The following is a 53,937-nucleotide window of genomic DNA, read 5'->3' as shown; positions in this document are numbered from 1 at the left end:
GGTAAAACTTCAGACGTTAAAATCGTATCAATGTTGGCGTTCTATGTGGCTGGTGCTCAACCCAAGTACTTACGCTTAAATGACCTTTGCCCAATCTTCAATATCCAAAAATCTGAAATCTACGATCCTACTTTAAAAATTGAAGACTTCATTCATGAGATTGAGGAAAAACATACGCTACTGACAGACAACAATTCATCTGCCAATGTCACGGCGCTTGGTGATTTTGAGATCTGCAGAAAGCTCAATAACACCTTGTACGAAAACAACAACACGGTAAAAGACTTTACTCAAGATTTTGTACATCAGATTCTTGAAGCAAGACGTCTTGAATCCATCACACCTGAAGGGATGGCACCTGGACAAAGAACAGTAATGTCTTCGTCCACGGCGAAAGGTGAAATCTCCAAAGAACAAAAACACCGTGAAAGTATTGTTTCAGCACAAAAAGAAGCAAACATTAAAGACCAGATTATTGAGAAGCGAAAACAGTTCCAGTACTTCGGTAAAGATTCTGACATTTCACCTCAAGTACAAGCTGGTGCTTACAACAATGCGGATCTTGATGCTGAATTTAATATCTATGGTGAACGTATAAGCGAACCTGAACAGGCTCAACAGGAAAGTGATGTTGAAACTGTGACTCGCGCCGTTATCACACCAATGAACCTAGACAGCTACTATGATGAATTGAAAGAGATCCTAACAGGATATGACTTAACCGTTGCGCCAATTACTGAATATCAGCTTGTTCAGATGCCACGCCATGTAAAACCTGAAGATCAGACACAATACATTGCGGAAAACAAAGCCAGTCTTGATCAAGCCATCTCACATAGCACTCAAAATGAAATGGAATTCGTAGAACAACAGTATGCAGCTAAGTTTGAAAAAGCTTTGATGAAAAACCCGTTCTCGCACGAATGCGTTACTTTTGAAAAATTGTTGGTGATACTTGGTTCAAAAGGCTCTTCAGCTTCATTACGATCAGGCATTACAATCAAAAAAAAGGATGACTAAACGCATCCATGTAGAAGACATAAGGCTGGTTATCCAGCCTTTAGTTTTTTTGGGTGAGCTGTTTGTACTTAATACGCCTTAATTCATCACTCGGCATGTATTGGGCTATTTCATATTGGCTCTTATACGGCGTTTCATTGAATATGGCCAATAACAACAACTGCGACAGCGGAATGGCTTCAGGCACCATCATTTCGATTAAGCGAAACTTTTCAGACGCATTCACATCAAATGCAACCAATAGCGCCGTATATGGAATGTGGCGATCTGCAAGTGATAAATCGGGGTAAATAGGTTGGTCCTAGTGCTAACGTTTGAAAGTCATACATATTCAAGCAAGAGATAGCTTTAGGTACATTGGATAGGTTCACGGCGTAAGTTTCAATGTTTGAACACATATTGGCATCCAGTTTGGTTTTAACCCTAGTATAGATTCATTTTAATAAAATAACTTAGTTTTAACGTGCATATTCTTAAACATGACTAAACCACTTCTTAAAACCTTATTTTGTTTTAGGCTTAATCGGTATATACCATTTCATAAAAAGTTTAATGAACTGTGTTTTACCCTTTACAATCCTTAATACATCAATTAAATTGCCCTTAAATCACATCTAATATACAGGATATAGGCAATGACTAAAGAACAGCTAGACGACTTACAAACACTTGGAATGACTGACTATAAAACACGTTTACACGTTAAAGGTGTGCGAATTATTGAAGTGCAACAGTACTCAAAGTCTGTCGATAACAACGCCGTACAACCACTTGCAACTAATACCACTCAAACGCAATTCTTAAATTAATTTTCCAAAAAAATACTTATAAGCACTTTCTGTATTAATATGTCTTTATTAGTTTTAATAAAGCATTAATCAATGGAGTGCTTAAAATGTTAGACACTTTACTTTCGGTATTTTCACCAAAACATAAGCTTTATAAGAATCTCAAGCTAAAACCCTTTATTGATACCTATTTAGTCAATTCTGACAGCATCGCCATGACCGATGTTTTCCCTTTTCATCAAATCAAAGATTCTCTTTGTATGACTGGTATATCTCCTACTAATTTTGTACCAGGCCAAAACATTGTTTTGAATCCACATGCCAAAGATAACGATTCCATCAGCTACCTTGGTCAAGATACGCAAAATCATAAGCCGTTCTACATCTCTCCCTTTGCTGAAGAATTGGCTGAAGTATTTAACCCGATTTTTTCAGAAACCATTCATCTTGAAACACCATGCTTACTTGACCTATCTGAAATTGGGGGCTTCTCAAATTCCAAGTCGGATTTAAGCCAGTATCGTAGCATTGATGATTTTGTAAAAAACGCATGCCCTGATTACATTAGTGATGTGAGTATGGAAAATTTAGAACGAATGTTGTTATGGCCAGAAATCCGTTTATTGAACTCTCCAGATACAACCACTGATCATTTTTTTATCTATGGCTGGAGTCCTAAGATTTTTGTTCAAAATGCTGGTGGATCACATCACATGGCTGCTGCACATTACTTGGCTAAGAAACTGAGCCAATGTGTGCCGATTCAAGGCAAAGTAAGTTTGAATCTAATCTCAAGTAAAGCACTTCAAAACTTTGATTCAAAATACGCTGCGTTCGCCGTGACACATGATGCATTGATTGATATGGGGAATGATTTATCTGAATCAGGGCTTGAATATCAGCTGGTGTTTTTCCGTGAACGTGAAGTTAATTTTATCTTCTTCAAAAAGAATGATCAGAATGCCCGTGTTATTTCGCTATTCAACAATCTGTATGCTTCATTGAATGGTGCATTAAAGTCAGCGGTTCAAGCGCAATTCAAAAATGAAGCACTACTCACCATCATGAGTGCTAACCTCTCTGATACATCAGAAGATCAATTCTTTAGCACACGACCTCACTTGGCTGAGATCTACAATCACGTTCAAAACGAAATTTGTTTGAGTGGTCCTAAACCGACTAGCCCGACAATCTAAGGGGTAGGGAATATGGATCACCAATCATCAACTACACCACATGCACTCATTCTCGGTCTGACACTTGAACAGGCCATTTCTGTTTTAGCAAAGAAACCCGTTGATGCTACCCACTACAACTATCTTGAAGATGACGAGTACAACACCTACGTCATGATGAAACCTGAGTGGACTAGCCTCAACAAACACGCCTACCTACATGTAGATGGCTTAACCCATGAGCGTAAATGGATGTTTATGCCGAATGCTTTAGGTGAGTACAACTTGATAGAGGGCTGTATTGACCTGTTTGAACTTAACCAGGCCATCGAACAGCAATATCTTGTGTTTGAACAATTCCTGAATAGCCACGGCACACCGTTCCGCAAAGTTGGTGAGAAGTTTTCTTTTGTCACACAACTGCTCTTTGATGCATGGGTGATAGATCCAGAACGTGCGATTCAAAAACTTCATGAGATGAAGGAAACAAAAATCTCATTACAAGTGCCTTTGCTTCATGGGGATAGTCAGCATGATTGATACGCAAAATACTTATGCAGTAGGTGATTACATTGTTCAGCGAAACATGAACAAATTGCTCTAGATCAACCGAATCACCACTCGCCATTTGTACGTGGACCTAATCAATCCGCACGGTTCCACTTTTTACGGATGCATCGCATATGCCAAGCGTACCATCCGTTTAGCCACTTCAACTGAAATTGAATTACGGACGGTGAATAACAATGAACATGAATGAAAACATTGCTTCAGAAATTGAAGCTCGTAGCGCTTTTGAAAATAAATACGGCGTGGTCGGTAGTCTGTTGGCCAGTGGCAATTATTCTTCTTGGGTGCATCAGGCGAAATGGGAAGCTTTTCGTGATGGTTGGATGCAAAGTGAAGTAGAAACAAAAAAATCTATCTATCAAATGCAAACACCAGCCATCAGCGATGACCAATTGGAAGTGGAAAAATTACTGCAGTTGCTCGATGACTTTTGGAATAAGAAATGGGGCGATTGGAAATCATCTGCAGATATGGTGGCGCAAGGTGAGGCAAATGCCTATGAACATGCGAGAGGATTGCTTGAAACGGCGATAAAACAAGATGAAGCCACATGCCAGTGGTTACGCAATCAATTGGCAACGATTCAAACTGAATTGGATGCTTTTATCACATTCGTTAATGAACACCTTGCTTACCATGAAAGTGATGGTCCAGATTTAATGTCGAAGATCCAGAAGCTCAAACATTTGATAAAGGTTAAACCATGATTACGGTTCAAATAGAGATGTGTGGCTTTGGGATTAAACGGCGTTGGGAGTTTGGAGATCCGCGCCGTGCGCCAATTACAGTTTTAGAAATGGGCTTCATTAAGGTTTGTAAAATGCGTGGTGATAGTAAACTGGTTGAGTTCATGAGGGGTTATGCAGACGACAAAGAATTCAACTGGCATCCCAAAGTACGCATTGCACGTAGAAAAGCAGAACGTAAAGCCTATTCGTACTATGACAACCACTACAAACAGCAGATTAGAGAACTTTTCGATCGCCAAAATGTAGACCGCCAAAAACAATATGAATTGGAACGCCAAAACAAAGCGTTATTGGCTGTTATTGAACTTAAAAAAGAACAATCGTAGGTATATACCATGACGGGAATTGAATATTTTCAGAAATATGGCTGGAGTCACGCCGTCCAGTCCGTTAGTCGAATTCCAAGTGAATACAACGAATATTCACCAGAACTCAAAACTGTTGTTGTAAACGGCAACTTTCGTTATGCGATGGCTGCGGAAATCAGCAAAAAGAAAACTGAAGTCTATGTCACTGAGCTCAAACAAATCATTGAGAGTGAAAAGCTACTAGAAGACTTCTTTAACTTGAATCTGGTTGGTATAGAAAAAGGCTTAAGTAATGCTAAGCGTGAAATGCAAGACATGGAAGAACAGGGGATTGTTGAATTCAACCATCGTTTTGATGACGACCTGACTTGCACCACGGAACGCATGAAACTTGCCATCGCTCAAATAGACCATCTTTATCAAAACAACATTACAAAAAGTGAGTAATGCCCATGTTAGAAATGTTCCAAAATCAAACTATGCGATATATCTCTATTGCCATTGGCGTGATTAGTATCTTTATATTCCTGTACCTACTTAAACTCGGTGAGGGGCTTGTCATTAGCCTTATGGTTGCTGTGTTCATATGTGGTTTGAGTTTACTCAAACTGAAAAACTACTATGAAAAAAATAACCCATACATCAGTGCAGAACACCTTGCTTGGCTGTATGGTGAATTGCAAGAATATGACCAGGATCTATTCACAACTGTTAGCAATCTGACCAAGAGTACTGGACGTTTAGAATTGAGCCAGCTTAAATCAATCCGTAACCGCTATGCTTCTTCCATGAACGAAACTCAACTACAAGCATTGGCCAGTGAACATACTGAAGAAAGCAAATATCGCTTAGACCAGTACAACTACTCAATTTATGTGATGGATGAAGTCATTAATCAATATTAATGGCTGTATGCAATCTCTATTAACATCGCCGTGTTATATATCTGCTATACGCGGTATCAAATGTATAAAGAGATATAAAACTATTGAAAGGTTTATAAAATGAACACAACTCTACCTATTCTTATTCATAGCGTTATTGGTGGTATTGGTGAACATCCAGATGCTAAAAAACGAAGCTTAGGATACGGCGCTATCATGCTGTATATACCGATTGAACATATGGTCGGTTCAGGTGTACTTAAGCTGATGATTGATGTGAATACACTGTCGATCTATGCGTCTGAAAATCCTAATTACCTAAAACAACCACATACCATCAATGAAGCTTCTCACTTGTGGAATGCATTGCGCTTTGACAGTGCTTCTAAAGCCAGCCGGAAGGTCATTCATGATAATGGGTATGTTGAGTGTTTGTTTTCCATTCCTATGAAGGTTCTTGAGCCATTTATGGATGCTGAATTGATTCAAAACGAATTAGGACTTCCATACATGGCCATCGATCAAACTGACAAGTCGAAATGCATGCCGATTTGGTATGATGATGTCAGTAAATCTACCAATCAATTTATTGATGGCAACTACAACGATTATCCTGGTGTGCAGGCATCTTAAATTTTTAAGAAAAGTTTTTAGCTTTGATGGTTTATTAATATATTTATATCGACCACATTGGCGATGATGAAGAGAACAGACTCAATATGGCCCGTTTAATGGGCCACATTTATTTTTATAGATTAGGGATGCCAACGGCGTGAAAACAAAAATCATTTTAAACATCATTTTGTGGACCTTAACCGTCCTAACTTGTTTTGCGTGGATTGCCTTTACGTTTATTCAACCAGTTGGCTACACCATGACTTTTCTTGTTATTTTAATCTTGATGACAGTAGTGCTCAGCTGGTGCTTGGCAACACCTTATATTAAGACCAAAGACCGAACCAAGCGACTAGACGAAAACTTTATGCTACTTATGCTCACTGTTGCTGTTGTTCCATTCCTAATGTTTCTACTGTCATATGGTTTTATATGGTGTTTCAAAACGCTAGAAAAGAAACAGTTCAACCATGACCATATTGCTGCGATGCTACCGGGTAGCAACTTCAATCAACTACAAAAGTTTGCCAAGGAAAACTACAACGCGCCACTTGTGTTAGGTGACTTTAACGAAAGTTGGGCTTTAACTTCCTTAGATATACCGCAAGCTTCTCCAGCTTCATTAAGATCTAGTACAGGATATTGCCTGGTGAATATGTCTAAAACCAGCATGAACACCATGTATAAAGAAGCAAAAACCGATGTAAGCTACAACGATTGGGAAATGCTGATATTAGCGCACGAGTTATCTCACTGTTTAGATCGTGCGACCGATGTGCCTGGTGAACTTGGCCAGCCACTTAAAGCATTAAATTCAATTGCGCCGTCTGATCGGTCCAAAGTAAAGATGGATGATGTATCTACCTTTGTAACGGCTGAAAGTAGCGGTAAAACGCAACTATGGCGAGAATCTTATGCGGATCTGTTTGCGGTAGGTTTTATGTCACTTGATCCAAAATACGATACTGCAGCGTTAAGAGAAAGCCTGATTAAATTACGTGAAAAACGTAAGGCACTAGATCCAACCCATAATTCGGTGTGTTGGTTGCAGTATTCTAAGAGTCAGCCTTTCCCACAAAAAGGTTCGGATGTTTATTCTTGGGCAAATAACATCAGAATTAAAGCGGCGTGCGAGTTGAAATAACTTGTCTTCAGACAAATTAAAAGCCCGAATTTCGGGCATCTTTTATACCAGCTAATTAACAATAAAAGCCAGGGCTTATAGTTGGTGCAGACATATCATCATAGATGCAATCTATACTGACTGCAGGTTTATCAATGTGGCTAAATAAGCTTGGATTGACCAATTGATTTGTTAGCTTAGATTTTTCTATACTAAAGCCAACCAGTTCAACTTCACAATCACACACGTAATGGAATTTTGCCTTACCGTACAACACAAATACATTAGGTGACTTCTCATACATCTTGAAGTACTCGGCTTGAGTTTGTGACAATGGAACCTCCAGCACCACAAAGCCATTTGGTACGACAAAAACTGCAGATCCATCTTTTACTGAGTAAACGATGGCTTGAACATCAGAAGCACGTTCAAAACCCACACTTTTTTTTATCATTTAGATTACCTTTTTATTTTGTAATATTCGCCTCGAGCGCAGCGTTTCGTACATCAGCTAGGTTTAACCAATGGCGGTGCTCAGCTTTAGTTTTTTCAATTTTGTGTGGTGTTCTTGGGTATTCCCAACTCCAGTAATGCTTTTTATAAATCTCCTTATCTTTCACAAGATACGCCTGTATAGATTGACTATCCTCATTAGTTGCATAGCCAACGCCAAAGTAAATATCTAAACCTTGCTTTAGTGCAGTTTGATAATCGGCTTCAAATTGAATAACAAGGGATTCAATCCTAGCTTCATGAGAAAAGATACTAGATAGTTTTAACATCACACGGCTCCAAGTTTAAGGCAATATGCCTCGAGATAAAACCATTATAACGGTCAAAATCCACTAAATTAGTTTATTTAAAAAAAATTTCATTAAAGTTAAACCCTTGAAGATTAAAACATACGGCGAAAAACTTAGGTTTTTTATTCAATATTAATCAGACTTACTCAAATTTAGTCTAGATGAACTGGTATTTTTAAAATTAAGGCTGCTTCGCGTTCCCATTTGTGAACAGATTCTCATTTTTGAGAATGAATTATATTTCATTTTTTGACTGACACTGGAACAATTAGCCATAGACGAGTAGGGGGTGGGTAAAGCCATATACCACATTTAAGAAATAACGCCGTAGTGGTGTTAATTCATTGTTAATTGAATATGGTTTGAATTAAGGCTTGATGGAAATGCATTAGTAGAATTATGGGTGCTGAATTATCAAAATTAAGTTTTGGATTATTTTAATCAATTAAAAAAACATCGTTTGCGTTTATAAAGCCAGCAGTTGATCAATTAGCTGATCAACGCAAGGGTATTAACCTTTTTTATGGTTTAAATACTTTTGAGTACGTTCTAATAATTTCGGGATGGTTTTTTCTGCTTCTTCTTGGGTGAGATGCAAACCATAAAATTTATTAGTTGTTCCGTAGCTTTCATTAAGTACTGAATAGGGAATATATAAGGTGTACATGTCTTGTTCTACTGAGTACAACGTGATGAAGTCAGTCGTATATGAAAACTTGCCATTTTCGCTCTCTAGCTTGATTTGTTGGTGTTTAACGAGCTTGAGTGGTGAAATGCAGTCACCGCCATAGATCGCAACTGTGCCACGCTCTTTGTACAGCTTAATGAGTTTTTTGGTGCATTTTAACGGCTTGCCGTGTTTGTCCAATTTTGGTTGGTTGCGAACAAAGATGTTATAGCGAAGATTCGAGTCACCAAGCATCCCGCTTGTTGTTTCACTGATGGTCAATTGGCGTTTAGACTTCTTATAAAACTCTAATAAGCGTTGCTGTAAATTGAACCGTGAAACACCGCATTCGATGTCAAAATCTAGACTTTTAAAAGCGTTTTTATTACTGTTGTTTCCAAAGTAACAAACTGCATCGTTAAACATTTGCGTTAAGTTTGCAAAAATTAAGAGAAAGTCGTTTTGTGGGTACGGACGTTTTTGATACATGCACCCAAACTCACTGTCTGACAACTTATAAAAATAGGTGCGAACGCCAGTATAACTGCAAAGTGAATCATAAATGCGTGTGCCTTTAATTTGAATCTGAGTAACATAGCTAGATGAAAATTCAGGGGTAGCCCAAAGCATAGGGCTGAACAGGATGTCTTTCACTAATCCATTGTCGTATGCACGGTCGCCAACGCGACTCTTTTGGTTAATGCGGTCGTTTTGGGTGTAAACATGGATGTTCTTCAGCTCCAACGTTTCACGTTTGAACACGGTCTTTTCAGCGGTAGCAGTAGCGGTCGTCATGGTGAAGTTCCTTATCGGCTTAAATACGTGTGTGCAAAAATTGCTTGCATGGTTTTAAAAATTTGGTCTGTTTCAAAGTAGTCAGAAATTTGCTCTTGGAATGGGCTTTGATGGTTGCGAACCAACGTGCGAATCGCAGAACTATTTAAGGTGTCTGAGTTGGTAAAACCATTTTTTAGTACTTTGATCTCAAAATATGGGCTAGTGGATGCAATCACACTGACAATAATGTTGCCGTCTTGGTCTGTCTTAACTGACAAATCAGCAATTGGGCTTAGCTCATGGCGTAAAAAATACATATTGTCGGGGTTATAGATTGCTTTAAATCTGATTCCGTCTTGGCATATAGCGCAAAACAGTTCATTCACCGACTCAGCAGTAAAGATCGCCCCAAACGTCACAACAACAGGCCCGACATTTTTTTGCTGTTTTTCATCATGTTTGATGGTTAGCTCGCAATGCGCTGTAATTAGGTTTTGCATTGTTTATATCCTCAAGTGTGATTCAGTGGCATACGCACGTTATCCGTGCGTATGGGTGAATTGAATTAAGAAAGTTCGCGTGACCAACAATCTTCTATACGGTCGTATGCGTAGCCGTTTTGAGCCATTAACGTGCAAATGTCTTCAAGGTTTTTGCCAAAGATATTTACTGAGGTAACTTGGTCGAGTACTGATGTATGACCAAAATTTTCTTTTAATGTTGCAACGTAGATTTCAACGTCCATGAAGAAGAAATTTGTTTTATCTGCCAATGTCGGCTTGTGCTGTTGAAATTGAAGTTGAGCATAGTCACTATCAGCTTGAAGATCAGCAAGGGTTAAATCACAGTTGTTGTCGATGTAATCTGATATTTCATCAACCAATTTTTCCATGTGAGCACCGCTAAAAGTTTTAGGGAAACCAATATATAAAGTGCCTTGTAACTGTACTGATTGAGCATTTAAATTTGACATGCTGTTTACTCCAAGTTTTAAGCTTTCTGCTTTTGATAGTTCTATTTTATGAGCAAAAACAACCTGGCTAACTTTTCTCGAAAAATAAGATTTTCAATCTTTTTTAATCAATTAAAAAACATCGTATGCGTCTTAATAAGCTTTTCTATTAGATGAATCACCGTAATTCATTAATAATACTTAAAGGGTTAATTAGTTCGTTTAATTATACTTAATTACTTTCATGTTTTCTTAGAATAAGAAGAACATTAAGCCGTCTTCTAGAATTGGTTGTATATACCAATTTTTATTCATTGTTTGCCTCTGCCATACTAAAAACATAATTCACCTGTACCTTATCTAGCTTCAGGGGATACAGCATTTTATTTTGGTGTTGTATGGCGCTATATAAAAATGATTTGTACAACTGCTTAAAAGTGGTATTCCTGACATTAAAATTTTTATAGATTGAGTGATTAATCCTGTCGAATTGTATTTTTGTGAAAAGATTCTAGACCTAAAAACATAGTTAAAATAGCCTTGTTGTTATTAGATCGTAGTATCCTAAATATGAATCACCATGAATATAAAATCGAGCATATCAAGCAACGTGCGTTATGTGCCAACCTTTATATCGTTGATGAAAATGCATCTTTGTTAAGTTTTAAAACATATGAAGATAAACCAGCTCAAGACCGTCTTGTACTTGAAAACATCACCATTGCTGAAGCGATGAAATTAGCTGAAAACAACGGATTCTTTAAAGCTAAGTACCAGGTGCTTAAAGTGATTCAATATTTTGATGTTGAATTGGTACTCACGGCGTCTGATGTTGAGCACTGTGCTGAATTACACCAGTTTAGCGGTGGCTATAACGTGACGGTGCTTGCTGATACACCAGAACACGAACTTATTGCAATGTGGCTTACAGCAACAAACCAAAAGGGGGCATCGCTTTAGTGGTTTGGATAAAAAACAAATGAAAGTGGCACGATCGCAAAAACTGGTGCCGTATATAGCTAAAAAAACCCTCAATAGTTTTTGAGGGTTTTTTAATGTGCTTTACAAAATAGGTTCATCATACGCACGGCGTTTGTGTTTTACATTTGGATCTATGCCAATTTGATTCGGATATAACAGGTTTAATACCTGGTTAATGCGATCAACTACGCATTGATTAAACAAGATATGACAGTTACCGTTTTCGTAGATCTTAATGCGTAATAAATTATCATCAATGCTATGCCAGATACCACGGTGTAAACTGAGTTTATCTAATCTGGTGTGGTCTAAAGGTTTGCCAAATAACTGCCTTGCTATAAAGCGTACTTCGTCCACTAAATTATCTCTTCTGCAATAAGAATGGTAGCTATTGTGATGAATGATCACGCACGGGTTAATACCAGCACCAAGATTGGTTTTGTATTTGCTTGATAATTGGCTAAACAAGGAATCAACTTTACGTGCATATGCCATGTGGCGTGTAGACCAGATAGATTCTAAGAATACATTCACGTTATCCATCGTGAAATCTTCAATTTCATGGCGAACAATTTTATCTTGCAACGCATCATATTCTTTTTCAGATATGAAGTTTCTAAGATTGATGATCTCAGTTAACTTCCTCCAGAAGCATGATGATATTTGTTTTAAAGCAGCTTCTTCAGTGTTGAATGATGATGAATATGATTTTCGAGTGATTGCACTCACAATCTGATAAGCATCAAGTTCAATATCTTTGATGGCTTCATAAATGACCTTTATTGACGATTTTGCTTTTTCGCATTGCAAAATTAGCTTTTCGACTTCAACAAAGTCTAATTCAGATGCTTGCACTTCTCTTTTTATATTTACCAACATATTCATAATTGCCCACTTAATTAGCTTAATTGTCTATATAGATATTTTAATAAAAACCATGGTCATTAATTTTTTTTTAAAATTTATAAGCTAACTTTTCCACTATAATTAAATTAAATAAGCACAACGCTTAAAACTTGGAGTAGTGGAAATGGCTTTAATGAAATGCGTAATGATTGATTTAGATTTTGAATATAACAATGGTTGTGTAGAAGTCTTAACTGACAAGCTATTCGTTTATGCAAGCTCTTATAGTGACCTTGTTGTTGCTATTCACCAGCGTATTCAACAAGACTGTAAAATCCTTTCTACTTCTCTTAAAAATGAGAACAAAGAACTTCATGTAAAGCTAAATGACAATAACCGTAAAGCTAAAGTGACGTTCTCAATTAAACGTGATGTCTTTTATGTTGATTCAAACAGTATTGGTGCGTTATTGCCTCATTTTCAAGATCTCAATGTGGGTTGCTGCACGATACGAAAGGGCAAATCTACTAACATCAATAAGCTACTGGATTACAGTTTCTTTAATGAAATTAATTCGATAGTCATTCCTTTTTAATGCTTCAGGTGTTTATGGCTCAACCTTTAAAATTCCTTTTAATACCACTGGCTATGTTAGCCAGTGTTGTTGTTTTGGCTTTGGTCTTTCATGGAATGGGGGATAGCTACTCAAGAGTGATGTATGCCGTCTGGTTCTTTCCGCTACTGCTTATGTACCTAGCTGTGGCTCCTACCTATTACATTTATAGAAAATTGCCGATTCATAGCAAAACTGCATTACCTCTACTCATTGGAACTGTCACGGTCTACCTACTGTTGTTCTATTTTGTATTTCCTGTTCCAGCCAAAGTACAACATGATTATTTATCTCAATTAAAAGGCTTGCAAGAAAGTAATGAGGGCTTCAATAGCATTAATACAATGCTGACCAAAAAAGAAGTGTGCCGTGATGGTCGATTAAATGGTTTTGAATATTTCTTGCTTGAAAAAAGCTTAAATGATGATGTCGATATGCTTATGAAAAAACAACATTTAGTTATGTTCTCAACTGATCGAACAAATACCAATGCTATAAAAATCTGTAATGAGGATATTGTTAAATGAAAAAATCAAATGAGTGTTCAGAACATATACGTGCGACAACTAAAGATCTGCTAATTTATCTGCCTTGTGTATTTGTATATTTTTATGCGCTTTCTTCAATAGCAATATTTGTCTACTTATATATGTTGAAGCTTGTAAGTAACCATCTCCAGCAACATGATTTTCTAATCATTACTGTGATTTATGGCTTTTTTGTGATTGGTGTAAACAATGTGATGCAGCGGATCTTAAGGGTGTTCAAGTTGATTGATGATTCCAAGCCATTACAGTTTAACGGCGCTCAATCTTTGTGGGCTGTTTTCGTGATGTGTATAGCTGGAGTACTTGGCTTTCTCACCTCATTTAATCTTATGGGTTGAACAATCCGAATCAGGGCTATTGAATGATTAATTTAACTCGGCGTATGGTGCAATTATGAAAAAAACTAAAGCGATCTATCTATCAAAAGTGTTTTGTGTTTTTTCAATTCTATTACTAATTTTTGCGTATGTTTTTAGCTTAGTCGTCAAGCTTACCATGCCAATGAATGAAATAATTCAGACTACTAAAGGTGGTAGTTTACTGCTATGCGTAGCTTATATCGTTGGGCTGATGGCTATTTCAATTCTGGCTCAAAAAATCGCATTAAGGTTGGTTAAAAAACCTAATGGGTTGAAGAACCCAAAACCTTTTTAATCAATTAAAAAACACCGTTTACGGCCATAAATCTATGGCCAAAAAAAGAGAGGGTAAATCTCATTGCTGTCCCACAATTTTTCACAAGAGGAAGCTCATTTGAGCTTCCTCTTGTTTTATGGGTATTTTATCGGGTGAAAATAAAGCTTTTAAAGTTCTTCTTTCAAACAAATTCACTTGAATTATTCTGAGTAAACGTTGAACTGTCCAACCTGTTTTCCCTAAATGTTGAGCGAAACTCACCAATAAATAGGCGATCATCGCAATCCAGATTTGTGTCTGAATTGCGTTCCTGCTGCGGCCTAGAAACGCTTTTAATTTGAGATTCTGCTTAATCGCCTTAAAGAACAGCTCAACTTTCCAACGATCTTTATAAATCGCCGCAATGGTGGAGGCGGCTAAATGAAAGTTATTGCTGAGAAAGCTAAAGTGCTTGCCACTTTGCTGATCTCTATATTCAATTCTTCTTAACACTGGGGCTTTTCTTTTTAGGGCATGTGCGCTATTCAGCTGAATGGTTTCATCTTTTAGAATACCTTTGGATTCAAGCACTGGATGTTGCTGGATCACCTGATACACAGATTTAGGCCTAAAACGTGTGACAAATCCAATGTTTTGAGCAGTCAGATTTGCATACCATTGGTAATCGACATAGCCTTTATCAAAAACTACAATGCTGCCAGCAGGAAACTGGAATTTGCGACCTTGTACCATGTCATTTTCTTTGCCATTTTCAACTGCAACAAACTCAGGAATATCATTGCTGTGATTCAATCCTATGCTGAGTTTCATGCTGGCTTTTGAGTCATGAACTTTGGCCCATTCACATAAGGAAAGCGACAGGTCAATATGACTGGCATCCAAGGAATACAAGGGATTTTTAAAGCGAAATTTATGAGCTACTTTTGAGTGTTCATAGTATTTAAGCAACTTGTAAAATAGCTGTTGATACAAGGCAGCAGGCTGCTGCTCATTGATTCGTGCCAGCGTGCTTCGGGGAATAGATTTTGCTCCGAGATGACTTAGCTTTTCCTGTTGGCACTCCAAATTGGATTGAATATCTCTCAGACTTTGCCTACAAGAGAATTGAGACATCAATATGGCAATAAACTGATCCCAACGGGAAGTCGCTCTAAATTTCTGTCCAACATGGTGTACTTTAGCAAGTTGTTCAAAATCCTGTCGCACAACAGGTTTAATTAGCTCATAAAATACGGTATTCTGATGTGACAAAACCTGAATCCTGGTCGTTAAAGTGTTTGTTTACACTCATATTTTAACTGTTAGGACTCAGGTTTTTTTATTTAAAGCAAACTATGGGACAGCAGTGGGGTAAATCTCTCTTTTTTTATGGATCTGATTAGAACAAATCTCCTTTAAGGTACTTGTTTACTTTTTGCTGCACCTTGCTGGCCATAAAGTGTGTGCTGTGAAGTCCATTGTATTCGGTCACGCATTCAAAGCTTTCAAGCAATAGGCTTTCAGGTGAGATCCCATTCCATGCGTTGAACTTCTCCAGGCCGTCTTGTGAGAGCAAATCATATTCTATCATTCCCTCAATTGCCTTGCGCTGTAGGTTGATTGCTACATCCAGCACTTCCCCCTCAATAAGCGCTCTGGCTTCGCTTGGATTGAACATTCCAATGCGGTGAGCTTCGGCAACAGGCTCAACCTGTAACGGTGCACTGACTTCAATTTCGTATACTTCACCATCTTTGGGATGAAACAATACAACCTCAACAAAAATCACTTCAATAAAGTTGGGAACAGTCTTTTTTGCTTGCCCAATGATATTGATTACGCATGACGGAACGCCGTTATATGTAGCACTCTCGGTTTTCAGAATGTGGCGAATTTTATCGGTACCAGGATTCAAATTGTGTAGTTGCATTGTCGTATCTCCAAGTTTTAAGCAATGAGCTTGATTAGTTTTGTTTAAAGTGTTCTGTGAACTCTGACCATGTTTCAGGGCGATCAAGAAGATCTGCCAGCTTCCCTAGTGTGCAATTGGTTAAGTAAACTTCCTTTCCTAATGCAGACTTTACCAATGGTTTTAAGCTGTTTGAAAAACGTCTTAGGCATAACACATGCTCTTTACCAGCATTATTGAGTATTGCCTCTTGTATGAGCTGTATTGCCGTATATACGGCTTTATCTGTGCCTACGCCTGAGTAGATCAACTCAGATCCAACCTCTAAACCATCTGTGACGATAAACGGTTCATTACATGACTTTGGTACTGGCATGTTATGGTCACGAGCAAATTGAATTGCCTTATTTAGATAGTTTTGAGCTTGTTCAACGGTCAATAGACAGTTGTAGACTTCACCAGTAGCGGTGAGTTTTGGTGCCGTGAATAATGGTTTAGTTGCTACTGTTGCTTCGTATTTTTGCTCTGGTGCTTCGTAGTAGTACCACAAGTCAAAATCAGTGCTGAAATCATTGTAGACTTCTAAATCAATCGCTTTTAAAAAGTCTTGGATAGGCTGAAAAAAAGCTACTGGTTCATCCATCCATACATCCTGGTAGGCATTGACCATTTCAGACAATTCAGCAAATTGCTGTCTACTTACCATATCGGGTATTTGACCAGATTTAAGCTGATTCAACTGTGAAAATAAAACTTCTCCGTCAGTAATACGCCCTGACTCAATGGCAAGTACAAGCTTATTCATGCGTCCAGTTCCTTAGTTCAATTCACGTTCAATAATGATGTGTCTAACGGTTTCGATCGCCGTCTCATATTGCGATGTAATCATTTCAGCCAAGCTATTCACTGATTCATATTCAAGGTGACTTAATGGTGTGAAATCCTCACCAAACTCTCTTAAAAACAGCGATTCAAAGTCTTCTGCTTCGGTATCCGCAATCGCAATAAAATCAAAAACCGTGCTTAACTGAAGGGTGCAGTTAGCATCAAAACTAAGGTGGTTATTCACCGCATCAGCTTTGACAAGTCCTATTGCCCAATCACTTAAAGGATTCGATGCAAAATGTTTTACTGATTTAGCGTCAACTGGTAATGAGTGCATAGGGGATCGCCTATCTATTGGAATAGATACATAGTATCAATCCTTAAAAGGTTTTAACTTTTCTCTAAAAATTAAAAAGTGAATTTTATTTTAATCAATTAAAATCAGCGTATGCGTTTTTAAGAAAGCTTAAAGTGGTTTTATAAGTCCTTTTAAATATTTTAAGAAAAGAATAATTGTTTTTAGAAAAAAAGTTTTAAGGGTTTTATTTTCTATAATTAAAAGCGAAAGGTGAATTTATTTAAGGAAAACCAAAATGATTTTAGGTGATATTTTAGCTCTTGCGATGGTTGGTACTTGGTTGCTTGCTCTTGATGAATACAAAGCAAAGCTTCTTGCATGGGGTCGCACGACATTTACGTTGCTAGCGATTACTGGTGTTGCAACCATCATTATTTCTTATGTATTTTATTCTACGGCGCAAATCGCATCTAAAGACTATGGCCAAGTAGTCGGCTGGTATGAAACCGTGCGTATTGCTGAGATCAGTGAACCATCGGAAAAAAAGGAACAAGAGATTCGTAAGTTTTATACGATCATGGCTCAAAACCCTAAAGAGCTATCTCACCGTGAGTTCTACAAGCTCCAAACACAATATAAGAATGTGATTTATACAAAGTAATCATTTTCCAGGCCTGGTTACAGGCCTTTCGTCTATTCAATCGTAGGATGTATTCAAATGTTGATTCAAGAAAAAGAACTCGCTGCGGTTATCAATGAGCTTGCTACGCTTAAAGATGAAGTTGATCACTCAGATTCAAAGCTATTGTGCAACTAATCTGTATGTGTCTACTTCACAAAAGGACCTGATAAAAAAGCGTAATGACCTACTGAATTACATGCAATCAGGTGAAGTTACACTGACCTGTATAGAAAGCGAAATGGCAATAGAGTTTTTTTTGGGAGTTAGCCACTTATGAAAAGGGCAGAAATAGATAAAATACTAAACGAGTTGTTTTTTGAATTTAATGATAAAGCTACGGCGCTACTTGATGCTAGAAAAGTATTTGTAAACTTTGATCCAGAAGTTCAATTAAGCATATTACAGCTTAACCAGCATTCAGATCTTAATGCTGTACTTCCAGAACTACAAAAAGAGACTGATAAAGATCCTTTGTATTTAACACTATGCAATATCTATTGGATCAAGGTTTATAATCAGATTGTCAGTAAGAGTAACTATCGTTTAGAGGTCAAAACAATGTTCTATACGAAGTACTGCACACAAAACGGCAAAGTGTTTGGGCTTAATGCTGCACGTAAGGCACTATCTGTTATGAATGATCTTTCAAATAATTCATCACTGATTGATGTGCTTGCTAATCAAGTCGGTATATACGATACGATATGGAGTTTTAAGTTTGTTGAGAAATCACCTAAAACACGTATTCATGGTACTGGTATCAATAAGAAAAGAAAAATAGACCAATGTTTCAATATGGTTCGTACTTTTGAACAAATAGCTAAAACAATTAATTTAAGCATCAGTGCTGATGAGTCATTGTTAGACATTGATGAAAAAAATTTTGATAAGGCTATCGAGGAATTAACAACAAATCTAAATATGAATAAAGGGTATTACATTCGTATTAACGAACATCTTGAAATTCAATTAGCGAAAACGGCAATCACTATTTACGTAAAGTTTAGTGAAATAGCATCAGGCAAACTTAATAAGTTATATGGGCGATAGGTGAAGGCATGATTTTAAGTGGTCCAAGCAAAGATTTTTTTAAACGTAGATTCTTCCAAAATCACAAGGTTTTGAAAGTAATGCTATACATTTTTTTCATGGCTATTTTTCCAATACTACTTAGTGTAATGGGATTTTTTATTTCAACCAATATTGGTACCATTTTTAGCTTTGGTGTAGTCGAACATTTTTTTCTTTCTGTTCCTTTGACATTGGGGTTCTTCATCTTCGGACTGTGTTTCTTCCTTTGGCTAACTAAAGACTAGTAGGTATTTACTATGACTAATTCATGCGCCATTAATAAAGAATACTACTTTGCTGTTCGTTATTCCTGGTTGCATCAACCAGTAATGTAACCACTAGCATTAGAGTTATGTGAGGGTATTAATAAAATATAAATCTTATGTTTCGCTAATAATAAAAGGCTGATCATTTCAGCCTTTTCTATTTCATATTATTTTTTTTAAAAAAGTTTTATTAGAAAAACTGACTCTACAATTAAGTAATCAAGCTCATTGCTTAAAACTTGGAGTCGGTCGTGGATTTAGTAAAAACGCAAAACAACAATGAACAATTGCAACTTTTCAATAAGCTTTTATTGGATGCAAGAAGTAGTTTTATTGATGCTGAGTTTAAGATTTCAAACATCTTTGATGCACCGCATAAGAATGAAGTTGTTCGCTTAAATAAGAAATCACAAGCATATGTTGAAGCTAATGGCTGGATGTCCAGATCTTCCGCATTAGAACGTTTAGAACAATGGAAAAACGTTGCGTTTAACCAATATCTAGATCCAACGATCCGCAACCAAAACAACCAAAAAATTGTCCTTTCTCTTTTTGATTTGTCTGGCACATGGTCACAACCATGGGTTGATGCTGGCTATCAAGTATTTCGGTTTGATATACAGGCAGATCCTTATTTTGGCGATATTAATAACTTCAGCGTGGAATTCTTTAACGAGCTTTTTGCATGCTTTGATGGTTTGGACGTTCATGCGATTTTAGCTGCATGCCCATGTACAGACTTTGCTGTTTCTGGTGCAAGACATTTTACTGCCAAAGATGCTGATGGTCGCACGTTAAGCAGTATTGAGCTGGTGTACCAAACTTTAAGAACAATTGAATTTTTTAAACCGAATATTTGGGCAATTGAGAATCCAGTAGGGCGTATTGCGAGCTTAACCGGGTTGTCGCCGTGGCGTCTGTCGTTTGATCCGTTTCATTTTGGTGATACATACACAAAGAAAACATTATTGTGGGGCCGTTTCAATGCCGACCTACCAATTGCACCTGTTGAACCTGTTGAGGGCTCTAAAATGCACCGCCTATACGGTGGCAATAGTATTGCGACTAAGAATGCTAGAAGCGTAACGCCTGAAGGTTTTGCATACTCATTTTTCACGGCAAACAACGCACATAGCAATTCGTTAATGACGATTTGCAACAAGTATGATCGTTTAGATCCTGAGCTTTTGAGTCGCTGTTTAAATAGCGGTTTGAGTGACTACGACATCTCTAATTTGATCGATGACGATTATTACGACTGTGATGATTATTCAGCACATCAAACATTAGAAAGTGCCGTTGAAAGCATGGGGGTGGCTGTATGAATCTGAGCAAGGTTATTCATGCTTATAGGTATCTGTCTCCAGAAGATGTACCGCATGAATTAAGAGATCTAAGCCATAAAGGGGCATTTGTAAGAGGGAATTTCTATGTATAACTTGCTTCCACATGAATTAATCGTTGATAACTTTGCTGGCGGTGGCGGTACATCAACTGGTTTAGAACGTGCGTTCGGTAGACCGATTGATATTGCAATTAATCATGATCCGAAAGCCTTGGCCATGCATCGCATCAATCATCCAAAAACAAAGCACTACTGCGAGAGTGTTTGGGATGTTAACCCTGTAAAGATTACGGGCAATCAACCTGTTGGCTTGGTTTGGCTTAGTCCAGACTGTAAACATCATAGCCGTGCGAAAGGTGGCAAGCCGTTAAACAAGAAGATCCGCGGTTTAGCTTGGATTGCTTTAAGGTGGGCTGCAACAGTTCGACCACGAATCATCATGCTTGAAAACGTGGTTGAGTTTGTTGAATGGGGTGATTTGGATAAGAACGGTAAACCGATTTTAAAGCGGAAAGGGCGAACGTTTAACTGTTTCGTGAATGCGCTCAGGTACCAAGGGTACACGGTCGAATATCGTGAACTACGAGCATGCGACTATGGTGCACCGACATTGAGAAATAGATTTTTCTTAATTGCTCGGCGTGACAATTTACCGATCGTCTGGCCAGAACCCACACATGCTGAATTTGACTTTTTTGCACCTCAAAAAACGAAAAAACAACCATGGAAGACAGCTGCTCAATGTGTGGACCTTAATTATGAATGTTTAAGCATATTCAAGCGTAAAAAACCTTTAGCACCAGCTACATTAGAGCGAATTGTGAGGGGGATTTTAAAATATATCGTTCACAACCCAAAACCTTACATCGTGGACAATGTGGCGCCAATTCTTACTGAGTGTGCCAATGGTTCAAGTCGTAGATCCATGCCAATAAATGAGCCATTACGTACAATTACAGCAGAAACAAAAGGCGGTACACATGCGCTATACGTGTGTCACCTATCTAAAATGAAAAAGGGGTGCACTGGCCAAGAGCTATCAGAACCATTTCACACGTTAACGACCGTGAATCAGTTTGCGGAAGTACGTGCGCTACTTTTGAAATTTACCGGGCAATTCAACTTTAAGAATGACTTGTTTGAACGTTTCGGCTTAATCGAAATCAATAATGAACATTATTATATTGAAGACATTGGTTTTAGGATGATTCAACCATTTGAGTTGTATAAGGCTCAGGGCTTTCCAAGCAATTACATCTTTACTCATGGTGTAGATGAAAATAACCAAAAAATTAAGCTGACGAAAACTGAGCAATACAGAATGGTAGGTAACTCAGTACCTCCAGATCTATCCCATGCACTTGTCAAAGCAAACTTTAAACATGAAATGGAATATCAAATTGCATCGTAAAAAAAACCTAGCATTGATTGGTCAATGCTAGGTGGGTATAAGACTTTTCAGGGGCTCTTATATTGCAAATGCTAACTGTGCTACTGGTGGCTTTAACATGCCCATTGATGTTAATACATCAGTGTATGTACGTACAGACCAGGTATTCGTTGATATATCAAAATAGATACAACTAAAAATAGTTTTGTACTCAGCGTACAGGGTAATCAAGTCAAAGCTATCGATATTGGCATTTTCAACCCGTTCGCTATATGTTGTACTGTAAGAGACACGCGTTAGATCTTCAGGTGCAAAATAGACAATACGTGCTTTGTCGCCGTGTCGTTCGTGGTTGTATTTGATCGTATTACACTTTGATAATCTCTCAATGTAACGGTCAAAAGATGCAGAATTTTGAACCTCTTTGTAGAGTATTTCCGCTGCATGGTAAATAAAGCAGTTGCTTAACCCAATGCCGTGCGAACTAAGGACTTTTTCTCCATCTGTTTTAAACATCGTGTAGCGTAGATACATCTTGAATACTCCAGGTTTTAAGCAATGAGCTTGATGTATTCATTTTAAAGACTGTTTGGGCTTTAAAATTTTTTCAAAAAAAAACCTAGCTAGGCTAGGTCAAAAGGGTAGAAGTTAATTAAATAACCTGAAGATCCAAAGTCCTAATGCTAAAAATGCTTCTTCCAGCACTTCAATCTTGGTTGTGTATTCAAGTGAATATAGATGTCCAACTTCAGTAACACTCAGTTTCATACGATTAGATAGGTCCAAGTCACTCACATTTAATTTGATCAGTGCATTAAACAAATAAATTAACGAAAAAAAGTTTTTTGATAAAGTTTTTGTGGCTAATAGATTTAATATAATTATCTAATTGGTTAGGTTATAAAAGGTAAAAATTTTGTCTAAATCTGATAATGACAACCCGTGTAAAACCAAAGAGAAACCGTTTTGGAACCATGTCAATACAGATGACTACGAAGAAGAAAACGAATATAAACACCAAGAGCCATCGTTCTTTAAGTATTTATTCAATATGTGCAGAAGCTGGCTAATAGTCATTATCGAAGTGCATATTCTTATTGGTTTTATTCTACTGGTTTTGTACATGTGGAAAGGCGTTTTAGTTTTTAATTAATAACGCTGTTTTTGAACAAACCCAATTCATGAATCTGAAAGCAGTTTGCCGTAGATATTTAACATTCAACGCTATTAAATGCTCAATCTGTTTATGCGATGAATTCCCTCTAAACCATCTGCATATACAAGTGAGTCGGTTCCTGATCTCTGGCCATGGTCTGACCAGGCCTGGAAACCAAAATCACCGCGTCAAAATTTAGTACGCGCAACAGCCTTATATCACTTGAGTTTTTCTAAGATCTAAGTCAATTTTGAACTTCCAATACGACCAGTAGGCAAGTGGCATGCCTACTGGTTTTTATTTTTTGATTGATCATCAGACATGCAAGAAATAGAATTGGTATATATATTCTTTCACCGGTCTTGAGATGTCAGAAAAATCAGAAATACCGCTTAAAGCTGGTGATTTAGTTGAAATTGAAGCTCTTGCTCCTGGTGCACCTAAACGCATTCCAGTGGCGTTAGAGCTGCTGTCGGCTGGATTTGCATCACCAGCACAAGATTTTATTGAAAAGTCGGTCGATCTCAACGAAATGCTGATCACCAATGAGTACTCTACGTTTATTGGTAAAGTAGGCTCTCGTTCCATGCTAAATGCCGGTATAGATATTAACGATAAGCTCATAATCGATAGAAGCTTAGACGCCAAGCATCTAGATATTATTGTTGCTCAGCTAGAAACAGACTTTACCGTTAAGCGGTTGATGATCACCAAGCAAATGTCAGCTGGTGAAATTAATGAAATTTTTGGTCCAGATGCAAAATCTATCCCTCCAGTTTGGCTTAAAGCAGAAAACCAAGAGCACTCACATATTTTTCTAAAACCTGAACAGGAATTGATTGTGTGGGGCGTAGTGACTTACATCATTAAAGACGCACGAAAATGACAAACCGGGTATTTATTCATGTTGATATAAATTCGGCATATTGTTCGATGGAAGCATTTTGGAACCCTAAGTTAAAGGGTAAACCATGCGTTGTCTTAAGCTCTAATGATGGAACAATCATCGCGAGAAGCGCTGAAGCTAAACTCTTAAAAATCCCGATGGGTGCGCCACTCTTTAAGGTCCAAGACATCATCAATAAACATAACGTTCATGTGCTATCGAGCAATTTTGCGCTATATGGCGAAATGTCACGCCGTTTTCATGGAATATTATCTGGTTTTGTAGATCCAAGCTGTTACAGCATTTACAGCATTGATGAAGGCTTTATAGAATTTACTCAATTTACTAAAAACTTTGATGCTACTGAAATGGCACGGGAGATTCGGCATCAAGTATATAAGTTTATTGGCTTAACAACGTGCGTGGGTGTTGGTAGAACACTGACTGAAAGTAAAATGGCCAACAACCTTGCCAAAAAGAATCCAGAATTAAATGGAATCTGTAATTTAGTGACAATGAGCCTGGTAGATGTCGAAAGCTACTATCAAAGCATGCCAGTTGATGAAATATGGGGTGTAGGGCGAAAGTACGCTAAAAAGCTTAATGACATGGGGATTTTAAGTGTGCTGGATCTTGCAACATCCAACCCGAATCGAATGCGTGAACTCTTCAATGTGAATATGCAAAGTACGATTTTAGAATTGCTTGGCCAGCCATGCTTTGAATTTGAAAGTTCACCTAAGGCGAAACAACAGATTGTCTCGAGCAAATCTTTCGGCCAGAAAATTACTGAGCTCTCAATTCTTCAAGAAGCCATCAGCAAATATACCCATAATGCATTCAATCGGCTTGTTGCTGAACACCAGCTATGCGGATCTCTGATTGTTTTCTTGCAATCCAACCCATTTGACCAGTCAAAACCGTATTACAGCAAGTCGTTAACATACACGTTTACCCAACCTACAAACAATTTGATGCAACTGGTTAAAGCTGCCACATCACTGATTGATAAATTGTACAAAGAGGGGATAGAGTTTAAGAAATGTGGCGTGATGTTGTGTGAATTGATAAAAGAAGAACATCGCACGATCGGCCTACTAACTGACGTAGAGCAGCTTGAAAAAGAGCAAGCGTTAATGACGGCGTTTCAAAACATTCAAAGTAAGTTTGGCAAGGCTAAAATTGCTGCTGGATCATGTAATCTGAAAAATAGAGATTGGGAACCTAAGTCAGAACGTCAAAGCCGTAACTATTTTAGTGAGGCTGGTATGATTGTCTTCAATTGATTCATTTGAGGGAATTTGTTGGCAATGACGGGGATGGTCAGACTCGAACTGGCATTCAAGGAATCAAACCTTTGCCTTAAAGAGATTGATCAAATCTCAAAATCAATTGGCTACACCCTCGGAAATATAAGAAATTAAGATTGCTGATAGCTTCTTGGTGATTCAGCTGGTGTACCATCATCATATCGCCAAAATAAGAAGCTTCCACTCCATTCGACTTCACCTGAAGCATAGTCACGGATCTTATCGCTCCAGCGGATAGGTTTAATTTCATGGTCTAAGAATTCATCCCACACAATAAACGCCGTGCCATCTTTGTTTGGGATTTGGTTCTCTATGAAGAACCAGGGTGACTTCACATCAACAGAACAGCGTTTTGTCATTTTGTCTCTCTCACTCTTTTGAGTCGTATGCATATTCATATAAGCCTCAAATCAATTGAAAAGATCCTGGAAACTGTTTTGAACGTCAGATCGTGCGATCGGCGCTGTTTCTTGTTGCTGTGACTGACCATTAAAGTCTCAAAAATGACATTAATGTTCTAAACTTTAACAATATAGTTGTAAACTCAAAGAGGAAGTTTGAATGAATATTACGAAAAAATCAGATTCAATACTTGTGGTATTTTTTAAGTTGTTTCTTTGTAGCAGTGCATTTGTTGCATGTATTTTATTTGGATTTTGGTTGAGTCCAATGCAAGTACCATCCCCAATAGTCATTTTTATATCACTTGCAATCACCGTTTTATTTACTTATTGGATATTTGGAATAGGTAAACTCAAACATAAGTAAATTTACAACTATTATGTCATAAATGGATTGGTTATCTAAACTCAAAGTTCATTGAGTTTAGAACTATAATGTAAATTTACTGAATCATACCTAATGTAAGTTATTGATTTTATGATTCATCAGTTTAAGTCTTTAATGTGCAAAGACATCAGGCAACGACGGGCTGCTGCCGGCCATCAGCGGACGCAGGGAGGACTTTCCGCAACCGGCCGTTCGATGCGGCACCGATGGCCTTCGCGCAGGGGTAGTGAATCCGCCAGGATTGACTTGCGCTGCCCTACCTCTCACTAGTGAGGGGCGGCAGCGCATCAAGCGGTGAGCGCACTCCGGCACCGCCAACTTTCAGCACATGCGTGTAAATCATCGTCGTAGAGACGTCGGAATGGCCGAGCAGATCCTGCACGGTTCGAATGTCGTAACCGCTGCGGAGCAAGGCCGTCGCGAACGAGTGGCGGAGGGTGTGCGGTGTGGCGGGCTTCGTGATGCCTGCTTGTTCTACGGCACGTTTGAAGGCGCGCTGAAAGGTCTGGTCATACATGTGATGGCGACGCACGACACCGCTCCGTGGATCGGTCGAATGCGTGTGCTGCGCAAAAACCCAGAACCACGGCCAGGAATGCCCGGAGCGCGGATACTTCCGCTCAAGGGCGTCGGGAAGCGCAACGCCGCTGCGGCCCTCGGCCTGGTCCTTCAGCCACCATGCCCGTGCACGCGACAGCTGCTCGCGCAGGCTGGGTGCCAAGCTCTCGGGTAACATCAAGGCCCGATCCTTGGAGCCCTTGCCCTCCCGCACGATGATCGTGCCGTGATCGAAATCCAGATCCTTGACCCGCAGTTGCAAACCCTCACTGATCCGCATGCCCGTTCCATACAGAAGCTGGGCGAACAAACGATGCTCGCCTTCCAGAAAACCGAGGATGCGAACCACTTCATCCGGGGTCAGCACCACCGGCAAGCGCCGCGACGGCCGAGGTCTTCCGATCTCCTGAAGCCAGGGCAGATCCGTGCACAGCACCTTGCCGTAGAAGAACAGCAAGGCCGCCAATGCCTGACGATGCGTGGAGACCGAAACCTTGCGCTCGTTCGCCAGCCAGGACAGAAATGCCTCGACTTCGCTGCTGCCCAAGGTTGCCGGGTGACGCACACCGTGGAAACGGATGAAGGCACGAACCCAGTTGACATAAGCCTGTTCGGTTCGTAAACTGTAATGCAAGTAGCGTATGCGCTCACGCAACTGGTCCAGAACCTTGACCGAACGCAGCGGTGGTAACGGCGCAGTGGCGGTTTTCATGGCTTGTTATGACTGTTTTTTTGTACAGTCTATGCCTCGGGCATCCAAGCAGCAAGCGCGTTACGCCGTGGGTCGATGTTTGATGTTATGGAGCAGCAACGATGTTACGCAGCAGGGCAGTCGCCCTAAAACAAAGTTATGCAGCCAAATCCCAACAATTAAGGGTCTTAAAATGGTAAAAGATTGGATTCCCATCTCTCATGATAATTACAAGCAGGTGCAAGGACCGTTCTATCATGGAACCAAAGCCAATTTGGCGATTGGTGACTTGCTAACCACAGGGTTCATCTCTCATTTCGAGGACGGTCGTATTCTTAAGCACATCTACTTTTCAGCCTTGATGGAGCCAGCAGTTTGGGGAGCTGAACTTGCTATGTCACTGTCTGGCCTCGAGGGTCGCGGCTACATATACATAGTTGAGCCAACAGGACCGTTCGAAGACGATCCGAATCTTACGAACAAAAGATTTCCCGGTAATCCAACACAGTCCTATAGAACCTGCGAACCCTTGAGAATTGTTGGCGTTGTTGAAGACTGGGAGGGGCATCCTGTTGAATTAATAAGGGGAATGTTGGATTCGTTGGAGGACTTAAAGCGCCGTGGTTTACACGTCATTGAAGACTAGTCCTTTGCATAACAAAGCCATCAAACCGGACGCCAGAGATTCCGCGCCTGTTGCGCATGGCTTCGCCATTTTATGCGCAATAGGCGCGCCACCCTGTCGCCGTTTATGGCGGCGTTAGGCATCACAAAGTACAGCATCGTGACCAACAGCAACGATTCCGTCACACTGCGCCTCATGACTGAGCATGACCTTGCGATGCTCTATGAGTGGCTAAATCGATCTCATATCGTCGAGTGGTGGGGCGGAGAAGAAGCACGCCCGACACTTGCTGACGTACAGGAACAGTACTTGCCAAGCGTTTTAGCGCAAGAGTCCGTCACTCCATACATTGCAATGCTGAATGGAGAGCCGATTGGGTATGCCCAGTCGTACGTTGCTCTTGGAAGCGGGGACGGATGGTGGGAAGAAGAAACCGATCCAGGAGTACGCGGAATAGACCAGTCACTGGCGAATGCATCACAACTGGGCAAAGGCTTGGGAACCAAGCTGGTTCGAGCTCTGGTTGAGTTGCTGTTCAATGATCCCGAGGTCACCAAGATCCAAACGGACCCGTCGCCGAGCAACTTGCGAGCGATCCGATGCTACGAGAAAGCGGGGTTTGAGAGGCAAGGTACCGTAACCACCCCAGATGGTCCAGCCGTGTACATGGTTCAAACACGCCAGGCATTCGAGCGAACACGCAGTGATGCCTAACCCTTCCATCGAGGGGGACGTCCAAGGGCTGGCGCCCTTGGCCGCCCCTCATGTCAAACGTTAGAAAGGAGTAAGTATGAAAAAACTATTTGTTTTATGTATATTTTTGTTTTGTAGCATTACTGCCGCAGGAGCGTCTTTGCCTGATTTAAAAATTGAGAAGCTTGAAGAGGGTGTTTATGTTCATACATCGTTTGAAGAAGTTAACGGCTGGGGTGTTGTTTCTAAACACGGTTTGGTGGTTCTTGTAAATACTGACGCCTATCTGATTGACACTCCATTTACTGCTAAAGATACTGAAAAGTTAGTCAATTGGTTTGTGGAGCGCGGCTATAAAATCAAAGGCAGTATTTCCTCACATTTCCATAGCGACAGCACGGGTGGAATAGAGTGGCTTAATTCTCAATCTATTCCCACGTATGCATCTGTATTAACAAATGAACTTCTCAAAAAAGACGGTAAGGTGCAAGCTAAAAACTCATTTAGCGGAGTTAGCTATTGGCTAGTTAAAAATAAAATTGAAGTTTTTTATCCAGGCCCAGGGCACACTCAAGATAACGTAGTGGTTTGGCTACCTAAAAATAAAATCTTATTTGGTGGTTGTTTTGTTAAACCATATGGTCTTGGTAATCTAGATGACGCAAATGTTGAAGCATGGCCACATTCGGCTGAAAAATTAATATCTAAGTATGGTAATGCAAAACTGGTTGTTCCAAGCCATAGTGACATAGGAGATGCGTCGCTCTTGAAGCTTACGTGGGAACAGGCGGTAAAAGGGCTTAATGAAAGCAAAAAAAGTAACACTGTTCATTAACCAAATTTCTAACAAGTCGCTGAAGCATCGCACCTTCGGTGCTGGACAGTTTTTAAGTCGCGCTTTTGTGGTTTTGCTACGCAAAAGGTTTCCACAAAATCACAACTTAAAAACTGCCGCTTAGCTCGGCGTTAGATGCACTAAGCACATAATTGCTCACAGCCAAACTATCAGGTCAAGTCTGCTTTTATTATTTTTAAGCGTGCATAATAAGCCCTACACAAATTGGGAGATATATCATGAAAGGCTGGCTTTTTCTTGTTATCGCAATAGTTGGCGAAGTAATCGCAACATCCGCATTAAAATCTAGCGAGGGCTTTACTAAGCTTGCCCCTTCCGCCGTTGTCATAATCGGTTATGGCATCGCATTTTATTTTCTTTCTCTGGTTCTGAAATCCATCCCTGTCGGTGTTGCTTATGCAGTCTGGTCGGGACTCGGCGTCGTCATAATTACAGCCATTGCCTGGTTGCTTCATGGGCAAAAGCTTGATGCGTGGGGCTTTGTAGGTATGGGGCTCATAATTGCTGCCTTTTTGCTCGCCCGATCCCCATCGTGGAAGTCGCTGCGGAGGCCGACGCCATGGTGACGGTGTTCGGCATTCTGAATCTCACCGAGGACTCCTTCTTCGATGAGAGCCGGCGGCTAGACCCCGCCGGCGCTGTCACCGCGGCGATCGAAATGCTGCGAGTCGGATCAGACGTCGTGGATGTCGGACCGGCCGCCAGCCATCCGGACGCGAGGCCTGTATCGCCGGCCGATGAGATCAGACGTATTGCGCCGCTCTTAGACGCCCTGTCCGATCAGATGCACCGTGTTTCAATCGACAGCTTCCAACCGGAAACCCAGCGCTATGCGCTCAAGCGCGGCGTGGGCTACCTGAACGATATCCAAGGATTTCCTGACCCTGCGCTCTATCCCGATATTGCTGAGGCGGACTGCAGGCTGGTGGTTATGCACTCAGCGCAGCGGGATGGCATCGCCACCCGCACCGGTCACCTTCGACCCGAAGACGCGCTCGACGAGATTGTGCGGTTCTTCGAGGCGCGGGTTTCCGCCTTGCGACGGAGCGGGGTCGCTGCCGACCGGCTCATCCTCGATCCGGGGATGGGATTTTTCTTGAGCCCCGCACCGGAAACATCGCTGCACGTGCTGTCGAACCTTCAAAAGCTGAAGTCGGCGTTGGGGCTTCCGCTATTGGTCTCGGTGTCGCGGAAATCCTTCTTGGGCGCCACCGTTGGCCTTCCTGTAAAGGATCTGGGTCCAGCGAGCCTTGCGGCGGAACTTCACGCGATCGGCAATGGCGCTGACTACGTCCGCACCCACGCGCCTGGAGATCTGCGAAGCGCAATCACCTTCTCGGAAACCCTCGCGAAATTTCGCAGTCGCGACGCCAGAGACCGAGGGTTAGATCATGCCTAGCATTCACCTTCCGGCCGCCCGCTAGCGGACCCTGGTCAGGTTCCGCGAAGGTGGGCGCAGACATGCTGGGCTCGTCAGGATCAAACTGCACTATGAGGCGGCGGTTCATACCGCGCCAGGGGAGCGAATGGACAGCGAGGAGCCTCCGAACGTTCGGGTCGCCTGCTCGGGTGATATCGACGAGGTTGTGCGGCTGATGCACGACGCTGCGGCGTGGATGTCCGCCAAGGGAACGCCCGCCTGGGACGTCGCGCGGATCGACCGGACATTCGCGGAGACCTTCGTCCTGAGATCCGAGCTCCTAGTCGCGAGTTGCAGCGACGGCATCGTCGGCTGTTGCACCTTGTCGGCCGAGGATCCCGAGTTCTGGCCCGACGCCCTCAAGGGGGAGGCCGCATATCTGCACAAGCTCGCGGTGCGACGGACACATGCGGGCCGGGGTGTCAGCTCCGCGCTGATCGAGGCTTGCCGCCATGCCGCGCGAACGCAGGGGTGCGCCAAGCTGCGGCTCGACTGCCACCCGAACCTGCGTGGCCTATACGAGCGGCTCGGATTCACCCACGTCGACACTTTCAATCCCGGCTGGGATCCAACCTTCATCGCAGAACGCCTAGAACTCGAAATCTAACGTCCGTTCGGGCATCGAGGTCCATGTCGGGGTGGGACGGGCCCGTGGCTTCAAGATCACTTGCAGTCCGACCGCGATGTCTTGGTTGCGCGAGAGGTTGTCGACAGGCCATGCTGAGTGTGCGATGGTTGATCGCTTCCTCGCCGCTCTCCACGGCGACGATGGCCGCCGCCATCAGCAAGTGCGCCAGTTCCCCTATGGTGCCCTCGCTGCGTGTGAGCAGGTAGCGAGCCATGTCCAGCGTGGCAATTGGGGAAGGCCGGCGCAGCGGGAGCGAAGCGGCGAAGCTGGCCAGCAGTGAGCAGCAATCGTCGTTGGCCTCCCATACCGGCAGCATCATCGGCTCGAAGCGATTTTCCAACTGGTCATCGGAGCGGATGGCTAGGTAGGCGTCGCGCGTGCCTACCCCAACCAACGGGATGCGCAGTTCGTTGCCGAGGAAGCGCAGCAGGTTGAGGAATTCCCGGCGGTTGACGCTGTTGCCGGCCAGCACGTTGTGCAGCTCGTCGATCACCAGCATGCGCACGCCGACCTTGCGCAGCAGTGCCAGAGCCAGTTGCTCCATTTCCGGCAACCGTGGGCGTGGGCGCAGCGGCGCGCCCATCGCGGCGAGCAGCGCGACGTAGAAGCGGATCACGGACGGCTCGGACGGCATCTGCACGACCAACACCGGGATGTGCTCCTGGTCGGCGTCGGAGCTGGCCGGGTGGGTGCGGCGGAACTTCTCGACGATCATCGACTTGCCATTGTTGGTCGGGCCAACCAGCAGCAGGTTGGGCATGCGTTGCTTGTTTGGCCACGCATAAAGGGCTTCCAGCCGGTTCAGCGCCTCGACTGCGCGCGGATAGCCGATCCAGCGGTCGGCGCGAAGGCGCTGGATGCGCTCGTCCGCCGGAAGACGGGCCAAGCCCTGGGCCGCCGGCAGCAGGTGGGACAGGTCGATGATGGGATATTCGTCCACGGCTACCACTCCTCAATCTGGTCGAACGGTTTGGCGGGTGGCAAGTTGTCTGCCTGCGGGTCGGCAATATCCGTATCCGGCGGAACGGGCTTGTCCGGCCGAGCTGATGTCTTGAGGTGCTGGCGGCGATCCGCGTCACGCCGCGCCTTGCGTGTGGCCTTCTGCGCGCTGGTCACAATCTCACGCATCTGGCCGATCATGCGGAACAGCGCCGACTCATCCACCTGTTCGCGCCCTTGCTGCCGCAGTTTCGCCAGCGCCTGCCGTTGTTCCCAGAGGGTGACAGCCGGATGCGACAAGGTACGGTAGGGAATTTCCAGGTAATGCTGTCCCTCCGGTTCCAGGACCCAGATACGGCTGATGTCGCGCGGATCGCGCCGGATCAGAAAGGACGGCCAGCGTTCACGCCGCTGTGACTGACCATTAAAGTCTCAAAAATGACATTAATGTTCTAAACTTTAACAATATAGTTGTAAACTCAAAGAGGAAGTTTGAATGAATATTACGAAAAAATCAGATTCAATACTTGTGGTATTTTTTAAGTTGTTTCTTTGTAGCAGTGCATTTGTTGCATGTATTTTATTTGGATTTTGGTTGAGTCCAATGCAAGTACCATCCCCAATAGTCATTTTTATATCACTTGCAATCACCGTTTTATTTACTTATTGGATATTTGGAATAGGTAAACTCAAACATAAGTAAATTTACAACTATTATGTCATAAATGGATTGGTTATCTAAACTCAAAGTTCATTGAGTTTAGAACTATAATGTAAATTTACTGAATCATACCTAATGTAAGTTATTGATTTTATGATTCATCAGTTTAAGTCTTTAATGTGCAAAGACAGTTGCACAACTTCATCAATCAAATAAGCAACAGGACTTACAGATTGGCTTTTTGTGAAAGTCGGTGCACCAGCTTCAGCGATAAACTTCTCGCTAATCGGTTTTTTGATTTCTAAGCGATACACACGGCGCAGCTTGTTTAAGCAATCAGACATTGAGCCATCGCCAATACCGTGACGGGCTTTCTTGTTATCACGAGTCTTAAACGTGAAGTATGGAAAATGTTTGGCCATGACTGCAGTAATGTCTTTACCAACCAAGTAAATGTGGCTGTGTGTTTCGTAGAAGTGGGTAAATGACGTCTCTACGTGATAAGCAGCCAACAAGCTTTTTGCTTGAGGGTCAGTGATAACCGATTTAACTTGGTTAATCATTTTTTTGGCAATTGTTTTGTTATTCATGATGAACACCCTATAAATTTGATTAATTAGATTGAGTTAATGCAAGTTGCGTAAAAATACGTTTTAGGCACACTTTACATGTAACAAGGTGCGGTACCGTGTCCACGGTAACTTCACCTACTTTCATTTTGAATTCTTTCTTTGCTTCATCTGCAGGGAATAAGCCTCCAGCTGAGCACAAGTACTGGTTTTTCTCACGAACCAATTTAGATCCTGAGTAGTCTTCATCAAAAACCAAGTGAGTCACTGTATTTGATTTTTCACCATCGCCCCATGATCCAGCTGACAAGCCTGACATTACAATTTTTACACCAGTGAACCATTTGAACGGTAAAGCACTGAAGTTTTTCTTCTGATCGATAGCATCAAAGATCGGTTTAGCTTGTTGCAGCGCATTGAATAATTCAAACAATGCAGTAATTTTTTTCTTAGCATCCTGTTCAGCCTGGTTCCACTTGGTTTGCGCCTCATACTCAGCACGGGTATACCAGACCACTTGCCCATTTTTTGCATATAGCCAAAGTTTTTTACCAGTCATGAGATGGTTCACCATCGCATCGGGCATATCAAACATGAGGTTGTTAAATGACATAACTTTGTCATTCAGGTTGATAAAAGACTTTTTATCTTCAGGTAGTAGCACCGGCACTAACGTAGAGCGTACTAATGCTTCGTAGTTGTCAGTAGACATGCTAGAACGTGGGAAACTATGACCTGTAAACACTGGCTTAAGATAAGGGTTGTATGGCAACTCAGTTGCTAAAACCTTGGTGGACCATTCTTCCCACAAATTGAACTTTTTAGCTTGTTCAACCATATGGTGCAGATCTGCAGTAGAAATTCTAACTGATGGCATTGAAGGGTTATTTATTGATTCTGGCGCACGAGTTACACGAACAAGTTCTATAACTTCATGCGCTTCAATTGGACCATATTTGCGATCAAGGTTTTTGCTAAGTAATTCATTAATAGTAACCATTTCAACTCCAAGTTTTAAGCTTTCTGCTTCAATATGTTTATTTTAAGATAGAACCTAAACCAAAAACTTTTTTAAAATTATTTATTTTTATTATTGTTTTACTGGTCCTTGCTGCGACTTTTAACAGATAGCAGCTAAAAATAGTAATGAGGATGCTATTAAAATGATGGAAGCAATTAAGGTACCATACAAATAAGCATTGATCCTGGTGCGCCAGATCTAGCGCTGGCCACAACCAAATTTCTAAACCTTTTTTTAATCAATTAAAAAACATCGAATGCGGTTTTCAACTGCCAACCAGTGAAGCAATAGACATGCTTCACTGGTTGTTGTTATTAAGCTTCAGTCAATTCATTAATATCTAGGATATGAACGCCGTTTGATGTCAGTAGCCAACATGAGAGGGTATGTGCTTCAGTGACTTGAAGTATGAGGCTGTTAAGAGTGTCACTAGATTTTTTGCAGTAAAGGCAATCAGGTTCAGGATTGCTACCATCATCATCAATCAATGGCGTGTCAGCAATTAAGCGGTATGAAGCATACTTAATGATGTCAATATCATCGGCATTGATTGGCTCTTTTGAGCTTAGGCGTACTTGCTCTAAACTGAATGCTTCAGGTTCAATCCATTTAACCTTACTGGTGTTTTCAATCTGGTAACTTAACTGAGTGCCATCAGCAAAAAACACGACAAATTGACCATCTTCAATGTGCTGTACTTTAAAATTGCATGGAATGGTGAATGTGTTGTAGTAATTCATGGGGTTTCTCCAAGTTGTAGGCGTTGAGCCTAAGTTGATTAATCGTTTAAAACAGATTCGATAAAAGAGAGTATTTCAGCTTTAAGAGATGCTGAAATGGTTGCAGTATTTAACTGGCTTAAATACATATCAGCTTTGTCTTTTATTTCTTTTGACGTTGCGGTTTTACGAATTAAAACTAATGTATTCCACATATTAAAAGCCCTTTAGGATAGTGATTAAATCTATATTCATTATACAAAGCGCAATAGCTGTTTAATTTTTCTTAAAATTTAAAAATTCAAAACCTTTTTAATCAATTAAAAAAACATCGAATGCATTTTAAAAAATACCCAAAAGAAAAGGGATAAGGTTTTACGCTTATCCCTGTTTGGGTTTTAGATATGGCAATCAACAATCGTGATTATATAGTCGCTTGGAAAGCTCTTGAGCAAGGCTTGGTTTTTGTTTTCCCAATCTTCTTCCTTGCGAATATCCAGTCCAAACATGCCACACTCTGAACCTGTCCAGTCGCCTATTTCATCACCACTGGTCGCATCTAAGAAACAGTATGTACCGAATGGGTTTGCTGATTTTTTAGCTAGGAATTCTTCACGGCTCACCAAAAATTCATCAAATTCATGTCCGAATATGCCAAACAGGTTATCCGTATCACTGGCTTTCATTAATAAGATTGCATCTTGGTTATGATAGAAATTACGCTTATCGTTCACTGATTCGATTGATTCATCAGACCAAACATCAGCCCATGACCGCCAAGTACGTGAAGCATCACCGATACACTTCTCAAAATAGTCATAAACACGGTTAGCTTCGGTTTTTAAGCGGTTGATTTCGGTTTCAAAATCTAGCTCACCAATCGGGCAGCTATCCACTTTTCGTCCATCAAGACGCAACAGCATGTTTTTCCAACGTCCTCCGATTTCATACCAATCGTATTTCGGATTCGGGTTGGTGGTGGTGAAGTAATCGACCACTTTACCGTCAGCATCAAGCTCTATCCATTCTGTCCAACTTTCATCAGGTTTTTCACCTGTCAAAACAGTCGGCGTAACTTTTTCGTTATACCAGTTAATGAACTGTTGAAGCTCAAACACTTCAGTACATGGCACATCTTTTTGATGCCATTGAATGAACATGCCTAAATCACGAATGCGACTTGAGTACGTACCATCATCGTTTTTGACCTGTACCACTGATAAATGCTTACCGCCGTTCGGGAAGTCAGCAAAAATATCACCTTTGTTGTTTTTGATGGCATAAAGCTCTAAGTCTGTTGCATCACGCACGAAACGAGAGTCGTCAAGAAACGCATAGCGTTCTTCACCATCATCTAAGATAGGCTTTGAGTTTTTCATCAAAGTGATTTCTGTCGATTCGTATTGGTCTTTAATTTCGTCCAATGATGATTCTGAAATGCAATATTTGTTTTTAATGCCTGAGCATTCAAATTCGTAAAATGGTTCTAGGGCATCTACAACATCACCATCAGGGGTGGTAACTACTGCAACTGTGAAATGTGACATTTTAAAATCTCCAAGTTTTGAGCCGTGTGCTCTACATCTGAGATTCCATAATAGTTATTAAGTGGCGTTTATAACTTTTCCCTTAAAATATTAATGAAGCTGAATTTAACAACGGTAGTGGTTCAGTAATGACAATATTTTAATCAATTAAAATCACCGTATACGTTCAATAAAACTAATATCAATTATTTATATTTAATTAAACAAAATAAGGCTCACATATTAAAATAACCTGATTACATAGATCTATATCAAAAAAAGATGGCAATAATTAATAGTTGCCATCTTTTTGAGTTCTAGTTAATGATTAAATATATTCTTCAACCGTACTGGTCATACGTTTTTTCATTTTGTAAGGCTTGTAATGAGGAACATAACAAGGCTTGCAAACTGCTTCATAGGTTTTGGTATCAGAATGATAATAAAAGCGATCCAGTGGTTCATAGCCATTGCAATGATGGCAATAACGCTCAAAACCCAATGAAGTGAAGATCATCTTCTGCACAAATGCTTGTTTTTTATGTTTTGCTTTAAGTGTAGGTGAGTTTTTGACTTCACAAGAACAGATATAATCTTGGTAGTTATCGAACTCTGGTGCTTCTTGGTGTATGTGAACAAACCGATTTATAACTTTTGGATCAAAAATATTCCATTGCTGGTCATGTTCTGAAAATAGGAAATATCCATCTGCACCTGATGGCATTTCTTTACTGTATTTCGAGTAATGGATAACATGTTTTTCCGTTGGCTCAAAGTCACTCAGGAACATTCTCAAGGTATTGAGGTTCGGGAATTGGACTTTCATTAACTGTGCTTGAGTCACCAGATTGGATCTTGATTCGTAGTTCACCAGAACCATAATTTTACGGCTTTTGTCGATTCTGCCGATGATGTAATTATAGATATGATCAGACATTGTATTTTCTCCTATTCCATAGAGATCCATGTTAAGAACATGGATCATTACCAAAAAATGCAATGAGATCGTTGCTCTGGTAGCTAAACTGCAATTCGGTGTAGTCCATTTTCAGTGTGCTATCTAAGTACGGTGTAATGTCGAGTTGCACGAATGAATCAATAAATTCATTTTCTGCGCCATACGCATCTATTGAGCCTTTGAACAGCTCCAGTACATTGCATGTTACATAGTCGCCAATTTCTGATTTATGTGTCTTACATGATGGTAGTAGTGCCAAGTCATTCAGGATCACTTGAACATGAGTGCCATCATATGAGCCTTGATATAGGCTGTAATGTTTTTCAGGATTCAAGATACATTCAAGAACTAAATCAAAGTTGTTGCTGTAAGAGTTACGCGTAGCGACATATACACTTTCTGCTACTGGCTTTTCAACTTTGGTGAGTGTGATTGAGTCTGAATGCTCATAAGCGAACAAAATAGGGTCGTCTACGTCTTGTTCTTCATCTGGCTCAATGTCCATTAACGCCAAGCGTCTATCTTTGGTTTCTTGGTCGAGAATTTCCCAACCATCGATAGATAAAGTACCGCCGTCAGCAAGTTGAATGAGAACAGGGGTTTCTTTGTCCTGATCTGTATTGTCCAGAATGGTGAAGATCCCTAGTAATCGAACCCATGAAGTGATTAACTGGCAAATGGGTAGGTTTTCATTAATTTCATGGCGATTCTTGCAAGACTCGCTAAACATCGCCAGATTTTCAGGGTGATTAATATCAATATAGACATTGTGCAAAACAGCATCAGCACTGGTGTTGTTTGGTGCTTCGTAGCTCAATTCAATCAATAAGTATTTTTTAGACATGATCAATATTCCTTAGTACAAAACTTCAGTGCCAACAACGCAATCCAAAAACTTACCTTGCAGATCAAATACTAAAAATTGTTGCAGTTCTTTTTGTGTCGAGTGGATGTTAAAAACAGGCACAATCAAGCTGTCTTTTTCAAATAGGTTATGGTTGTTAATGACGAAATCATGAGCTGAATAGCAATGACCTTGCAGATATACACCGCAACGCATCAGCTTATCTAAATCAAAAGATTGAGAGATGTAGTGAACATCTTCTGGTGCATATTCACTGGCAATATCTCGGCTATATGCAAGATTGACTTGCTTGACCAAGCTTTGTTGAAAAAAGTCGCTGTCATGCACTTCTGAACGTGCGATGTCAGTAACAACTAAAATGGGTTGTGTTTCCCAAAAAATGCTGAGTAATTGATTAAAATCAAGATGCTCAGGGAATTGAACTTTTGAAGTAATAACGCTCCAATCATCAAGGGTTAAAGATAGAAAGTTTCCGTAATGATCAAGCGGAATAACCGTTAATACATTAAGGTCTTGATGCAATTCTTCGTTATACGAAAAATCAGCAAGGGAATGACCTGTATTTAATTCAGGATTCACAATAATGTTTAATGTTTTAGAACGGTTTGTAAAAAAATCAAGTACGCTTTTCATATCTTCAACTCCAAGTTTTAAGCAATTGCTTAGGTATGAATTAATTATATTTGTGAAATATCCCTTAAAAACTTTTCTCAAATTACTTATGGAACTGGCAATGAAAAATTTCAATATTTTTTAATCAATTAAAAAACATCGTATACGTCATTAAATCTAATGGCATAAAAAAAAGAGGGTAGACCTTTATTGGATCTCCCTCTATTTGTTTAATGGTTTCTTATGACAGGTTGTTTTTAAAGTACTCAATCAGTCTTAAATAAACAGTGTTCGCCATAAAATGTGAGCTATGCAGCGCATTAAAATCTGCGACATCTTCAAAACATTCTGTCAGTAATGCACTGGCGAAACCTTTATTCCATGTATTGAACTTTTCCAGTTCTGCATCTGACAGCAAATCATATTGAATCATGTCATTAATGGCTTGGCGTTGTAAATTTATCGCCACATCCATGACTTCGCCCTCAATCAATGCATGAGAATCATCAGGACTGAATCTAAATGATTCGTGAGCGTCTGCGATGGCTTGAACCTGTAACGGTGCATTGACTTCAATGCAGTAGGCTTGTGACTTGTGTTGGTGAAATAAAATGACATCCAGTTCAATGTTAAAAATAAACTGCGGATCTGCTTTGGTTGCTACGCCAATCACATTGATGACGCAACTTGGTAAACCGTCATACGCTTGGGTGAAGCTTTGTAGCAAGTGGCGCACATTAGCAGTACCAGTATTAAATTTTTGTAGTTGCATTGTCGTATCTCCAAGTTTTAAGCAATGAGCTTTGATGTATTCATTATATCGGTGCATGTGGCCTGTATAACTTTTCAGTAAAAGTATTACGGCTGATAGGCTCATGGTTTCAAGTTATTTTTAATCAATTAAAAACACCGTTTACGGCCATCATCTTATGAAAGGAATAAGCTATGGGTGCTTATTCCTGGTGGGTGTGATTAGTGCGGTTCTACGTCATACGTGTTTTCATTTTCTTTAAGTCTGGCTTTTTCACGCTTCAGTCTTAAACGCTCCTGATGTTCCCTGTATAGGTTGGTGAGTTGACCGACTGGCAAATGTAGAAACTTTAGATCAATGTTTCTTACCCAACTATCAACAGCAAGCTTTTTGCTTTTTTTAACGTCTGGCACTTCGTAATGATCACGCTTGATTGCGCCTTTTACGGCATTTAACACGAGATCCGCGGTAGCTTCATTCCAGCACTTGAATAATTTAATGCCTTTAAACGCCTTATATTTTGCTGGTACTTTTTCACTGTACTTAAACAGCTCTCCAGTAGATGTCACGGCGATAAACCAGTCACAACGGACAAGCTTCATCGTTTCTATACGTTTTAATTCGTTTTTTTCTCTTTGTTGTTCTATTTCTTGCATATTTGCAAAGCCGAATAAGTCAGGGTTGTCAATTTTCATAGTCGCCATTTGAATTTTTTATACCTCTCAATGAACGTTCGGATCTCAAAAAAACCTAGCATTGTTTGGTCAATGCTAGGTGTTGTGTTTATTGGTCTTCAGGCATCATAAAAGTAATGATAGGCTCACCATTCACACCAGGCCCAACCGTAGCAATATTGGTGATTAAGGTGTCAGAAAAGGTATGCGGTGTATCTTGTAGAGCATATTTAAACTTAACGCTTTGGTCATTAAGTGCAACTGAACCACGAACGCTCATGTTCAACATATCAAAGATGGTATATCCCATTAAATCATTGATTTTTTCAGCATCAGCTTCCGTACCATTCGGAAAAATTGCTTTTGCAGCTGTCAGGTGCTTGTTATACAAGTTGCTTGTAATATAAACAGGGAACTTATAGAACTGTTTGCAATCTTTGGCATGTTCTTCTTTATCGCTAAGGCAAAGAATCACGCCCTCTTCTAAAGCGTCTTGTAAAGAAAAAACAGTGATGACTTCAGCACCAGCGAAAAAATTATTCATAATAGCTACTCCATGTTTTAAGCAATTGCTTTTGATGTTTTAATTATAATAAATCCATAAACCTTAAAACTATTTTTTAAAAAAAAGATAGTATTTATTTAGGTTTAACAAATATAATTAATATAGCTTTTAATATATATTTGGGGTTTTAGGTGGTACTAACAGGAACAATTAAAAAATATAATAATGAGCGTGGTTTTGGTTTTATATCTACGAGTAATTTTGGTGATGTATTTTTCCATATTAAGGATTTTCAGAAAGGCGAACAGCCAATAGTAGGTCGAGAGGTCTATTTCGAGGTAGTTAAAAAAGAAAATAAAAATAGGGCAATCCATGTTTACTATTCCGACCATGAACAAACGCATGACAAGCAAAAATCATTGCCACTATATCTATGGATAATTTTTATTAGCATAGCTATTGGGGTGGCATATCTAGGTAGCATTCAATTAAAGAAATATCTATATAAAGATAATCAAACTACAAATGCTATATATCAAAAGCCAGTAGCCTATAAGTGCGATGGTCGTAAGCATTGCTCTCAAATGCGATCTAAAGAAGAAGCTGATTGGTTTGTGAAAAACTGCCCAGATACCATGATGGATGGTGACGGCGATGGCGATGCTTGTGAAAATGATTCAAGGTGGTAGTTGTATAGTTTCAGACAATAAAAAATGAGCTATTAATACTTAATTAATAACTCATTCCTTAGGTTGATTTTAGATTTCTGCCAGTGTTTTACCGTCTTGTAATTCATTAATCTGCGCCAGTGTGACAGCTTGAGCGTCATATTCTTCTGTCACATACGATACAATTTCTTCTATTGAACATTCACCAACTACACCCCAAAGCACAAAATTGGTATGGGTTTTTTCATTCCAGATCTGCTCAACTTGTTCTAGATCCAGATGCCCAATACTCACAAAAAGGTCATAAGCCAATGCCCAATTTTCGTAACGGCTGACAGATTCATCAATGATAGGATCATCAGACATTAAATAGGTCATCATTGCCTTAGCTTTACAGAACTTTTGCATTGTTTCGTTTAAAGTTGTCATAAACATCATCTCATATTGATTGGTTTAAAATCATTTTATGCTGACAGGTGGTGTCAAAAACTTATTCAAAAACAAAATTATTCCAAACCATTTTTAATCAATTAAAAAACATCGCTTGCGGTTTTCATCCTAAAAAGGTGCCAAATGGCACCCTAATTTACAGCGATCCACAACCCTCCTTGTTGAATGCGCCTGGTGGAACCGTCCAGTTATCCGTGAACACTGGTAGGTAATAACTTTCAATTTTGGACTGTACCAGTGCTTCCATATCCTGAATGTCGAATGGCTCAATGCCATTGCTCAGACTGACGACATCGATCTTTGAGCGACTGATCGTACAATCAAACTTTTGTTCATAACCAGCGATCAGCTGAGCGCGTTCAGGGTAGTAGGTGCTGATGGTTGACCAGATTTTAGGACTGTTGAAGATACAGGTCATGCATGAGCTACGGCCCCAACCTAAGCGATATGGCACTGGTGGAGTAACCTTGTACTTCTCCAGTAACTCCCATACTTGCTCTTCAGTGAAGTGAAGCACGTTCTTCCACCAGTCAACGCGTCTTGCTTTCTTACCGCTTCTACGGTCGCATGGGTGCGGTTCTAGCTGGTTGTACTTACTGCGGTTTGGTGACTCTTCACGGCGTTCACCAGTGATAAAACAAATGTTCTTGCCGTCAAAGCGTTCTTGGTTGTTCAATGCTCTGCGTCCGACATCGATCTTTAACGCTGAAGAACACCAGCGCGTCATGAGGCTGGCTGCTTGTTGTGGGAACTTCAAGCGTGTGCCTGTTTTACTGCGGTTGTTGTCGCGTTCAAGCTTAATTAAGCCCTCTGGTGTTTCTACGAAGTGGGGTTTTGAGTAGCTGTTTTCTTTGAGCATTTCGCCAAGGAAACCGCCCTCGAGCCAACTGAAGTACAATGGTGTGTCGAATGCCTGAGCGAATGCTTTGGTATAGTTTTCCATGAACACCCAATCCATGAACGGCTGGTTTTCTTCATCAATTTTGTGGTGCCAAAGCTCAATTTTGCTTTTATCTACTCCAGCCTCCAGTAAGCGCAAATACGCTGCAATCGAATCCTTACCGCCACTTAAGCAGACAATAAAAATGTCATAGATACTTAGATCGATGTCTGGTGCTTCATGAAAAACATGCTCAGCCAGTTCTTTGTTTAGATCGGTACCAGACAGCAACTCCAGTTGCCCGGCTATTGTTGGGATGATGACTTGATCATCGTACTTATGCGCTGTATTCACTCGACTTACTCCAGATTTAAGGCTTTGTGCCTTGCTTGCTATGGATTAAGTATAGAGGGGTGTACCAGGGGAAAAACTTTTCTCAAAATTTAAAAATATTGAAAATATTTTAACCAATTAAAATCATCGTAAGCGGTTATAACGTCTAGCAAAACGGCATTGCGCCGTTTCGGTGGTTACTTATATTTTTGGATGATGCGTTCAATAAATCGAATCATTGTGTCCTTATCAATTTTGGCCTGGTCGTAATTGTCATAGCTAAACATCACCAAAGCATCTTCCTGAGTGATGCCAAAAAACTCACGTACTGCTTTCCACTGGTAAACGACTGGTACAGTGACAACAGGCGCATCTTTTAGCTCTTCATTGCTGAGTATTTTTTCATACATGAAGATTGGCCCAACAGAACCATGAAAATTGAAACCTAGATTTTGGAAATACTCGACAGACGTAGCCCAACCAATCAGGCATCCTACAATATTTTTATCTAACAATTCTTCTGTGGTGAAACCTGAAAAGAAATCGGTGTGTTGTTCTGTATGGCTTGCGTCATAATCACGCCAAATGTCGAAATCAAAGCTTTCATCAGGAATGACCTCGATCACTAGCTCAATCAGCTTTTCTAAACGCTCAACGGTCGTTGCTTTGTTCATATCTGCTCCAAGTTTTAGGCGGTGTGCCAAAAGGGGTAGCGGTACATATTGGCGCACGTACCGCTGTTGGAATTACAAATCCAGTTGAATTAAGAACAGAGGTAAAGGTGCATCACTGTCTTGTGTAATGATGTGGTTGAACAATAAAGTTTCACCCTAAGCAATAAAGTGCTTGCCGACAAATGAGCATAGGCAAGAAGAAACTAAATCCCTCAAAAAACACGCCCATGTCGTAATCATCTTGAAAAGAAAAGGGCTGTGAAGTGATACTGACATTCTCAATAGCACTAATTAGTGCCTCGATGTTGGTATGTTTTGCTGTATCGATCACATACACACGAAAACCGGCTTCTGTGGTGTTCGGTATCTGTTGTACTTGCTGTGGCAAGTAAAAGCCAAGTTCGTTGATGGCACTGACGAGTTGCGGATTTTCAATTGTCATGGGTAGGTTTCCTTATTGAACTACTTTTGCGCTATTTAAATTTTGCAATGCGATATGCGTTAAACGTTGATTAATGATTTCGTCATACGGCGAAATGAAATCCTCTTGCCAGTTATGCATGAGATGTTCGATCGGGTATGTTTCCAGATATTCTTCTAATGCTTCATTCGGCTTAGGAACGAAAGCTAATGGCTCTTTAATGTTGTAATTGCTGGCGATGTATTCCAGTGGATCACAATCACCTGGTACGTTGACCGTAGCAACAAACTCAAGATAAGCACCATCGGGGAAAAACTTATTGAAGCAATCAACCACAACAGATATTTCACGGACTTCATCATCATTTAAAGTGAACTCACGGACTTCTTTATCCAGTGCAACAATTGAGCTAGATAACAAGTGGTCAAGGTCTTGTGGACGGATGTTCACGCAATTAATAACTTGGTTGATATGATGAATAATCTCGTCTTTGATTCGGTCTTCAAAAGCGTAGTTGCTGTCAAAAATAATATGATCGACATCTTCATAATTGAGTCCAAAAAACTCACGTACTGCTTCAGAACCGCGATAAACAACATTTGTTTTGAGTTCTTCATAAGTGAATGGCTCACCAGTATTCGCACGGAATGGTGCATAAAGGGGAACGCCGTCTAACATCATGAAGTTAAGTCTTTTAAATGTTTCATCAGCTGTCGCCCAACCTATGACGCAACAATTAGCATCACTATTTATAAGTTGAGCAAAAGTCATATTGTCGGTACCAGGGATCGTGCGCCATAAATCCAGATCAAAACGCTCATGTGGTACTTGCTTGATGATATTTTTTAAATGATTTAGCTTATCAAGTTGATTCATTACAGGACTCCAAGTTTTAAGCAATTGCTTTCGATAGAACCATTTTATTTAAAAAATACTAATGAATAACTTTATTGGAATTAATTAACCGACCTAAAACACGTAATGGATATTTGAAATATTTTTAATCAATTAAAATCATCGTATACGTTTTAAGCCATGCTTAGACGGCGTATATACCGGTCTATTTTTCTAATGCAAAAAAAAGAGTACTTAAGTTCGGACTTAAATACTCTTAATGAGTTGGGGCATTATTTCCGATTGGCTAAGTTGAAAAATAGTGAATACATTGCATTCTTAAATAACCAAAAGGTGAGGGGATTATCCGCTTCATCTTTAGACTGGTGGCGAATGATATTCCAGTTGAAATACTTTTCTGAATAGCCCATGTGAGTGACATAAGCAAAATTACGAACGTCATTTTCTGAAACGTATTGGAATGCTTGTTTAAGCTCATTTTGGGCGTTTTGTTCGCCGTCATGGTCAAAAGCATCAGCTTCTAAGATAAGTTCGCGCATGCCGACCATAGCAAGGTATATGACTGCTTCAAAGTCATAGTTCATCATGCGTAGGAAGTGTTTTTTCAAAAAAGCTTCGTCAATGTGTTCAACTTCTTTGTAATTTTTAAGTGCGCTTAGACCATGCTCACCAAAGATATATTTAAGTACACGAAATTGAGCGCATAACGGCAAGTTTTCACCCTCCACATGTGAGCAAAGGGCGGTGTAGCGGTTCATGTCGATGACTGAGCTTAGAGATTGTTTTAAAGCGCCTAATAGCATTGTTATATCCTTTTTCGGGTTTTGTTTATTGTATGGTGTACGGTTAAGCAAGAAATGTGTTAACTAAATGAGTTGTGTCATGGTGTTGAGATAACTTTTCGGCATCCATGTCGTTATGTTCTTCATAGATAGTTTTTAAGGTTTTGATGGTTTCATGCATCAAGGTTTCATGATGCTCAGTATTGAATTTGAACTTGTGGCACTCTTTAGCAAGGGATACACGAACTTTGAATTTTTCTAAAAATTCGATGGTTTTATTGGTGGTGTCACTTTCACATCCAAAGTAACAAACATTATCAATATGCAATGCGGTTGTTTTCAGCATTAATGGATTTTTATCAAACACAAAATAAGCAAAAATGCAGCTTTCTCGACTGTTGTAAGTAATGTAAGACTTCTCAACATTAATTGCGTCCACTGATTTAAACCAAACAACGCCATCGTCATAGGTTTCAGCATGGCTTGAGAAAAGCATATAAATTAAGGTGTCGATAATTTCTGCGGTGCTGTTGCCGATAATTAAATGATTCAGACTTGAATCACTTCCGTTTGTAAATTGGTATTGAGCGACCACTTTATTTGCAAATTGATGTGCTGCGTTATTCATTATTCATCTCCAAGTTTCGGACAATATTTTCCTAAGGTTTTATTTTAATCTGAGCCACTTCATTAGAAATTTTTCTCAAAAAAAAGATTCTTTTTTCAAGAATCTTTTAATCAATTAAAAGCCATCGTATACGGATTAATCTAATTATCCGTAACTCGGTGAATCATCATCATTTGATTTATCCTGGTCATTTTCCTGTTCTTGCTCTTGTTCTTCCGTATTTTCAAGCTTCAGGACTAGATCGTATGGTTCAATGATATTGTCCATGACTTTTAAAAGGTAAGAGAGGTCTTGTTCCATCGGTTCTAGGTTTTCATAGTTTTCACCGACATAAAGCTCTTGATCTGTCAGTGAACGTTTAAACGCATAGTTCCAATCTGATACGGCGACCTTGCTATATACCATGGTGTAACCAGCATCATTCGCCAGCTGGTTCATCATCAGTTTAGCAGCGCGACCGTTACCCTCTTCAAAAGGGTGAGCTTCATTTAACTTGGCATAAAGCTGAGTGAACTCTTGCACAAACTGGTCTTTGTCCAAACCTTTCAGGTGGTCTTTTTCTTTAACCGCCTGTGAGAACTTATTCAGTTCATCAGGGATCAGGTTTTTATCTAGGAAATGACCGATTTCATAATTACCGTTCGGGTCGATCGCACGTTTAGAAATGTCGTCCAGACGCACTTCTCCAGCCCAATCGTAAATATGCTCAAAGATTTTTTCATGGATTTTAGAGAGGTGGTCGAGATCGTAATTGCCACGTAAAGGCGAAATTTCCATTTTCGCTATTCGATGTTCCGTGATTTCTTTTTCCAGTGCCTTTTTATAGTCGCCTTGCGCTTGGCAACTGGTAGGTTGAGATAAGATGTCTTTTGCATCTAAATAAAACTCAAGTTTATCGTCCATATTGTTCTACTTATGAGTGATTGGGTTTGGTAATCCGCTGTAAGCTAGATTAGGTTGTATTCGCGATGATTAGGCTTTGTTTTTAAGTGCATTCCATTTTTTCATCAATGCAGCTTCTTCCTCGTCAAATGTTGTTTGACCAGTTGCTAAGCGCTCCATACGTGCGTTTGATGATGCTTCACATGCTTTAACAATGTGAGGGGAGAACTCTTGAGCTACATTGCCTTGAGCAGAACGGTATGCAGCACGTACACGGTCTTCGTATTTCACTTCTTCAGACATATCGGTTTCCTGTATCAACAATCTGTAAATTACAATAATTGTAACCCCAAACAAGGGGGAGATTCTTGCTAAATTGCGTATAAACAATCTTATTGGTATATACCGATTAACAAAATCAAATAAGATTAGAATTCCAAAAAAATCAAATATCGTATATTAAGTATATAATTTAAGTATATACAGGAAAGGCGTTAAACATGAACTTATTCAAAACACTAAAATTATCTGCAGTTGCAATAATCTCAGTGTCTATGTCGTGCGCTGTTTTAGCTAATGGTTCTTTAAATAACCTGAATACAAACAGCTTAAAATCTGCTGTTGCGCTTTCTCCTACTGCTGAAAACAAACTTAAAGTTGAGCGTTTGCTTAACACTAAAACACCGTACCAGATTGAAACTGGTGCGGTACTTAAAAAAGTGAAGTATTCAAAACACTTTAATATGAACGTTCAGATGTCTAGCAAAACTGCAGATAAATACTCTTCTGATGAAACTGATTCTTTAAACCGCTTTGTGAATGAAAAGATTCATCCGTTTTATTGCTCTGTATTCGCCAATGCTCCAGTTAAACCAGATCTGTATGTAGACATCGTGGACAATCAGGGTGAATCATTCTTTGGAAGTGCTGAGCGCTATTCAGATACTTGCCAATAGTTTTAAGGGCTAAATATTACATAGATCTGTTAACGCCGTTTTAGGCAAAAAAATAGACCGCTTAATTGCGGTCTATTTGTTTTTATACTGGCACCTAAAGCCTTATGGAAAAGTCTTAGGTAGCACCGCTGTATAGCCTACGATCTTGCGTATTTTTATCTGCATATCTAGATGCAACGGCTGTACTGTCAACCGATTGAAGTAAGACTTAATCTCGCGCATCCACGCGTGGAAACGATCATCACAATGACGCATAAGCTTCTTAAGGTGATTGCGGTCAGCTTCTTGTAAGAAACTGAGTTCGCTGTCGATTGACCAAAGATCAATATCCTGATCATTTATACATAACAAGTACTGCGTATCAACGACCAATGAAGATACCAACTTGCCTTGGTCTTGCTTGTAGATCAGCTCAAAATCAACTAGTGCATCTAAAGCGCCGTTGATATTTTCGATTTGAATGTCACGGCGTAAACGTACTGGTAGCTCCAGCAGTACAGTATTCTTATTTGACTGGTAATAATCAGCACGGACTTGGCTATCCCATGCAATATTTTCAAACATAAAATTTTGAAAAGAGGTGAGAGAGTCTTCTTGTAGACCAACAACTTTTGTTTTAGATAAGATTTTAAAGTTCATATAATTTCTCCAAATGGTGAGCATTGAGCCCATACATTCATTATATTTCACTGTACCTTTTCAAAACTTTTTTCAAAAAATATAGATTGTTTTAATGCTGTCCACGTTTACATTACATAGACAATGGCAAGAAATCTAATTAAACTGACCTTGAATAAGAAATGCGTTCAAGTGATTTGTGTTTTTTTATTCACCTTTCAATTTTAAAGAGCCAGGCGTTTTGCGTCTGGTTCTTTGCTTTCTGGTATATACCAAGCACATTTTTTTAATGTGCATTGACCAATCTCAATAATAAAGTTTCAGCTTTAAAGCTTATTTATCGCTACGATTAAGCTAGTTGCTAGATGGGCTTTAAGATATGAATGCATCAAGTACAATAGCTTTAATGGCGGTATCTATTGGTTTTCCAGTGGTATTAAACTTTGACTTTGCTTTTACTTATTTAATTGTTTTTGCCTTATTCCTCTGCACGATCGCTTTAATGTTTATGATAGTTTTTATTGTTCATAACGGTACTGTGACGGAAAAGATTAGCGCAATAATTAAAAGGATGTTCTTTTTTGCTGGTTATTGCGCTTGTGTATTAGGTGCGGTTTTGTTTACAAGATGCCTAGTCTAGTACGTTAATATTTAATGCATATTTGCTAAATAAGTAATACCCAATCATACAGATCGCTAAAGTAACTACCGTCACTTTACGCGTTGAGTTCACAACTTCAGCACTGTCTTTCTTGCTATTAAAAATACCAACTTTGACTAACTTAAACACTGAGTCAAAAAGGGTGATGGCAAACCACGTTCCTAAAAAGTAAATCGCCATGGTCAAATATTCCTGTTTGTGCAACACATACTTATATAAATAGACCAGTGTAGTGACCACAATTAATGAAAATGAAGCGCCATAGTGCAAGGTTTTGACGGCATTGCGATGTTGTTTTTCATTGTTGATGTTAATCGCTGCGTTGATAAAACAAAAAATTGCCAATTGTCCAATGATGACGACAATCCCCATTGCAAATAATTGGATGTTAAGACCATAAGCCTCTTCCACTAAAATTACGGCGCTTGCAAACGCAAGGAACATTAAATATATGAGATATGGCATGATTCTCTTGGTATGAAGCGATGATATTGGATGATTCTAGGCTAAGGTTCAAAAAAAAAGAAGTATGCTGGTCGCAACATACTTCCGATCTGATCAGGCTTCTACGTTCTGATTGATATAGTTTTTGTAGGCTAACTTCACTTCACTTAAAAGGGCTTCTTTCAAAACACCTTTGTCTTTTATCGTTGGATTGTGCAAACCAAGTGACGCACGGCGCTGTTTAGTGGTGTTTTTATTGGCATCTGTTACCCAAACTGAGTCGATATAATCATCAACTAAAGCATGCAATTCGTTTGGTTTTACTGCATTGTCTAAATTGGAAAGTATAGCCTTATTGTTTACGATCGCTAAACTTTCATCATATTCTCGATAGCTTGTACGTAAAGAATTCTTAAAATGAAGCAATTGATCTTCAATTTTTAATTTACCGCCATCAAGCTCGATGTCGATTACAAATGTCGTGATTTTAGATGATAGACCTAAAACACCAACTGATTTAACGCGAACAATAGTATCCATAACAACTCCAAGGTTTTGAGCAATTAGCTCAGGTAAAACGGTTAAACTTTTGTGAGATCTGCTTCAATATCTATCAGCAATTCTTTTACTGCTTTCATGTGTGGCAATAAAGTATAGGTGTTCATTTCACTATTAAATGCACCAGCTTCAAGTTGTACACCAGCAATAAACGGCTCATTGATTAAGTTGTTGCCAATGAGATGACTTAAGCAAGCCTGTACCAGTTCGTTATTTTCTTCAGACTTAACCAGTAGGGGATACAAAACCACGAGTATTGGTAAATCACAAAACTCCATGTTGTTTGCATCAAGTAGCTGTTTAAGTGCATCCTTAATATCTTCGTTGAGAACCAACAGTTCTAAACCTTTTTTCATGTCTTTATAGGCGTTATCAATGGCCACTTCGGAAAAGTAAAACCAATCGCGCTGGTCATCGAGCATGAAGCTATCTAATGCAGCGATTTTCTGTAAGATCTGCAATTGTTCAGGGTTGAACGTGCGAATCGCTGTTCCATTGATTTTATGCTGTAACAACAGCTTTAACGCCTTTTGCGCTTGATCGTTTAACTGCTGTACTTCTTGATTGAAGAAACTGCATAACTGATTCGACAGATCTACAAAGATAGAATTGTCATAGCAATCAGGTACCACGTTTTGAGTGGATAGCAACATAAAGCCATTTTCTGACAGCTCAGGATTCATATAGATACAAAGATTATGATCTTCGGTCAGCTCTGCAAAACCTTTTAAAGTGGTATATGCAATTTCATGATTAGGCAATTCAATGCCAGCATGGATATTAATGTGGAAGCTTGGGCTTTGGTCGCCGTGGTCTTGATCTGCAGTACTGATCATAGATAACAGGGTTTCCAAAAGCGCCGTATTCTTACGAATAGGCGCCATAGCTTCATTAATTAAGATAAAGCTACTATTCATTAAAGTGCCTCCAAGAATAGTGAGCCCACAATATCAGTATTGAGTGGGTTAATTTCAATGAATTCGACTAGCTCCAGCGCTTTATCAAGTGTGAGTTCCTTAGCGCGGAAATCAAAAAGTGTATCCACGCCAACGCCATCAATCACACCATATGAAGACATCAACTCTTCCAATTCAGGGATATTTTGATAATTTTCTTCAGCCAAGTTTTCCAAGGTCAAAAGGGCATTATCTACATGTGATTTGAACATGTGAGCAAGGAAGAAAGCTAAACGGTGCTCATGAGGTGCGCGAATGAAGAAATACTCACTATGCTCGTCATCGTTAGAATCCTGGCGTGACGCTTTAACCAAGAACAAAGGTAAATTGTCAGTACTGCCGTAAACTTCGTTAAAATCGATCGGGCAAAAATTAGGGTTTAAATTCATGAGCTTTCTCCAAGTTTTAAGCTATTTGCTTGATTTGGTTTCATTATATTAAGAATATGAACGGATAAAGTTTTTTTAAAAAATACTTATTTAAGCATCCAGAAAGAATTAATAATGACGAGCGCCATTGCAGCGCTAAAAATTCAAAACCTTTTTTAATCAATTAAAAAAACATCGTTTACGTTTTTAAGCGCAACTTTAAGAGATTTCTCTCTTAAAGGCTTAGTTTATTCAAAAGTGTTGGTGTATAAGTCGGTCTTAATAAGATTAAACACATACTCACATTCAACAACGAGATTTGCATATTCATCATCAAAACATTGTTCATCTTCAAGCATAATTTCAAGATTTAAAGGCTCAATCACTGAATAAGGGTTTTTGACGCCAGTTTCTTTGTAATTTGAAATAATGACCTGAATTGCTCTAGATGCAAAGTTACCCTCAAGCGTGTGGCTAAAGTAGAAACGATTTCTTGTATCGCTGTGAGTGCTGTCGATAGGTTCTAAAGCTGTACCAAACTTGTAGGTAGTCAGCAACTCTATAACGTCTTGAGCAAATGTCGAGTTTAAAGGGGCATCACTTTTTAGGTTGAATGCAATGTCTTTAAACTGCTTCAAGATTTCTTGCTCTTTAGACTCGTTAAAGTTTTTGAAATATTCGTCATACTTATGCTCACCATGATTCGACAAAAGTTTATGGTGGTAGTTGTATTCGTCTACCACGGTCAACAGGTCAAGTTTTTGCAATAATTCAAACTCGTCTTTTGTAATTTCTTTAAAACCTAAAACGTAAAAAGAATCACCGCTGATTTCCCAAGAGTCATAGCGAGTTTTAAAATCATGTTCTTCTAATAAGGTTTCAATGTCTTCAAGTTCTTCACTCTCATAGCTTGAATACTTAAACAGGGTGTAATTAACCAATGCCATTAAAGCTGGCACTTCTGAAATTTTTTTAGAGGCATATAAGCCGATATTAAAATCACAAATACGGATACCAATTGGTAGTGCTGATGTTTCGTTAATCGCAAGATTCATCATGAGATACTTGTGCATATTAATTTACCTAACAGGTTGAATGTATTTTTAGATTAATGTATTTAAAGTGGGAATAACTTATGCTTAAAAATTAGAATAGCCATGGAATAAGTCGAATATTTTAATCAATTAAAAGTACCGTATGCGGTTGTAAACAAAACGCACTGGTGTATATTTGATATATCCAAATTTTCGAGATTAGTTATGGAAGTTGAAAACCTAAGTAAAGACCAGTTAGAAGACCTAATTAAAAAGGCACAAAACCAAATTGTTGTAGTAGAGAATAAGAAACTTGATGACGGTTATCTCAAAATGTTTGAGATCGCAAAAGAATTAGGCTTAACTATTCTTGAATTAAATGAGCACGGCGAAAATCGTAAATTAAATAAAAAGCCAGTGGTTAAAGCAGATCCTAAATATCGCAACCCGAATAACCACAAAGAAGTGTGGGCCGGTCGTGGTAAACGTCCATCCTGGTTAAATCGTGAGATTGAATCTGGAAAAACATTAGAAAGT

73 protein-coding genes and 1 pseudogene (2 of these 74 only partly in view) are annotated in these 53,937 nt (G+C 39.8%); 32 read left to right on the top strand and 42 right to left on the bottom strand.

Annotated elements, in window-relative coordinates:
• Positions 1-1,020: the final stretch of a type IV secretion protein DotL gene (locus tag ACZ8ZH_RS19045; protein ID WP_470247943.1), read on the top strand. It extends 1,773 nt beyond the left edge of the window; 1,020 of the gene's 2,793 nt are visible here — the last part of the coding sequence; its start codon lies beyond the left edge, outside the window; it ends in the stop codon at positions 1,018-1,020.
• Between the two features lie 40 nt (positions 1,021-1,060).
• On the opposite strand, the gene ACZ8ZH_RS19040 is transcribed toward ACZ8ZH_RS19045, so the two are convergent.
• The gene (locus ACZ8ZH_RS19040) at positions 1,061-1,246 is read right to left on the bottom strand and encodes a hypothetical protein (protein WP_470247942.1); all 186 of its coding nucleotides are present in this window, start codon (positions 1,244-1,246) and stop codon (positions 1,061-1,063) included.
• Positions 1,247-1,655: 409 nt separating this feature from the next.
• Between ACZ8ZH_RS19040 and ACZ8ZH_RS19035 the strand changes: the two genes are divergently transcribed.
• From ACZ8ZH_RS19035 to ACZ8ZH_RS18995, 9 genes are all read left to right on the top strand, one after another.
• Complete coding sequence (locus ACZ8ZH_RS19035) at positions 1,656-1,829, top strand: hypothetical protein (RefSeq protein WP_001985060.1); 174 nt, start codon at positions 1,656-1,658, stop codon at positions 1,827-1,829.
• Between the two features lie 86 nt (positions 1,830-1,915).
• A complete protein-coding gene (locus tag ACZ8ZH_RS19030; RefSeq protein WP_470247941.1) occupies positions 1,916-3,004 on the top strand; it encodes a DUF6685 family protein in 1,089 nt (362 codons plus the stop codon).
• Positions 3,005-3,016: 12 nt separating this feature from the next.
• Entirely contained in the window at positions 3,017-3,523 is a 507-nt protein-coding gene (locus ACZ8ZH_RS19025) for a hypothetical protein (protein WP_033917403.1), read from the top strand.
• 206 nt (positions 3,524-3,729) lie between these two features.
• Positions 3,730-4,260, top strand: a complete 531-nt coding sequence (locus ACZ8ZH_RS19020) for a hypothetical protein (protein WP_033917402.1) — start codon at positions 3,730-3,732, stop codon at positions 4,258-4,260.
• On the top strand, positions 4,257-4,628 hold the full coding sequence (locus tag ACZ8ZH_RS19015; RefSeq protein WP_005005929.1) for a hypothetical protein: 372 nt from the start codon (positions 4,257-4,259) through the stop codon (positions 4,626-4,628). The genes ACZ8ZH_RS19020 and ACZ8ZH_RS19015 overlap by 4 nt, the downstream gene beginning before the upstream one ends.
• 9 nt (positions 4,629-4,637) lie before the next feature.
• Positions 4,638-5,057 carry a hypothetical protein gene (locus ACZ8ZH_RS19010; RefSeq protein WP_033917401.1) on the top strand — a complete coding sequence of 140 codons (420 nt, stop codon included), beginning with the start codon at positions 4,638-4,640 and terminating at the stop codon, positions 5,055-5,057.
• Between the two features lie 5 nt (positions 5,058-5,062).
• Positions 5,063-5,515, top strand: coding sequence for a hypothetical protein (locus tag ACZ8ZH_RS19005; protein WP_043041543.1), 453 nt, complete (start codon positions 5,063-5,065; stop codon positions 5,513-5,515).
• Positions 5,516-5,614: 99 nt separating this feature from the next.
• Complete coding sequence (locus ACZ8ZH_RS19000; protein ID WP_043041524.1) at positions 5,615-6,127, top strand: hypothetical protein; 513 nt, start codon at positions 5,615-5,617, stop codon at positions 6,125-6,127.
• 139 nt (positions 6,128-6,266) lie between these two features.
• Positions 6,267-7,253: a hypothetical protein gene (locus ACZ8ZH_RS18995; protein ID WP_470247940.1), complete on the top strand. Its 987-nt coding sequence runs from the start codon at positions 6,267-6,269 to the stop codon at positions 7,251-7,253.
• Between the two features lie 55 nt (positions 7,254-7,308).
• On the opposite strand, the gene ACZ8ZH_RS18990 is transcribed toward ACZ8ZH_RS18995, so the two are convergent.
• The 5 genes from ACZ8ZH_RS18990 to ACZ8ZH_RS18970 form a co-directional block, all read right to left on the bottom strand.
• The gene (locus ACZ8ZH_RS18990) at positions 7,309-7,686 is read right to left on the bottom strand and encodes a hypothetical protein (protein ID WP_024160775.1); all 378 of its coding nucleotides are present in this window, start codon (positions 7,684-7,686) and stop codon (positions 7,309-7,311) included.
• Positions 7,687-7,699: 13 nt separating this feature from the next.
• Complete coding sequence (locus ACZ8ZH_RS18985) at positions 7,700-8,014, bottom strand: hypothetical protein (RefSeq protein ID WP_024160774.1); 315 nt, start codon at positions 8,012-8,014, stop codon at positions 7,700-7,702.
• Between the two features lie 532 nt (positions 8,015-8,546).
• Positions 8,547-9,497, bottom strand: coding sequence for a hypothetical protein (locus ACZ8ZH_RS18980; protein ID WP_005005981.1), 951 nt, complete (start codon positions 9,495-9,497; stop codon positions 8,547-8,549).
• An 11-nt stretch (positions 9,498-9,508) separates the two neighbouring features.
• On the bottom strand, positions 9,509-9,979 hold the full coding sequence (locus tag ACZ8ZH_RS18975) for a hypothetical protein (RefSeq protein ID WP_005005983.1): 471 nt from the start codon (positions 9,977-9,979) through the stop codon (positions 9,509-9,511).
• 65 nt (positions 9,980-10,044) lie between these two features.
• Positions 10,045-10,452 carry a hypothetical protein gene (locus ACZ8ZH_RS18970; RefSeq protein ID WP_470247939.1) on the bottom strand — a complete coding sequence of 136 codons (408 nt, stop codon included), beginning with the start codon at positions 10,450-10,452 and terminating at the stop codon, positions 10,045-10,047.
• A 549-nt stretch (positions 10,453-11,001) separates the two neighbouring features.
• Here ACZ8ZH_RS18970 and ACZ8ZH_RS18965 point away from each other — a divergent pair.
• Positions 11,002-11,391, top strand: a complete 390-nt coding sequence (locus ACZ8ZH_RS18965) for a hypothetical protein (protein ID WP_228135115.1) — start codon at positions 11,002-11,004, stop codon at positions 11,389-11,391.
• A gap of 102 nt (positions 11,392-11,493) precedes the next feature.
• Here the strand turns inward: ACZ8ZH_RS18965 and ACZ8ZH_RS18960 are convergent, their stop codons facing one another.
• A complete protein-coding gene (locus tag ACZ8ZH_RS18960; RefSeq protein ID WP_264718204.1) occupies positions 11,494-12,297 on the bottom strand; it encodes a DUF4942 domain-containing protein in 804 nt (267 codons plus the stop codon).
• A gap of 145 nt (positions 12,298-12,442) precedes the next feature.
• Here ACZ8ZH_RS18960 and ACZ8ZH_RS18955 point away from each other — a divergent pair, with 145 nt between their 5' ends.
• From ACZ8ZH_RS18955 to ACZ8ZH_RS18940, 4 genes are read left to right on the top strand one after another with little or no spacing between them, the layout of a single operon-like run.
• Complete coding sequence (locus ACZ8ZH_RS18955) at positions 12,443-12,853, top strand: hypothetical protein (RefSeq protein WP_024160919.1); 411 nt, start codon at positions 12,443-12,445, stop codon at positions 12,851-12,853.
• A 14-nt stretch (positions 12,854-12,867) separates the two neighbouring features.
• Positions 12,868-13,398 (top strand): hypothetical protein, encoded by a 531-nt coding sequence (locus ACZ8ZH_RS18950; protein WP_024160920.1) that lies wholly within the window; start codon positions 12,868-12,870, stop codon positions 13,396-13,398.
• Positions 13,395-13,757 (top strand): hypothetical protein, encoded by a 363-nt coding sequence (locus ACZ8ZH_RS18945; protein ID WP_043041673.1) that lies wholly within the window; start codon positions 13,395-13,397, stop codon positions 13,755-13,757. The genes ACZ8ZH_RS18950 and ACZ8ZH_RS18945 overlap by 4 nt, the downstream gene beginning before the upstream one ends.
• A gap of 55 nt (positions 13,758-13,812) precedes the next feature.
• Positions 13,813-14,073: a hypothetical protein gene (locus ACZ8ZH_RS18940; protein ID WP_043041672.1), complete on the top strand. Its 261-nt coding sequence runs from the start codon at positions 13,813-13,815 to the stop codon at positions 14,071-14,073.
• Between the two features lie 81 nt (positions 14,074-14,154).
• Here ACZ8ZH_RS18940 and ACZ8ZH_RS18935 read toward each other — a convergent pair whose 3' ends face one another.
• The 4 genes from ACZ8ZH_RS18935 to ACZ8ZH_RS18920 form a co-directional block, all read right to left on the bottom strand.
• Complete coding sequence (locus ACZ8ZH_RS18935) at positions 14,155-15,306, bottom strand: IS4-like element ISAbe18 family transposase (RefSeq protein WP_058971770.1); 1,152 nt, start codon at positions 15,304-15,306, stop codon at positions 14,155-14,157.
• 127 nt (positions 15,307-15,433) lie between these two features.
• Complete coding sequence (locus ACZ8ZH_RS18930) at positions 15,434-15,964, bottom strand: hypothetical protein (RefSeq protein WP_043041671.1); 531 nt, start codon at positions 15,962-15,964, stop codon at positions 15,434-15,436.
• A gap of 34 nt (positions 15,965-15,998) precedes the next feature.
• Positions 15,999-16,748: a hypothetical protein gene (locus tag ACZ8ZH_RS18925; RefSeq protein WP_024160922.1), complete on the bottom strand. Its 750-nt coding sequence runs from the start codon at positions 16,746-16,748 to the stop codon at positions 15,999-16,001.
• A gap of 12 nt (positions 16,749-16,760) precedes the next feature.
• The gene (locus ACZ8ZH_RS18920; RefSeq protein ID WP_024160923.1) at positions 16,761-17,105 is read right to left on the bottom strand and encodes a hypothetical protein; all 345 of its coding nucleotides are present in this window, start codon (positions 17,103-17,105) and stop codon (positions 16,761-16,763) included.
• Positions 17,106-17,361: 256 nt separating this feature from the next.
• Between ACZ8ZH_RS18920 and ACZ8ZH_RS18915 the strand changes: the two genes are divergently transcribed.
• The 4 genes from ACZ8ZH_RS18915 to ACZ8ZH_RS18900 all read left to right on the top strand — a co-directional run bounded on the left by ACZ8ZH_RS18915 (position 17,362) and on the right by ACZ8ZH_RS18900 (position 21,841).
• A complete protein-coding gene (locus ACZ8ZH_RS18915) occupies positions 17,362-17,727 on the top strand; it encodes a hypothetical protein (protein ID WP_024160924.1) in 366 nt (121 codons plus the stop codon).
• Positions 17,728-18,021: 294 nt separating this feature from the next.
• Positions 18,022-18,798 (top strand): hypothetical protein, encoded by a 777-nt coding sequence (locus ACZ8ZH_RS18910; RefSeq protein WP_043041670.1) that lies wholly within the window; start codon positions 18,022-18,024, stop codon positions 18,796-18,798.
• 538 nt (positions 18,799-19,336) lie between these two features.
• Positions 19,337-20,410, top strand: coding sequence for a class I SAM-dependent methyltransferase (locus ACZ8ZH_RS18905; RefSeq protein ID WP_125281703.1), 1,074 nt, complete (start codon positions 19,337-19,339; stop codon positions 20,408-20,410).
• A gap of 105 nt (positions 20,411-20,515) precedes the next feature.
• Positions 20,516-21,841 (top strand): DNA cytosine methyltransferase, encoded by a 1,326-nt coding sequence (locus ACZ8ZH_RS18900; protein ID WP_043041742.1) that lies wholly within the window; start codon positions 20,516-20,518, stop codon positions 21,839-21,841.
• A gap of 57 nt (positions 21,842-21,898) precedes the next feature.
• On the opposite strand, the gene ACZ8ZH_RS18895 is transcribed toward ACZ8ZH_RS18900, so the two are convergent.
• Positions 21,899-22,354, bottom strand: coding sequence for a hypothetical protein (locus tag ACZ8ZH_RS18895; protein WP_033917523.1), 456 nt, complete (start codon positions 22,352-22,354; stop codon positions 21,899-21,901).
• A gap of 382 nt (positions 22,355-22,736) precedes the next feature.
• On the opposite strand from ACZ8ZH_RS18895, the gene ACZ8ZH_RS18890 reads away from it, so the two are divergent.
• The 3 genes from ACZ8ZH_RS18890 to ACZ8ZH_RS18880 all read left to right on the top strand — a co-directional run bounded on the left by ACZ8ZH_RS18890 (position 22,737) and on the right by ACZ8ZH_RS18880 (position 25,148).
• Positions 22,737-22,973: a hypothetical protein gene (locus ACZ8ZH_RS18890; RefSeq protein ID WP_043041743.1), complete on the top strand. Its 237-nt coding sequence runs from the start codon at positions 22,737-22,739 to the stop codon at positions 22,971-22,973.
• A gap of 370 nt (positions 22,974-23,343) precedes the next feature.
• On the top strand, positions 23,344-23,862 hold the full coding sequence (gene umuD / locus ACZ8ZH_RS18885) for a translesion error-prone DNA polymerase V autoproteolytic subunit (protein ID WP_033917549.1): 519 nt from the start codon (positions 23,344-23,346) through the stop codon (positions 23,860-23,862).
• A 47-nt stretch (positions 23,863-23,909) separates the two neighbouring features.
• Positions 23,910-25,148: a Y-family DNA polymerase gene (locus ACZ8ZH_RS18880; RefSeq protein ID WP_470247938.1), complete on the top strand. Its 1,239-nt coding sequence runs from the start codon at positions 23,910-23,912 to the stop codon at positions 25,146-25,148.
• Between the two features lie 134 nt (positions 25,149-25,282).
• Here the strand turns inward: ACZ8ZH_RS18880 and ACZ8ZH_RS18875 are convergent, their stop codons facing one another.
• Positions 25,283-25,531 (bottom strand): hypothetical protein, encoded by a 249-nt coding sequence (locus tag ACZ8ZH_RS18875; protein ID WP_042893682.1) that lies wholly within the window; start codon positions 25,529-25,531, stop codon positions 25,283-25,285.
• Positions 25,532-26,217: 686 nt separating this feature from the next.
• A complete protein-coding gene (gene intI1, locus ACZ8ZH_RS18870; protein WP_032495673.1) occupies positions 26,218-27,231 on the bottom strand; it encodes a class 1 integron integrase IntI1 in 1,014 nt (337 codons plus the stop codon).
• A 172-nt stretch (positions 27,232-27,403) separates the two neighbouring features.
• Here intI1 and ACZ8ZH_RS18865 point away from each other — a divergent pair, with 172 nt between their 5' ends.
• The 6 genes from ACZ8ZH_RS18865 to ACZ8ZH_RS18840 all read left to right on the top strand — a co-directional run bounded on the left by ACZ8ZH_RS18865 (position 27,404) and on the right by ACZ8ZH_RS18840 (position 31,411).
• Entirely contained in the window at positions 27,404-27,856 is a 453-nt protein-coding gene (locus ACZ8ZH_RS18865; protein ID WP_001749986.1) for an NAD(+)--rifampin ADP-ribosyltransferase Arr-3, read from the top strand.
• Positions 27,857-27,961: 105 nt separating this feature from the next.
• Positions 27,962-28,549, top strand: a complete 588-nt coding sequence (gene aac(6')-Ib, locus ACZ8ZH_RS18860) for an AAC(6')-Ib family aminoglycoside 6'-N-acetyltransferase (RefSeq protein ID WP_033917551.1) — start codon at positions 27,962-27,964, stop codon at positions 28,547-28,549.
• A gap of 76 nt (positions 28,550-28,625) precedes the next feature.
• Positions 28,626-29,363, top strand: coding sequence for a subclass B1 metallo-beta-lactamase IMP-11 (locus ACZ8ZH_RS18855; protein WP_063860573.1), 738 nt, complete (start codon positions 28,626-28,628; stop codon positions 29,361-29,363).
• A gap of 239 nt (positions 29,364-29,602) precedes the next feature.
• A complete protein-coding gene (locus ACZ8ZH_RS18850; protein WP_000679427.1) occupies positions 29,603-29,950 on the top strand; it encodes a quaternary ammonium compound efflux SMR transporter QacE delta 1 in 348 nt (115 codons plus the stop codon).
• The gene (gene sul1, locus ACZ8ZH_RS18845) at positions 29,944-30,783 is read left to right on the top strand and encodes a sulfonamide-resistant dihydropteroate synthase Sul1 (RefSeq protein ID WP_000259031.1); all 840 of its coding nucleotides are present in this window, start codon (positions 29,944-29,946) and stop codon (positions 30,781-30,783) included. Before ACZ8ZH_RS18850 ends, sul1 begins: the two co-directional genes overlap by 7 nt.
• A gap of 127 nt (positions 30,784-30,910) precedes the next feature.
• Positions 30,911-31,411 carry a GNAT family N-acetyltransferase gene (locus tag ACZ8ZH_RS18840; RefSeq protein ID WP_000376623.1) on the top strand — a complete coding sequence of 167 codons (501 nt, stop codon included), beginning with the start codon at positions 30,911-30,913 and terminating at the stop codon, positions 31,409-31,411.
• On the opposite strand, the gene ACZ8ZH_RS18835 is transcribed toward ACZ8ZH_RS18840, so the two are convergent.
• The 13 genes and pseudogenes from ACZ8ZH_RS18835 to ACZ8ZH_RS18775 all read right to left on the bottom strand — a co-directional run bounded on the left by ACZ8ZH_RS18835 (position 31,380) and on the right by ACZ8ZH_RS18775 (position 41,271).
• On the bottom strand, positions 31,380-32,372 hold the full coding sequence (locus tag ACZ8ZH_RS18835; protein ID WP_001381192.1) for a TniB family NTP-binding protein: 993 nt from the start codon (positions 32,370-32,372) through the stop codon (positions 31,380-31,382). The two genes, ACZ8ZH_RS18840 and ACZ8ZH_RS18835, sit on opposite strands and share 32 nt — an antisense overlap.
• 2 nt (positions 32,373-32,374) lie before the next feature.
• Positions 32,375-32,782: pseudogene (locus ACZ8ZH_RS18830) on the bottom strand (Mu transposase C-terminal domain-containing protein); the annotation flags it as partial.
• Positions 32,783-33,193: 411 nt separating this feature from the next.
• Positions 33,194-33,622 carry a hypothetical protein gene (locus ACZ8ZH_RS18825; protein WP_033917495.1) on the bottom strand — a complete coding sequence of 143 codons (429 nt, stop codon included), beginning with the start codon at positions 33,620-33,622 and terminating at the stop codon, positions 33,194-33,196.
• Positions 33,623-33,644: 22 nt separating this feature from the next.
• Entirely contained in the window at positions 33,645-34,601 is a 957-nt protein-coding gene (locus ACZ8ZH_RS18820) for a hypothetical protein (protein ID WP_227504909.1), read from the bottom strand.
• A 335-nt stretch (positions 34,602-34,936) separates the two neighbouring features.
• The gene (locus tag ACZ8ZH_RS18815; protein WP_033917496.1) at positions 34,937-35,362 is read right to left on the bottom strand and encodes a hypothetical protein; all 426 of its coding nucleotides are present in this window, start codon (positions 35,360-35,362) and stop codon (positions 34,937-34,939) included.
• Between the two features lie 38 nt (positions 35,363-35,400).
• Positions 35,401-35,556 (bottom strand): hypothetical protein, encoded by a 156-nt coding sequence (locus ACZ8ZH_RS18810; RefSeq protein ID WP_005006030.1) that lies wholly within the window; start codon positions 35,554-35,556, stop codon positions 35,401-35,403.
• Positions 35,557-35,739: 183 nt separating this feature from the next.
• Positions 35,740-36,888, bottom strand: a complete 1,149-nt coding sequence (locus ACZ8ZH_RS18805; protein ID WP_047471716.1) for a hypothetical protein — start codon at positions 36,886-36,888, stop codon at positions 35,740-35,742.
• A gap of 307 nt (positions 36,889-37,195) precedes the next feature.
• On the bottom strand, positions 37,196-37,804 hold the full coding sequence (locus ACZ8ZH_RS18800; RefSeq protein WP_047471710.1) for a hypothetical protein: 609 nt from the start codon (positions 37,802-37,804) through the stop codon (positions 37,196-37,198).
• Between the two features lie 31 nt (positions 37,805-37,835).
• Positions 37,836-38,669 (bottom strand): hypothetical protein, encoded by an 834-nt coding sequence (locus tag ACZ8ZH_RS18795; RefSeq protein ID WP_033917499.1) that lies wholly within the window; start codon positions 38,667-38,669, stop codon positions 37,836-37,838.
• Between the two features lie 12 nt (positions 38,670-38,681).
• Positions 38,682-39,323: a hypothetical protein gene (locus ACZ8ZH_RS18790; protein WP_024160763.1), complete on the bottom strand. Its 642-nt coding sequence runs from the start codon at positions 39,321-39,323 to the stop codon at positions 38,682-38,684.
• 220 nt (positions 39,324-39,543) lie between these two features.
• Positions 39,544-40,074, bottom strand: a complete 531-nt coding sequence (locus ACZ8ZH_RS18785) for a hypothetical protein (RefSeq protein ID WP_024160762.1) — start codon at positions 40,072-40,074, stop codon at positions 39,544-39,546.
• Between the two features lie 200 nt (positions 40,075-40,274).
• Positions 40,275-40,748 (bottom strand): hypothetical protein, encoded by a 474-nt coding sequence (locus ACZ8ZH_RS18780; protein WP_227504915.1) that lies wholly within the window; start codon positions 40,746-40,748, stop codon positions 40,275-40,277.
• 88 nt (positions 40,749-40,836) lie between these two features.
• Entirely contained in the window at positions 40,837-41,271 is a 435-nt protein-coding gene (locus ACZ8ZH_RS18775; protein WP_005006045.1) for a DUF6573 family protein, read from the bottom strand.
• Positions 41,272-41,423: 152 nt separating this feature from the next.
• On the opposite strand from ACZ8ZH_RS18775, the gene ACZ8ZH_RS18770 reads away from it, so the two are divergent.
• A complete protein-coding gene (locus ACZ8ZH_RS18770) occupies positions 41,424-41,921 on the top strand; it encodes a cold shock domain-containing protein (protein ID WP_024160760.1) in 498 nt (165 codons plus the stop codon).
• 69 nt (positions 41,922-41,990) lie between these two features.
• Here the strand turns inward: ACZ8ZH_RS18770 and ACZ8ZH_RS18765 are convergent, their stop codons facing one another.
• From ACZ8ZH_RS18765 to ACZ8ZH_RS18725, 9 genes are all read right to left on the bottom strand, one after another.
• Positions 41,991-42,329 carry a hypothetical protein gene (locus ACZ8ZH_RS18765; protein WP_024160759.1) on the bottom strand — a complete coding sequence of 113 codons (339 nt, stop codon included), beginning with the start codon at positions 42,327-42,329 and terminating at the stop codon, positions 41,991-41,993.
• A gap of 157 nt (positions 42,330-42,486) precedes the next feature.
• Entirely contained in the window at positions 42,487-43,584 is a 1,098-nt protein-coding gene (locus tag ACZ8ZH_RS18760) for an adenine nucleotide alpha hydrolase family protein (RefSeq protein WP_024160758.1), read from the bottom strand.
• Positions 43,585-43,760: 176 nt separating this feature from the next.
• Positions 43,761-44,237: a hypothetical protein gene (locus tag ACZ8ZH_RS18755; protein WP_005006052.1), complete on the bottom strand. Its 477-nt coding sequence runs from the start codon at positions 44,235-44,237 to the stop codon at positions 43,761-43,763.
• 151 nt (positions 44,238-44,388) lie between these two features.
• Complete coding sequence (locus ACZ8ZH_RS18750) at positions 44,389-44,679, bottom strand: hypothetical protein (protein WP_470247937.1); 291 nt, start codon at positions 44,677-44,679, stop codon at positions 44,389-44,391.
• 12 nt (positions 44,680-44,691) lie between these two features.
• Complete coding sequence (locus ACZ8ZH_RS18745; protein ID WP_024160756.1) at positions 44,692-45,534, bottom strand: hypothetical protein; 843 nt, start codon at positions 45,532-45,534, stop codon at positions 44,692-44,694.
• A 251-nt stretch (positions 45,535-45,785) separates the two neighbouring features.
• The gene (locus tag ACZ8ZH_RS18740; protein WP_024160755.1) at positions 45,786-46,316 is read right to left on the bottom strand and encodes a hypothetical protein; all 531 of its coding nucleotides are present in this window, start codon (positions 46,314-46,316) and stop codon (positions 45,786-45,788) included.
• A gap of 43 nt (positions 46,317-46,359) precedes the next feature.
• Entirely contained in the window at positions 46,360-46,923 is a 564-nt protein-coding gene (locus ACZ8ZH_RS18735) for a hypothetical protein (protein ID WP_057694171.1), read from the bottom strand.
• Positions 46,924-47,067: 144 nt separating this feature from the next.
• On the bottom strand, positions 47,068-47,826 hold the full coding sequence (locus ACZ8ZH_RS18730; RefSeq protein WP_005006069.1) for a Fic/DOC family protein: 759 nt from the start codon (positions 47,824-47,826) through the stop codon (positions 47,068-47,070).
• Positions 47,827-47,895: 69 nt separating this feature from the next.
• A complete protein-coding gene (locus ACZ8ZH_RS18725) occupies positions 47,896-48,108 on the bottom strand; it encodes a hypothetical protein (RefSeq protein WP_005006071.1) in 213 nt (70 codons plus the stop codon).
• A gap of 197 nt (positions 48,109-48,305) precedes the next feature.
• Between ACZ8ZH_RS18725 and ACZ8ZH_RS18720 the strand changes: the two genes are divergently transcribed.
• Positions 48,306-48,761: a hypothetical protein gene (locus ACZ8ZH_RS18720; protein WP_044111924.1), complete on the top strand. Its 456-nt coding sequence runs from the start codon at positions 48,306-48,308 to the stop codon at positions 48,759-48,761.
• A 102-nt stretch (positions 48,762-48,863) separates the two neighbouring features.
• Here ACZ8ZH_RS18720 and ACZ8ZH_RS18715 read toward each other — a convergent pair whose 3' ends face one another.
• The gene (locus ACZ8ZH_RS18715) at positions 48,864-49,400 is read right to left on the bottom strand and encodes a hypothetical protein (protein WP_038350032.1); all 537 of its coding nucleotides are present in this window, start codon (positions 49,398-49,400) and stop codon (positions 48,864-48,866) included.
• 358 nt (positions 49,401-49,758) lie between these two features.
• On the opposite strand from ACZ8ZH_RS18715, the gene ACZ8ZH_RS18710 reads away from it, so the two are divergent.
• Complete coding sequence (locus ACZ8ZH_RS18710) at positions 49,759-50,019, top strand: hypothetical protein (protein ID WP_024160750.1); 261 nt, start codon at positions 49,759-49,761, stop codon at positions 50,017-50,019.
• On the opposite strand, the gene ACZ8ZH_RS18705 is transcribed toward ACZ8ZH_RS18710, so the two are convergent.
• The 5 genes from ACZ8ZH_RS18705 to ACZ8ZH_RS18685 all read right to left on the bottom strand — a co-directional run bounded on the left by ACZ8ZH_RS18705 (position 50,011) and on the right by ACZ8ZH_RS18685 (position 53,439).
• Entirely contained in the window at positions 50,011-50,505 is a 495-nt protein-coding gene (locus ACZ8ZH_RS18705) for a hypothetical protein (protein ID WP_024160749.1), read from the bottom strand. The genes ACZ8ZH_RS18710 and ACZ8ZH_RS18705 overlap by 9 nt on opposite strands.
• Positions 50,506-50,598: 93 nt before the next feature.
• On the bottom strand, positions 50,599-51,024 hold the full coding sequence (locus ACZ8ZH_RS18700; RefSeq protein WP_024160748.1) for a hypothetical protein: 426 nt from the start codon (positions 51,022-51,024) through the stop codon (positions 50,599-50,601).
• Between the two features lie 41 nt (positions 51,025-51,065).
• A complete protein-coding gene (locus ACZ8ZH_RS18695; RefSeq protein ID WP_024160747.1) occupies positions 51,066-51,959 on the bottom strand; it encodes a hypothetical protein in 894 nt (297 codons plus the stop codon).
• The gene (locus tag ACZ8ZH_RS18690) at positions 51,959-52,387 is read right to left on the bottom strand and encodes a hypothetical protein (RefSeq protein ID WP_024160746.1); all 429 of its coding nucleotides are present in this window, start codon (positions 52,385-52,387) and stop codon (positions 51,959-51,961) included. Before ACZ8ZH_RS18690 ends, ACZ8ZH_RS18695 begins: the two co-directional genes overlap by 1 nt.
• 227 nt (positions 52,388-52,614) lie before the next feature.
• On the bottom strand, positions 52,615-53,439 hold the full coding sequence (locus ACZ8ZH_RS18685; protein WP_139420425.1) for a hypothetical protein: 825 nt from the start codon (positions 53,437-53,439) through the stop codon (positions 52,615-52,617).
• Between the two features lie 186 nt (positions 53,440-53,625).
• Here ACZ8ZH_RS18685 and ACZ8ZH_RS18680 point away from each other — a divergent pair, with 186 nt between their 5' ends.
• Positions 53,626-53,937, top strand: partial view of an H-NS histone family protein gene (locus ACZ8ZH_RS18680; RefSeq protein ID WP_024160744.1) — the 5' portion only. Its footprint extends 15 nt past the window's final position; 312 of the gene's 327 nt are visible here — the first part of the coding sequence; its start codon is at positions 53,626-53,628; its stop codon lies off the right edge, out of view.

It is taken from the genome of Acinetobacter sp. SW-226, from assembly GCF_055632855.1.
This window is presented reverse-complemented; position numbering and strand designations above follow the sequence as displayed.

Coding starts and splice junctions, on each gene's coding strand:
- ACZ8ZH_RS18735 (WP_057694171.1), bottom strand. CDS start 46,923: ATGAATAACGCAGCACATCAATTTGCAAATAAAGTGGTCGCTCAATAC.
- umuD (WP_033917549.1), top strand. CDS start 23,344: ATGTCAGAAAAATCAGAAATACCGCTTAAAGCTGGTGATTTAGTTGAA.
- ACZ8ZH_RS19020 (WP_033917402.1), top strand. CDS start 3,730: ATGAACATGAATGAAAACATTGCTTCAGAAATTGAAGCTCGTAGCGCT.
- ACZ8ZH_RS18970 (WP_470247939.1), bottom strand. CDS start 10,452: ATGTCAAATTTAAATGCTCAATCAGTACAGTTACAAGGCACTTTATAT.
- ACZ8ZH_RS18965 (WP_228135115.1), top strand. CDS start 11,002: ATGAATCACCATGAATATAAAATCGAGCATATCAAGCAACGTGCGTTA.
- ACZ8ZH_RS18955 (WP_024160919.1), top strand. CDS start 12,443: ATGGCTTTAATGAAATGCGTAATGATTGATTTAGATTTTGAATATAAC.
- ACZ8ZH_RS18840 (WP_000376623.1), top strand. CDS start 30,911: ATGGACAGCGAGGAGCCTCCGAACGTTCGGGTCGCCTGCTCGGGTGAT.
- ACZ8ZH_RS18765 (WP_024160759.1), bottom strand. CDS start 42,329: ATGACAACTTTAAACGAAACAATGCAAAAGTTCTGTAAAGCTAAGGCA.
- ACZ8ZH_RS18695 (WP_024160747.1), bottom strand. CDS start 51,959: ATGAATAGTAGCTTTATCTTAATTAATGAAGCTATGGCGCCTATTCGT.
- ACZ8ZH_RS18785 (WP_024160762.1), bottom strand. CDS start 40,074: ATGCAACTACAAAAATTTAATACTGGTACTGCTAATGTGCGCCACTTG.
- ACZ8ZH_RS18740 (WP_024160755.1), bottom strand. CDS start 46,316: ATGCTATTAGGCGCTTTAAAACAATCTCTAAGCTCAGTCATCGACATG.
- ACZ8ZH_RS19015 (WP_005005929.1), top strand. CDS start 4,257: ATGATTACGGTTCAAATAGAGATGTGTGGCTTTGGGATTAAACGGCGT.
- ACZ8ZH_RS18820 (WP_227504909.1), bottom strand. CDS start 34,601: ATGGTTACTATTAATGAATTACTTAGCAAAAACCTTGATCGCAAATAT.
- ACZ8ZH_RS18705 (WP_024160749.1), bottom strand. CDS start 50,505: ATGCCATATCTCATATATTTAATGTTCCTTGCGTTTGCAAGCGCCGTA.
- ACZ8ZH_RS18895 (WP_033917523.1), bottom strand. CDS start 22,354: ATGTATCTACGCTACACGATGTTTAAAACAGATGGAGAAAAAGTCCTT.
- ACZ8ZH_RS18925 (WP_024160922.1), bottom strand. CDS start 16,748: ATGAATAAGCTTGTACTTGCCATTGAGTCAGGGCGTATTACTGACGGA.
- ACZ8ZH_RS18980 (WP_005005981.1), bottom strand. CDS start 9,497: ATGACGACCGCTACTGCTACCGCTGAAAAGACCGTGTTCAAACGTGAA.
- ACZ8ZH_RS18720 (WP_044111924.1), top strand. CDS start 48,306: ATGAACTTATTCAAAACACTAAAATTATCTGCAGTTGCAATAATCTCA.
- ACZ8ZH_RS18805 (WP_047471716.1), bottom strand. CDS start 36,888: ATGTCACATTTCACAGTTGCAGTAGTTACCACCCCTGATGGTGATGTT.
- ACZ8ZH_RS19010 (WP_033917401.1), top strand. CDS start 4,638: ATGACGGGAATTGAATATTTTCAGAAATATGGCTGGAGTCACGCCGTC.
- ACZ8ZH_RS18775 (WP_005006045.1), bottom strand. CDS start 41,271: ATGAATAATTTTTTCGCTGGTGCTGAAGTCATCACTGTTTTTTCTTTA.
- sul1 (WP_000259031.1), top strand. CDS start 29,944: ATGGTGACGGTGTTCGGCATTCTGAATCTCACCGAGGACTCCTTCTTC.
- ACZ8ZH_RS18790 (WP_024160763.1), bottom strand. CDS start 39,323: ATGAAAAGCGTACTTGATTTTTTTACAAACCGTTCTAAAACATTAAAC.
- ACZ8ZH_RS18975 (WP_005005983.1), bottom strand. CDS start 9,979: ATGCAAAACCTAATTACAGCGCATTGCGAGCTAACCATCAAACATGAT.
- intI1 (WP_032495673.1), bottom strand. CDS start 27,231: ATGAAAACCGCCACTGCGCCGTTACCACCGCTGCGTTCGGTCAAGGTT.
- ACZ8ZH_RS18800 (WP_047471710.1), bottom strand. CDS start 37,804: ATGTCTGATCATATCTATAATTACATCATCGGCAGAATCGACAAAAGC.
- ACZ8ZH_RS19035 (WP_001985060.1), top strand. CDS start 1,656: ATGACTAAAGAACAGCTAGACGACTTACAAACACTTGGAATGACTGAC.
- ACZ8ZH_RS18725 (WP_005006071.1), bottom strand. CDS start 48,108: ATGTCTGAAGAAGTGAAATACGAAGACCGTGTACGTGCTGCATACCGT.
- ACZ8ZH_RS18855 (WP_063860573.1), top strand. CDS start 28,626: ATGAAAAAACTATTTGTTTTATGTATATTTTTGTTTTGTAGCATTACT.
- ACZ8ZH_RS18945 (WP_043041673.1), top strand. CDS start 13,395: ATGAAAAAATCAAATGAGTGTTCAGAACATATACGTGCGACAACTAAA.
- ACZ8ZH_RS19005 (WP_043041543.1), top strand. CDS start 5,063: ATGTTAGAAATGTTCCAAAATCAAACTATGCGATATATCTCTATTGCC.
- ACZ8ZH_RS18960 (WP_264718204.1), bottom strand. CDS start 12,297: ATGAATATGTTGGTAAATATAAAAAGAGAAGTGCAAGCATCTGAATTA.
- ACZ8ZH_RS18940 (WP_043041672.1), top strand. CDS start 13,813: ATGAAAAAAACTAAAGCGATCTATCTATCAAAAGTGTTTTGTGTTTTT.
- ACZ8ZH_RS19000 (WP_043041524.1), top strand. CDS start 5,615: ATGAACACAACTCTACCTATTCTTATTCATAGCGTTATTGGTGGTATT.
- ACZ8ZH_RS18730 (WP_005006069.1), bottom strand. CDS start 47,826: ATGGACGATAAACTTGAGTTTTATTTAGATGCAAAAGACATCTTATCT.
- ACZ8ZH_RS18815 (WP_033917496.1), bottom strand. CDS start 35,362: ATGAATTACTACAACACATTCACCATTCCATGCAATTTTAAAGTACAG.
- ACZ8ZH_RS18875 (WP_042893682.1), bottom strand. CDS start 25,531: ATGACAAAACGCTGTTCTGTTGATGTGAAGTCACCCTGGTTCTTCATA.
- ACZ8ZH_RS18810 (WP_005006030.1), bottom strand. CDS start 35,556: ATGTGGAATACATTAGTTTTAATTCGTAAAACCGCAACGTCAAAAGAA.
- ACZ8ZH_RS18825 (WP_033917495.1), bottom strand. CDS start 33,622: ATGAATAACAAAACAATTGCCAAAAAAATGATTAACCAAGTTAAATCG.
- ACZ8ZH_RS19025 (WP_033917403.1), top strand. CDS start 3,017: ATGGATCACCAATCATCAACTACACCACATGCACTCATTCTCGGTCTG.
- ACZ8ZH_RS18750 (WP_470247937.1), bottom strand. CDS start 44,679: ATGACAATTGAAAATCCGCAACTCGTCAGTGCCATCAACGAACTTGGC.
- ACZ8ZH_RS18685 (WP_139420425.1), bottom strand. CDS start 53,439: ATGCACAAGTATCTCATGATGAATCTTGCGATTAACGAAACATCAGCA.
- ACZ8ZH_RS18745 (WP_024160756.1), bottom strand. CDS start 45,534: ATGAATCAACTTGATAAGCTAAATCATTTAAAAAATATCATCAAGCAA.
- ACZ8ZH_RS18715 (WP_038350032.1), bottom strand. CDS start 49,400: ATGAACTTTAAAATCTTATCTAAAACAAAAGTTGTTGGTCTACAAGAA.
- ACZ8ZH_RS18865 (WP_001749986.1), top strand. CDS start 27,404: ATGGTAAAAGATTGGATTCCCATCTCTCATGATAATTACAAGCAGGTG.
- ACZ8ZH_RS18915 (WP_024160924.1), top strand. CDS start 17,362: ATGATTTTAGGTGATATTTTAGCTCTTGCGATGGTTGGTACTTGGTTG.
- ACZ8ZH_RS18850 (WP_000679427.1), top strand. CDS start 29,603: ATGAAAGGCTGGCTTTTTCTTGTTATCGCAATAGTTGGCGAAGTAATC.
- ACZ8ZH_RS18780 (WP_227504915.1), bottom strand. CDS start 40,748: ATGAAAATTGACAACCCTGACTTATTCGGCTTTGCAAATATGCAAGAA.
- ACZ8ZH_RS19030 (WP_470247941.1), top strand. CDS start 1,916: ATGTTAGACACTTTACTTTCGGTATTTTCACCAAAACATAAGCTTTAT.
- ACZ8ZH_RS18900 (WP_043041742.1), top strand. CDS start 20,516: ATGTATAACTTGCTTCCACATGAATTAATCGTTGATAACTTTGCTGGC.
- ACZ8ZH_RS18910 (WP_043041670.1), top strand. CDS start 18,022: ATGAAAAGGGCAGAAATAGATAAAATACTAAACGAGTTGTTTTTTGAA.
- ACZ8ZH_RS18795 (WP_033917499.1), bottom strand. CDS start 38,669: ATGTCTAAAAAATACTTATTGATTGAATTGAGCTACGAAGCACCAAAC.
- ACZ8ZH_RS18920 (WP_024160923.1), bottom strand. CDS start 17,105: ATGCACTCATTACCAGTTGACGCTAAATCAGTAAAACATTTTGCATCG.
- ACZ8ZH_RS18985 (WP_024160774.1), bottom strand. CDS start 8,014: ATGTTAAAACTATCTAGTATCTTTTCTCATGAAGCTAGGATTGAATCC.
- ACZ8ZH_RS18930 (WP_043041671.1), bottom strand. CDS start 15,964: ATGCAACTACACAATTTGAATCCTGGTACCGATAAAATTCGCCACATT.
- ACZ8ZH_RS18700 (WP_024160748.1), bottom strand. CDS start 51,024: ATGGATACTATTGTTCGCGTTAAATCAGTTGGTGTTTTAGGTCTATCA.
- ACZ8ZH_RS18990 (WP_024160775.1), bottom strand. CDS start 7,686: ATGATAAAAAAAAGTGTGGGTTTTGAACGTGCTTCTGATGTTCAAGCC.
- ACZ8ZH_RS18755 (WP_005006052.1), bottom strand. CDS start 44,237: ATGAACAAAGCAACGACCGTTGAGCGTTTAGAAAAGCTGATTGAGCTA.
- ACZ8ZH_RS18880 (WP_470247938.1), top strand. CDS start 23,910: ATGGAAGCATTTTGGAACCCTAAGTTAAAGGGTAAACCATGCGTTGTC.
- ACZ8ZH_RS18950 (WP_024160920.1), top strand. CDS start 12,868: ATGGCTCAACCTTTAAAATTCCTTTTAATACCACTGGCTATGTTAGCC.
- ACZ8ZH_RS18690 (WP_024160746.1), bottom strand. CDS start 52,387: ATGAATTTAAACCCTAATTTTTGCCCGATCGATTTTAACGAAGTTTAC.
- ACZ8ZH_RS18710 (WP_024160750.1), top strand. CDS start 49,759: ATGAATGCATCAAGTACAATAGCTTTAATGGCGGTATCTATTGGTTTT.